A 57,671-nucleotide genomic window follows, 5' to 3' on the forward strand; every position below is an offset into this window, starting at 1 on the left:
CCGGACGCGGCGCCGGGGGGGTCCGGAGAGCGGCGTCAGGGGCGGCAGTGGGCAGCTCGCCGTCGCGGCTCAGGCGGATGATCTGGCCGGCGATCTTCACGCCCTGCAGGTGGCTGATGGTGTCCGAGGCCAGGTCGCTCGGCATATCGAGCACGCTGTAGTCGTCGTAGATCTCGATGCGGCCGATGAACTTGGAGTCGATGCCGCCTTCGTTGGCGATGGCGCCCACAATGTTGCCCGGCTTGACGCCGTGCTGGTAGCCCACTTCAATGCGGTAGGTCTGCATGCCCGGTTCCGGTTCGCGGATCACGCGTTCCTTTTTCGGGAAGGCGCGCTCGCCGCGGTCCGGACGCTCGGAACGCTCAAAACGGTCGCCACGGTCGAAACGCTCGCGCTCGGGGCGGTCGCCGCGCGCCGCCTGGGCCGCCGCAGCGGCCTGCGGCGTGTCGTGCCAGCCGGTTTCCTTCTTCTTGTCGAGCAGCAGCGACTTGCCGCCGCGCGCCATGCTGGCCAGCGCCGCCGCGATTTCAACCGCCGGCACATTGTGCTCGCGCTCGTAGTCCTCGATCAGGCCCTGGAAGTGTTCCAGGCCGCCCTTGGCCAGCACTTCGGTGATCTCGTCCTTGAACTTGGCCACGCGCACGTCGTTCACCGCCTGCAGCGACGGCAGCTCCATCACGCTCACCGGCTGGCGCGTGGCGCGCTCGATGGCTTTCAGCAGCGGGCGCTCGCGCGGGGTGATGAACAGGATCGCTTCGCCGCTGCGGCCGGCGCGGCCGGTACGGCCGATGCGGTGGGTGTAGCTTTCCGGATCATGCGGCACGTCGTAGTTCACCACGTGGCTGATGCGCTCCACGTCCAGGCCGCGCGCGGCCACGTCGGTGGCCACCAGGATGTCGATCTTGCCGTCCTTGAGCATGCTGATGGTGCGTTCGCGCGCCGCCTGCTGCATGTCGCCGTTGATGGCGGCAGCCGAGAAGCCTCTCGCGTTCAGGCGCTCGGCCAGTTCCTCGGTGCCCATCTTGGTGCGCGAGAAGATGATCATGCCGTCGAACGGCTCCGCTTCCAGGATGCGGGTCAGCGCGTCCAGCTTGTGCATGCCGCTCACCAGCCAGTAGCGCTGGCGGATGTTTTCGGCGGTGCCGGTCTTGGCGGCCATGGTCACTTCGGCCGGCTTGTTCAGGTAAGTCGTGGCGATGCGCTTGATGACCGACGGCATGGTGGCCGAGAACAGCGCGGTCTGGCGCGTGGCAGGGGTCTCTTTCAGGATGCGCTCGACGTCGTCGATAAAGCCCATGCGCAGCATTTCGTCGGCCTCGTCCAACACCAGGGTCTTCAGCTTGGAGATGTCCAGCGAACCCTTGTCCAGGTGGTCGATCACGCGGCCCGGGGTGCCCACCACCACGTGCACGCCGCGGCGCAGCGCCGACAGTTGCGGGCCGTAGCTCTGGCCGCCGTAGATCGGCAGCACGTGGAATCCGGGGATGTAGGCGGCGTAGCGCTGGAAGGCCTCGGCCACCTGGATCGCCAGTTCGCGGGTCGGCGCCAGCACCAGCGCCTGCGGCGCGGTCAGCTTGGTGTCGATCTGCGACAGGATGGGCAGCGCGAACGCGGCGGTCTTGCCGGTGCCGGTTTGCGCCTGGCCCAGCACGTCGCGGCCGTCCAGCAGATAAGGGATGGTCGCGGCCTGGATAGGCGACGGCGACTCGTAGCCGACCTCCTTCAGCGACTTGATCAGCGCGGGAATCAGGTTAAGGTCGGTAAACAGGGTTACTTCGGTATTCGGTGTTCCAGACATGGCGTCACTCACAAGTATGTTCGAATCGCCCAATGCGAAACAAAAGCGCTAGTTTACTCCCTCCGGGCCGCCCGCGCCCAATTGTTCATAAATCCTGAACCGGTCAGCGGCTGCGCGGCAGCGGAAAACTGCTCGACATTTCTGCCGGCGTGAAGAATTTCCGGGTCCGGTGCAGCAGTTCGCCGTCCCGGCTCAGCTGCTCCAGCAGGGCCGCCAGCTGCGCCGCGTCGGCCGGCGGCGTGCGGCGCGAGATATAGACCCCGCTGGTGGAGGCCGGGATGCCCGCCAGCCGCGTGTAGTGCACGCGCGCGCCCAGCGATTCGCGCAGGCCCAGCTCCTCCAGCGTGCCGGCGAAGGTGTTGGACGGCATGAAGGCGTAGTCGGCGCGCCCTATGCCCATCTTGCGCGCGATGGTCTGCGGATCCTTCACGTATTCCAGCTTGCCCTGCTTGTCCAGCCGCGCCAGCAGCGCCAGATAGGCCGGCCCGTAGTTATAGCTGCGCACCACGTTCAGGCGGATGCCGCGCCGCGCCAGCATCTCCTCGGTGGAGCGCGGCGGGTCCGGGTCGGTGGAGATCAGCATCCATTCCGTGCCTATCATGGGCACGTAGCGGCCCCACTCGTCGCGCTCGGGCACCTGCACCGCGCCCACCATCAGGTCCGCGTCGCCCTGGCGCAGCATGGCTTCGGCGCGGGCGCGCGGCACCACCGGGAACACGAACTCGCAGCCGGCGCGCCGGCCGCGCTCGCGCAGCAGTTCGGGATAGACGCCGCCCACTTCGCCGCTGGCCTCGTTGACGGTCATCATTTTGCCCAGCGAGGACGCCGGCACCACGATGGGGCGCGAGCAGGCGGCGCCGGCGCGCAGCGGCAGCGCAAGAGTGGCGGCAAGGGAGAACAGGACGGCAACGTGTTTCATTAGCGAAATGCTAGCACGGCCGGCGCCATGCGTGCTGGCGCATACCCGGTATAGCAACAGACTGCGCTTCGGCGCGGCGCCGGTCCGGCATCATGGAACGCCACCCACAGGAGAGCCGCCATGAATATGAACACCATCTTCCGCCCCCCGTTCAGCGAAGAGCAAGCCGCCGTGCTGGACCCGATCAACCAGTACTTCGCCGGCCACGCCAACGACGACGCGGCCCATATGCGCGCTGCCTTCCTGCCCAGCGCCCACATCGAGTCGGTGCGCGAAGGCGTGTTCACCTCCTGGCCGCTGGACGTCTACTGCGAGCGCTTCAAGGGCGCCCCGGCCGCCGACGAGGCGGAGCGCGAGCGCATCGTGGACTGGATCGACGTGCAGGGCAGCGCGGCCTGCGCGCGCATCACGCTGGTGCACGGCGCCACCACCTTCACCGACTACTTCGTGCTGCTGAAAACCGATGCCGGCTGGCGCATCGCCAACAAGGCCTTCCACGGCGAAGCATCCTGAGGCTGCGCGGCGCCCGCCGCTAGTGGCTTTCGCCCCGGATGCCGAAGCGCCAGTACAGGATGAAGCCGAGCAGCGAGAAACCCACCACCACGCCCACCGTGGCCAGCTCGTAGTTGGCCACCTGGTGCGCGATCGCGGCCAGTTCATGCACGTCCGGCGCCGGGCTTTCCTTGAACAGCTTGAGCTGCCATTCGTAGCTGTTCATGGTCAGCCACTCCCGGATCGGCTCCCAGATGTGGTTGGCCGCCAGTCCCAGCCCCAGCGCCGAGAACACCGAGCCGTACACGCGCTGACGCATCTCCGTGCGGGCCGCGATGGCGTGCCGCATCATGCCGTCGATGCGGTCGATCAGCCCGAGCAGCTCGCCGCGCTGCTGCGACACGCCCCACCAGCGCTGCAGCGCCTCGCTCACGCGGTTCTCGTCGAAGTCGTCGCGCAGCATGCTGCCGCCGGCGATCACCGCCAGCGCGCGCGCCTTGACCTCGTGCATCTGCTTGCCCCAGCCCTCAGCGTCGCGCCCGGCGGCGGCGCCGTGGTGCTTGCCCAGTTCCGCCGTCCATTCCGCCAGCTTGTCCGCGTAGTCGGCCAGGAAGCCGCTGTAGGCCGCGCTGACGGCGGCGACGGCGGCGGCCACGCCGGCCAGCGGCTGCGCTGCGCCGCGCGCCCCCGGCCCCTCGAACAGCGTCACGCCGTGGCGGTGCGCCAGTACCTGCACGGCGCCGCAGCGCAGCACTTCGTAGCTGTCCTGCGGCGGCAGCGCCAGCGGACTGGCCGCCGGGCCGCCCGCCTGGCTGTGCGAGGCCAGCCAGGCCTGGAAGCTGGGCGTCTCCAGCAGCGCCAGGTCCGGATGCAGGCCTTGCGCCGCCGCACTCTCGGCATTCCAGCCCAGCACGCGCACTGCCTTGGCGCGGCCCGGCGGTGCGGTAACAGCGGCAGCGGCAGCGCCGTCCTGCGCCGGCAGCGCCTCCACCAACGCGGCGGCCGGCCGCAGGAAATACTGCCTCCACAGCGCCGGCAGCACGTCGGCGCGCCAGTCCAGGCGCGAGCCGGGCGTGCCGTCGTCCAGCAGCTTGGGTGCGGCCAGCAGGGTATGACGGCCATTGTCGTCATACCAGGGCTGGTTGGGCGCCCCCGGCGCCATGCGCGAGGGATTCGCCGGGTCGCGGTAAGAGGCCAGCGCGCGCGGCGCGTCCGCCGGCCGGCCGCCGGCCCAGCGCTCGGCCTCCAGCGCCTCCAGCGCGCGCCACAAGCCCTCCAGCGTGGCGCCGCAGCGCGGGTCCAGCGACAGCACCATGTCGTTGCCGTTGCCGGCCTCGCCCGGCCGGTGCAGCGCCAGCAGGGCATAGCCCTTGCGCGTCCAGCTATTGGCCGAATCGGCGCGCGCCATCACCTTCAGCACGCCCGAGGGGAACACCTCAGACAGGATCAGCGCGTCCAGCAGCACCTGCCGCCCCGACCCGGCCAGGTCGACCAGCAGCTGGCAACGGCTGGCCTGGCGCAGCGCCAGCTCGTACATCTGCCGTTCGTGCGCCAGGTGGGCCAGCGCGCGGCCGTATTCGGCCCCCTCCAGGTAGCCGATGCCGGCCTCGGGGCGCGGCTGGCTGGCCAGCATGCGCCGCATCAGCGCCAGGCAGGCGTGCAGGCCGGCGCGCGCATAGCCGTCGCGCGCCACGTCGGCGGCCTGCGGCGGCAGGTAGGAATGGCCCAGCACGCTGAGCAAACAGGCGGCCGAGCGCGACAGGTCGGCGCCGTCCAGGCAGTCGCCTCCCTCCCAGGCACTGACATAAGCCACCCAGGCCGCCGTGTCGGGCAGCGGACGGCCGTCCAGCGCGGCGCCGAACAGCAGCAGCGCGCAGCAGGTGTCCAGCGAAAAATCCTCCACCACGATGGTGCGGATGGCCCCCGTCGACGGCAGGCGCGCGCGCCAGGCCTGCCAGCGCGCCGCGTCCGCGCCGGCCACCAGCGCGGCCACCGAGCGCGCGCCGCCAGGGTCGCCCTTGTAGTTCAGGCACACGGCCTGGCCATCGCCCTCGGGGTCGCCCAGCCCCACCAGCAGGGTGCCGGGGCCGCCCTGGCGCGCGCCCGCGTTCAGCTCCACCGCGATGTCCGGCGCCAGCCACCAGCATGGCTGCTCGCTCAGCAAGGCCTGCACCGCCATCTGGTCGTTCATGATTTCACCGCCTTCAGAATTTGTTCGTTGGCCCGCACGGACCAGTCGTTGATATCGATATTCGGCTCCTTTTCCACCAGGTCGGTGCAGTATTTATGCACCGCGGCGCGCAGCTTGTTGCGGTCCAGCAGGCCGGTGGAGATGCCGACATACACCTCGCCCAGCAATTCGTCGCGCGGCGTAGAGGTGCCGCGGCGCATGGGATTGAACCCGCCCGCTTCGTTGATCAGGGCCCCCTCCCTGTTCATTTCCGCCGCCTCGCACTGCGGCACCGGTTTCACGGCCGCCTTCTGCCGGTCGTATTCGGCGCGCGCCTCGCGGTGGGATTTCAGCTCGCTCTCGTACTGCTTGGTCGCATAGGCGATATCCTGCGGACGGCTGCAGAAGCGCTGCAGCATGCGCTGCTCGTCGCCGCTCAGCTGCTGCGCCTGCAGCGGCGAGCTGCCCGGCACCCAGCGCCGCGCGCGGCCCATGGCCTGCGCGCAGTCGCTGTCCTCGCGCGCCAGCAGCTCCGGGTGTTCCATCAACAGGGCCACGGTCTTGCTGTCGCCCTGCTCCAGCACCTTGCCGGTGTAGCCCAGCTGCCAGCGCATGCCGCCGGCCAGGAACAGCGCCACATTGCGCGTGTCGCCGCGGCTGATCGCGCCAATGAATTCGCTCTCCTTCCAGGCCACGCCGTTGTTGGCCAGCTCCTTGCGCGGGTCCGCGCTGACCTCTTTTTTTACCGTGTCCATCTTCCGGTCGATGCTGGTGACCGAGCCGCGCATGCTCTCGGTGCTGCGCAGCGTGAACAGCGACGCGGCCCCCAGCGCCAGCACGCCCAGGCCGATCCAGCGCTGATGGCGCCGCAGCCAGCTGGTGTCGGCGCGCACAGTGCGCACGTCCTCGCCGGTGCGTTCAACGGTCTTGCGCACCTCCTCGACCTTGCCGTCCAGCGCCGCCACGTCGTCGCGCACGGCCTGCACGTCCTCTCCCAGGCGCGCGAAATTGTCCGCCACGCGCTGGAAATGGCGCTCCAGCTCCTCCTTGCTGGCGTCGAAGTAGCCGTCCGGATTCACGCCCAGCACGCCGTCGTCGTGCGCGTCCTGCAGCGGCTTGACCACCTCGTGGTAGTAGTGCCCCAGCAGCGCGATCTGCACCGGCGTCACGCGCTTGTGGTGGGCCAGCCGATTGCGGATGTCGCGCACGTCCTCCAGGAAGGCCGCCAGCGTGCCGCGCTTGTCCTTCAGCAGGCTGAGGAAAGGCGTCTCGGCAAACAGCGCCGCGTAGTGCTGCGGGTACTCCCGCTTGTGGGCGAAGATGCGGCCCAGGTCGCTGAACATGGTGCCGCTGAGCACATCGCCCGGGTCCGCCACGGCCAGCCAGCGCTCCACGGCGGCGTCGCCGGACAGCTCGCGCAGCCGCGCCAGCAGGCGCTGCTGGTCGCCATGGGTTTCGCCGATCACGCCGCGCAGTATCAGTTCCAGCGCCCGCACCTGTTGCTGCCCTGTGCGCAGCGCGCGCTCGCCGGGCGGCGGCAGCTGCACCGCGATACCCGCCGCCGGCTGCTTCTCCTGCACCCGCTCCAGCCAGTTCAACCAGCGCAGCGCGGCCACCTCGTCGCTCGCCGCCGGCGGACCGGCCTCCACCCGCACTGCACGCCGCGCCGCCTTGGTGAAATCCTCCATTTCCTGCGCATCCAGGCCCAGCGCCTGCGCCAGCGGGTCCCAGGAACCGGCCTCCATGCGCCGCGCGTCCAGGCGCTCGAACAGCTGCGCCAGGGTCGTTGCGCCGCCGGGGTCGCCGCCCAGATGGCGCACGATGGCGGCCAGTCCGGCGCGGCCGATGTCGAGATAAGCCGGCAGCCGGCCTTGGGGTTCAGCGTGATCAGGCATGGTGCTCCTGTTGGTTTCCGTGGAGCAGGCGATTATATCGGCGGCGCCCAAGCCGAATTCTCACCAATTCCCACAAGCGCCCGGCCGGGGTAAGATAGCCGCCATCCGAACTGAACCAACACCTTTGCCATGACTGGAGCTGCAATGCGCCTCACCCCCTTCGCCCTCGCCGCCGGCCTGACCCTGGCCGGATTCGCCTCGCACGCCAACGCCCAGCAAGCCACCGTGCGCGAAGCGCCGCTGCGCGCCCACCTGTCCTTCCTGGCCGACGACCTGCTCGAAGGGCGCGGCACCGGCCAGCGCGGCGGCGACCTGGCCGTGCGCTACCTGGAAACCCAGGCCGCGCTGATGGGCCTCAAGCCGCTGGCCGACGGCAGCTACCGCCAGCCGGTGCGCTTCCAGGGCACCAAGCTGCTGGCCAGCGGCAGCTCGGTCACCTTCCACGCCGGCAGCGGCACGCGCCTGACGCCCATCCCCGGCCAGGGCATCGTGTACGGCACCGGCAGCGGCCAGGCCAGCGTGAGCTTCGAGGCGCCGCTGCTGTTCGTCGGCTACGGCGTCAAGGCCGAGGAGGAGAACTGGGACGACTACAAGGGCGTGGACGTGAAGGGCAAGATCCTCGTGATGATGGTGAACGACCCGCAGCCCACCGCCGAGGAGCCGAACCGCTTTGCCGGCAAGGCCTACACCTACTACGGCCGCTGGCTGTACAAGTTCGAGGAGGCGGTGCGGCGCGGCGCCGCCGGCGTGCTGCTGATCCACACCACGCCGTCCGCCTCCTACCCGTGGTCGGTGCCGGCCAACGGCTTCAGCCACGAGCGCTTCCACCTGAACCGCGGCGGCAACGGCATTGAAGGCTGGCTGCACGAGGACACCGCGCGCGACCTGGTGGGCGCCTCCGGCTTCGACCTGGACGAGCTGCGCCGCCGCGCCGAGCGGCGCGACTTCCAGCCGGTGGACCTGAAGGCCAGCGCCAAGGTGGAGCTGCGCAGCGTGATCCGCCAGGTGGAGCAGTTCAACGTGGCCGGCATCGTGCCGGGCACCGATCCCAAGCTGAAGGAGCAGGCGGTGGTGTACTCGGCGCACTGGGACCACCTTGGCATCGACGAGGGCGTCAAGCGCGAGGACAAGACCGACCATACCTACAACGGCGCCATCGACAACGCCTCCGGCGCGGCGGCGCTGCTGGCCATGGCGGCCGAGGCGGTCAAGCATCCGGCCAAGCGCACCCAGGTCTTCCTGTGGCCGGCGGCCGAGGAGCAGGGCCTGCTGGGCAGCGCGGCCTACGTGGCCAATCCGGCCTGGCCGCTGGACAAGACCAGCGCCGACCTGAACCTGGACAGCATGAATTTCGCGGGCCGCACCAAGGACATCGGCGTAGCCGGCGCCGAGCGCAGCACGCTGTACGAGACCGCCGGCCAGGTGGCCAAGAAGATGGGGCTGAAACTGGCGCCGCTGATCCCCGATCTGTCCGGCGCCTACTTCCGCGCCGACCACTTCAACTTCGCCAAGGCCGGCATCCCGGCCTTCAACGTGGGCTCGGCCGTGTTTTCGGGCGACGGCCATTTCGAGTTCGAGAAAAACCAGCAGGCATCCAGCGACAAGCTGGTGGCGTTTAAGAAGGACTACCACCAGGTGACCGACGAGTACCGCGCGGACTGGGACTTGTCCGGCATGGTGCAGCAGGCGCAGTTCACCCTGAACCTGGGCTACGCCGTGGCGAACGCGCCCGGCATGGCCAGCTTCAAGAAGGGCGACGCGTTTGCGAAGGTGAAGCGCTAGGGACCGTGGCGGCGCATTGGCGGGTTACGCGAGTGCCTCGCTAACCCGCCCTACGCGGCATCGTAAGCCGCGCACTCCGCCCGCGCGCGCACTTCCCATTCGTCCGGGTCGGGCGCGTACAGGGCGGCGGGCGGCGGCAGCGCCGCGCCTTCCGGCACCGCCACACGTTGGTACAGGAACACGCCGGTCCAGGCCAGCGTGTTGGCCGGGAAGTGCTGCAGCAGCCGGAACGCCGGATGCGACAGCGCGAAGGTGGTGCAACTGACCAGGCAGCCCTCGGGCAGCTCGCGCGCCAGCTTGGCGGCCAGCGCGTCCATCAGCGGCGCGAAGCAGGTGCTGTAGATGAACACCAGGCTGGCGCGGCTGACGTCGGCCTCGAACATGTTCTGCTCGCGCAGTTCTATGCGCGCGTCGAGTTCCAGCAAATGGCGCAGCGTGGCCGCGCCGCCGACTGGCAGCGCCAGCGGCGCCTCCGGCTGCTGCGCCTGTTCCGGCAGCGCCGCCAGCAGCTGCTGCGACAGGGCCAGCAGGCGCGCGCGCCGCTCCAGCGCCATGGCGTGCCGGTAGCCCAGCAACTCCACGCCCGTGCAGCGCTCAAACGGCAGCGCCAGCGCGGCCGACATCACCACCTTCCCGAGGCCGCTGCCCAGGTCTATCATCTCCCCGCCCGGCCGCAGATGGGGCGCGATGGCGTCGAAATAATTGGCCAGTTCGTAGCGCTGGAACTCGCCGTAAATCAGGCTGCCGTCGTCCACCAGCCACTGGCGCAGCTCGGCGTCGCTCACCTGCTCCAGCCGCAGCGCGTCCGGCGCCGGCGCGGACGGTTCCGGCGGCAGCATGCCGTGCCGCTGTATGCCGGACGGCAGCACGCCTATCACTAGCTGCAGATGCGGCTTCATGCGGGCGATAAAGTAGTCGCGCTGCGCCGGGTCCCGGAAGGCGCGCCGCAGCGCCAGCCCGACCTCGTTGAAACGCGCGAAACGGCCGCTTTCCAGCAGCGCGCGCAGCGGCCGGATATGCAGTTCGCCGCCTTCCACGCTGTCCAGCAGGGCCGCCAGCACGTCCCCGGCGCTGGTGCAGGGACCGGCTGGGGCTGCGGCCGCCGTATCGGCGCGCCGCCATTCAATAGCAGATTCCATGTCGATTTTCTTTACACTTTCCTTGCGCATACTTTTTGTGGCAAACGGCAAGTTATTGATTTACATAAATTTTTCTTACTTCGAGGGAATTGGCATAATTATTGCTTATACTTAAGAAAATGCATTTATCAGGACCTCTGCCATGTTCAAGACCCTCCGCTCCCTCGTTTTCCTGTTCGCCGCACTGAGCAGCGGCATCGCCTGCGCCGACGTGATCAGCGTTTCCCACACCTGGACCGGCGACGAAATCTCCGGCGACCTGCGCCTGATGCGCAACGGCATCATTTCCGTGGCCGACACGCCAAAAGCCTTTCCTGGCACGACGTCCACCACCCCGACGTATTTCGAGACCTGGTCCTTCGCAGCCGAGGCAGGCTCCCTGGTTAAAGTCCTGGTGACCGCCACCACCTTCGACAGTTTCTTCTCGCTGTACGACAGCGTGCTGGACGTCGGCAACCTGGGCCAGAACTACCTGGGCGATGTGGGCCGTTCCGACAGCGGCATCGAATTCAGCGTGTTCGCCCCCGCCAGCGGCCAGCTCTTGCTGGTGGCCAATACCACCAGCGGCGGCGCCGCCATCGGCCAGACGGCCAACGCCACCATCACCTTCCAGGGTCCGGCCGCAGGCGCCGTGCCGGAACCGGCTTCGCTGGCCCTGCTGGCCATCGGCGCCCTGGCCCTGCTGCCGGCCACGCGCCGCCGCAAATCGCCGGCAGCCTGAAGCTCGCCGGCCGGCGCGGCGCTCACGCCGCCGCGCGCGCCTCGTATTCCGCCAGCACCGCCTCGAAGGCGGCCGCCGGCACCGGACGGCTGAAGTAATAGCCCTGCATCTGCCGGCAGCCGTGCTGGCGCAGGAAAGCCATCTGCTCCAGCGTCTCCACCCCTTCCGAAATCACTTCCAGCTTCAGATTGGCCGCCAGCGCGATGATGGTGATGACGATGGCCGCGTCGTCCGGGTCCACCGTCAGGTCGCGCACAAAGGTCTGGTCTATCTTCAGCACGTCGATCGCGAAACGCTTCAGGTGCGCCAGGCTGGAATAGCCGGTGCCGAAATCGTCGATGGCCAGCTGGACGCCGAGCTTCTTCAGCTCGTGCATGACGGCGATGGCGTGCTCCACGTCGTTCATCACCTGGCTCTCGGTCAGCTCGAGCTCCAGACAGGCCGGCGGCAAGCCGGTTTCGGCCAGCGCGGCCGCCACCGACTGCACGAAGTCCGGCTCGGCCATCTGCCGCGCCGACACGTTGACGGCCACGCGCAGGCTGTCGCGGCCGGCGCCGCCTGCCGCGCGCCAGGCCATCAGCTGCTCGCAAGCGGTGCGCAGCACCCATGCGCCCACCGGCAGTATCAGCCCGGTTTCCTCGGCCAGCGGGATAAAGCGGTTAGGCGCCACCATGCCCAGCTCAGGATGCTGCCAGCGTATCAGCGCCTCCATGCCGACGATGCGGCCGCTGGCCGTGTCCACCTGCGGCTGGTAATGCAGCACGAATTCGCGCCGCTCCAGCGCGCTGCGCAGCGCGCCCTCGATCAGCATGCGCTCGCCCAGCTTCTCGTTCATGGCCGGGGTGTAGAACTGGTAGTTGTTGCCGCCCATTTCCTTGGCGCGGTACATGGCGATGTCGGCGCGCTCGAGCAAGGCGCCGGGGTCGGCGCTGTCGTCCGGGTACACCGCGATGCCGGCGCTGCAGGTGAAGAACAGCTCCTGGTTGTCGATCAGCAGCGGCGCGGCCAGGCAGTCGAGCACGCGCTGCACCTGGTCGGCGCGCGGCGACAGCGCGCCCTGCTCGGGCAGCAGCATCAGCGCGAACTCGTCGCCGCCGATGCGCGCCACCGTGTCCACCGGCCGCAGCGCCAGCTGCAAGCGCTCGGCGACCGCCTGCAGCAGGCGGTCGCCGCCCTTGTGGCCCAGGCGGCTGTTGGTGAATTTAAAACGGTCCAGGTCGATCGACACCACCCACAGCGCATGGCCCTTGCGCTCGGAGTGGGTAATGGTCTGGCGCAGGCGGTCCAGCAGCAGCACGCGGTTGGGCAGGCCGGTCAGCGCGTCGTGCGTGGACTGGTGGTGCAGCTCGGTCTCGTAGGCCTTGATGGCGGTGATGTCGTGCATGAAGGAGACGAAATGGGTCACCTCGCCGTTCTCGTCGCGCACCGGCGACACGTAGACGTCGTTCCAGAACATGGCGCCGTCCTTGCGGTAGTGGCGCAGCACGGCGTGGCCCTCGCGCTGCTCGCGCACGGCCGCCACCAGCTCGCTCACGCCCGGCTGGTCGACGTCGTCGCCGTGCAGCAAACGCGTGCTGCGGCCCGCCAGCTCGGCGCCGCTGTAGCCGGTCAGCCGCTCGAAGGCCGGATTGGCGTAGGCGATGGCGTAGCCGGGCGCGCCGTCGGTGATGATGATGGCGTTCACGTTCGACTCGATGGCGCGGTCGCGCAGCCGCATGGCGCGGTTCACGTCGTGCAGCTCGGCGGTGCGCTGGTCCACGCGGCGCTGCACGTCGCGGTTGCGGCTGGCCAGGGAATTGACGTAGGCCGCGCCCAGCACGCTGACGATGGCGCCCAGCGCCAGCGTGAAGATGGACGCCAGGTGGTCGCCCACCAGCACCGCGCGCGGCTGGGTGGCCACCATCAGCCAGGTCTGGCCGGCCACGTCGAAGGGCTGCGCCAGGCGCGGCGGCGGCGCCGGATACAGCCAGTGCGGCAGCTCGGCCTGCGCGGCGGGCTGGCCGGCGGCCTGGTACACCAGCGCGTCCGGCTCCTCGGCGCCGCTGGCGTACACCTTCAGGTTCAGGTCGCCGCTGGCGGGCAGGCCGGCCGTGGCGTAGATCTTTTCTATCATGTCGCCGGGGCGCAGCACCATGGCCGTCTCGCCCGCCAGCGCGGCGCGGCGCTCGGCCGGGCTGGCCGGCTGCGCGCCGTAGCGGAACACCGGCATGGACACGATCACGCCCAGCCGCGGTTCCGGGCCTTGCGCCAGGCGCACCAGCTTGCCGGCCGTGGGGCGGCCGCTGGCATAAGCCTTGTTGCGCGCGCCGCCGTCGAGCGCCGGATAGGCCGTGTCCAGGCCGATGGCCGCCGCGTTGGCCGCCATCGGTTCGATATACTCGATCACGCGGTAGCTGTCGCGCGCATCGGCCGGCACCCGCTGCCCGCCGCGCATCTCGGTCAGCACCGTGCCCGGCACCACGGCGGCCAGCTCGGCCTCCAGCGCGGCGCGCTCGGCGTGCCCGATCACGCGCAGCGAACTGATCGCCTGCATATAGGGATAGTGCTCGATAATGGGCCGGGTGAACAGCTCGAATTCCTTGCGGCTGACCCGCTCGCGGCTGGCGAACAGCTGGTTCACCGACCCCAGGCCGGCGATGGCGTTGCCCACGCCCTGCTGCAAAACGAACAGGCGCGCGTGCGCGCGCTGCAGAAAGGCGAGCGACACATTGTCCTGCTCCAGGCGGCTCACGCCGGCAAATAGCAGCGCCGTGCAACCCAGGCCGGACAGCAAGGCCAGCACCATCGGGCGGAGCTGGGCCAGGCGGCCTGGCTGCGGCTGAGGAGCGGAAGGGTGGGAAGCGCTAATCGGGTTCACCCGTCGTAGATGCTGATAAAGCAGCAAGATTAGCACGGATTGGTGCGCCACGGCCGGTGGCGCAGCCCCGGCTGGCGATCAAAATTTGCTTTGTGGCAAATATGTCAAGCGTTGCCGACAGCGTGGCACAGTGTGATAATCGGTGACAATCCAGCGACGATCCGGGCCACTCCCCTTATGCCCCAGCTTCCCCTGCTCACCCTCCTCGCCGCGCTGCTGGCCTGGCTGGCCGCCGCGCCGGCCCTGGCCAACACAGCAGCCGTTTTCAATGGCGGCGCGGTGGCCGGCTGCAGCTATACCGCCGCCAGTGCCAGCTACAGCTGCCCGCCCTTCGCCGCCACGCTGGACGTGACCATCGCCAGCGGCTACAAGGTGGTGCTGACCGGCCCCATCAACTTCGATTTCAACCAGCAGCTCAACATGAGCGGCACGGCGCAGCTGCAGGTGGCGGGCGACCTCGACATCGGCAACATCAAGCCGTCCAACCTGAACATCAGCGGCGGCGCGCTGGTCTCCAGCGGCCAGTTCAAGATGGGCGCCCAGGTGCAGACCATCGTGGCCGACATCAGCGCCGCCAGCATGAAGATCGGCACCGGCTCGGACACCAAGGTGACCGGCACGCTGACCTCCACCGGCCAGATCGACCTGGCCTCGCACGCCACCATCATCGGCCCCATCACCGGCAGCAAGATCACCACCGGCTCGCCGGTGGCGCTGACCGGCGACGTGACGGCCAGCGTGTCCTTCAACCTGTCCTCGGGCAGCACGCTGAACGGCAACCTGGTGGCGCCGGTGGTCACGCTGGACGCCTCGCCCTCGCGCGTGAACGGCAACGTCACGGCCAACACCTCGCTCACCATCTCCTCGGCCAGCAGCGTGAACGGCAACGTGGTGGCCGGCGCGGTCAAGCTGCTCTCCTCGGAGGCCTACATCACCGGCACCGCGCTGGTGGACACGCTGGAACTGGACTGGCACGGCCGCGTCTACCAGGCGGTGACCTGCCGCACCGGCAGCGCCGGCAGCCCGTGCAGCTGCGTGGATGACGGCAGCGGCTACGCGAACACCTCCTACAAGACCGTCTGCGCGCCGCCCGCCGCCAACACCGTGCACCACTACCAGATCACGCACGACGGCAACGGCCTGACCTGCCAGCCGGAGACGGTCAGCGTGAAGGCCTGCGCCGACGCATCCTGCAGCACGCTGTACACCGGCAGCGCGCAGGTGTCGCTGGCGCCCAACACGGTGGACTCGCCGGCGCCCGTGTTCAGCTTCAGCAACGGCATCGCCAGCGCCTATGTGCGCCAGACCACGGCCGGCAACGCCACCCTGGCCATCACCTCCGTCACGCCGGCAGCCACGGCTGCGGCCACCTGCAGCTCGCCGTCCGGCGCGTCCTGCAGCGTGGCGTTCGCCGCAGAGGGGTTTACAGTGTCCGGTGGTGCGCGCCTGGCCGGGGTCAGCGGTACCTTCACGGTGGAGGCCTTGAAAGCAGATCTGCAAACGCCGTCCAGCTGCGTACCGCTCATCGCCAACAGCACCAAGTCCCTGACGCTGCGCTGCGCTTACACCGACCCTGGTACAAATAACAACACGCAGAGCCGCAATGTCAACCTGACCAACGACAGCGGTTCCGGCAGCACCGCTACCGCCACGCTGGTGTGCGGTAGCGGCGGCTTCACCGGCGCCGCCAGCGCCAACCTGCCGCTGGCGTTCGACGGCAACGGTAAGGCTAAAGGTACGCTGGCTTACGACGACGTGGGAAAGCTGGCGCTGTCGGCGGAATACACGGCCAGTGGCGCCAACTTCATTACCGCTTCCAGCCCGGATATCCTGGTCGTCCCACACCACTACGGCATAGGCAGCATCACTGCAGCCGGTGTATCCAATCCCGCCGCCACCAGCGCCACCGATCAGCCATTCGCAACCGCTGGTGCAAATTTCAGCGTGCAGGTGACGGCTTTGAGCAACAACAATGTGGTGAGTACGAACTTCGGCCGAGAGAGCCAACCAGCGCGGGTCGACTTCACGCATAAATTGATCGCGCCGGCTGGGGCAAACGCAGGCACGCTGTCCGTGCCCAACGCGAGCACCATCTCGGCCGCTATCGTCGCTGGCGGCAACGCCTCGTCGGGCAAATTCACGGTCAGCAACTTGAGCTGGGACGAGGTGGGCATCATCACCCTGACCGCCACCACCAACAACGCGCTCAACAACGGCAGCCTGTACAACAACCTGCCCGCCGCGCTGGTCGGCAGCGGGACCAGCGGCAACATCGGCCGCTTTATCCCGGACCACTTCGACACCGCCCTCACCACGCCGAACGCCTCCCCCGTCATGGTGTGTCCAAGCGGCGTGTTCAGCATTAGCTGCAGCGGCGGCCGCTTCGTCTACGCGGCCCAGCCCTTCGGCCTGACGGTGAGCGCCCGCAACGCCGCCGGCGGCCTGACCACCAACTACGCCGCCACCTACGCGCGCCCGCTCACCATCACCGCCTGGAACGCGGCCGGCGCCACCGGCACCGCCGCCCCCAACGACAACGACAACCCGGAATACCGCCCCGTGGACAACGCCGCCCGCAGCATGCCGGTCGGCGCTGGCCTGACCGGCGGCCCCGCCGTCCCCACGGCCTTCGTCTTCACCGGCGGCAACGGCCTGGGCAGCGTCAGCTACGCCTTCAGCAAGTCCTACTCGCCCGGCCCGCCCTATATGCCCAGCGTAGCCACAAATCTCATCTCGAGCCCGGTCAACGTGTTCTTCCGCGCCACCGAAACCACGCCCGGCGGCGACGGCGTGACCTCCCTGCGCGCCGGCGCCGTGGAAGCGGGCATCGCCGTGGCCAGCGGCCGCCTGAAGGTGGCGCACAGCTACGGCTCGCCACTGCTCAAGCGGCGCGTGGAAGTGGAATCGCAATACTGGACCGGGACCGAATTCCTGCGCAACAGTGCCGAAGCCACCGCCGGCACGACCGCGCTGAGCGCCGCCGGCGTGCTCACTTTCGGCAACTGCACCCGCAACCTGTACACGGGCGGCGGCTGCTACGCCGGCTTGGCGGCCGACTCCACGCCCCCCACGCTGGACTTCCGCCAAAGCAAAGGCCTCTCCTACCTGAACCTGGCCGCCCCCGGCGCCGGGCGCGACGGCAGCGTGGATGTGCGCGTGAACGCCTTCCCCTGGCTGCCCAGCACCGTCGGCCGCCTCAACTACGGCGTCTACCGCTCGCCCTTCATCTACCTGCGCGAACTCCACTAGCGTGCCAGCCGGCCGGTCCGAACTGCGGTAGCATGGCCGTTTCCCCAACAACGGCACAGGAGCAGACATGGACGGCAAGTGGATAGAGATACAGGGCGACGACGGCGCATTCGGCGCCTGGCTGGACTTGCCGCGCGGCGGCAGCGGCCCCGGCATCGTGCTGCTGCAGGAAATCTTCGGCGTCAATGAACACATCCGCGGCGTGGCCGCGCAGTACGCGGCGGACGGCTACGTGGTGCTGGCGCCGGACCTGTTCTGGCGCGAAGGCGCGCGCATCGAGCTGGGCTACGGCGAGGCCGACTGGCAGCGCGCCGTGCAGCTCAAGCAGGCCAACGGCCCCGCCCAGGCCCAGGCCGACGTGCGCGCCGCCGCGCAAGCCCTGCGCGCCCTGCCCGGCGTGGGCGCCAAGATCGCCGCGCTGGGCTACTGCTACGGCGGCCTGCTGGCCTACCATGCCGCCGCCAACGGCGACGTGGACGCCGCCGTCGCCTACTACGGCGGCGGCATCCAGAACGCGCTTGAGCGCGCCGACGACATCCACGTGCCGCTGATGCTGCACTTCGGCGCCCGCGACAGCCACATCCCGCTGGACGCGGTCAAGCACATCGCCGAACGCTTCGACGAGCGCGACAACGTGGAAGTGCACCTGTACACCGAGGCCGAGCACGGCTTCAACTGCAACCACCGCGCCAGCTACCGCCAGCAGCCCGCCGCGCTGGCGCACGGCCACACGCTGGTTTTCCTCAGCGAAACCCTGTGAGCGCGGCCCCGGAGACGCCGTCTCTCCCCTATGGCGCATAGTCTGCCGCCGTCCACGGCGGCATACTGCTGGCATACGATGACTGGAGAACCGCATGAGCACGCACGCCCCACCCGAACCCATCCTAATCCTGATCAACGGCTGTTTCCACACGGTCGATAAATCCCAGCCGCAAGCCAGCGCTGTCGCCATCCAGGGCGGCAAGTTCCTGGCCGTGGGCGACGCCGACGAGGTGATGCGCCACCGCACGCCCACCAGCCAGGTGATCGACCTGAACGGCCGCAGCGTGGTGCCCGGCCTGAACGACTCCCACCTGCACCTGATACGCGGCGGCCTGAACTACAACCTGGAACTGCGCTGGGAAGGCGTGCCCTCGCTGGCCGACGCCCTGCGCATGCTCAAGGAACAGGCGCTGCGCACGCCCAGCCCGCAATGGGTGCGCGTGGTGGGCGGCTGGAACGAATTCCAGTTCGCCGAGAAGCGCATGCCCACGCTGGACGAGATCAACGCCGCCGCGCCGGACACGCCGGTGTTCGTGCTGCACCTGTACGACCGCGCCCTGCTCAACCGCGCCGCGCTGCGCGTGGTGGGCTACGACAAGGACACGCCGAATCCGCCCGGCGGCGAGATCCAGCGCGATGCCTCAGGCAACCCCACCGGCATGCTGATCGCCCGCCCCAACGCCATGATCCTGTATGCCACGCTGGCCAAGGGCCCCAAGCTGCCGCTGGACCTGCAGATCAACTCCACGCGCCAGTTCATGCGCGAGCTGAACCGCCTGGGCGTGACCTCCGCCATCGACGCCGGCGGCGGCTTCCAGAACTACCCCGAGGACTACTCGGTGGTGGACCAGCTGGCGCGCGACGACCAGCTTACCATCCGCATCGCCTACAACCTGTTCACGCAGAACAAGGGCAAGGAGCTGGAAGACTTCGAAAAGTGGACCGACATGGTCACGCCCGGCCAGGGCACGGACTTCTACCGCCACAACGGCGCCGGCGAAATGCTGGTGTTCTCCGCCGCCGACTTCGAAGACTTCCTCGAGCCGCGCCCGGACCTGAACCCGGACATGGAAGCGGAGCTGGAAAAAGTCGTGCGCCACCTGGTCGGCAAGCGCTGGCCCTTCCGCCTGCACGCCACCTACGACGAATCGATCTCGCGCATGCTGGACGTGTTCGAGAAGGTTAACCGCGACATCCCCTTCGGCGACCTGCACTGGATGTTCGACCACGCCGAAACCATCAGCCCGCGCAATATCGAGCGCGTGAAGGCGCTCAACGGCGGCATCGCCATCCAGCACCGCATGGCCTTCCAGGGCGAATACTTCGTGGAGCGCTACGGCGCGGAAGCGGCCAAGGCCACCCCGCCCATCAAGCGCATGCTGGAGACCGGCGTGCCGGTGGGCGCCGGCACCGACGCCACCCGGGTGGCCAGCTACAACCCGTGGACCGCGCTGTACTGGCTGGTGTCCGGCCGCACCGTGGGCGGCATGCGCCTGTACGACGCCGGCGCCAAGCTCTCGCGCGACACCGCCATGGAACTGTGGACGGCCGGCAGCGCCTGGTTCTCCAGCGAGCAGGGCAAGAAAGGCCGCATCAAGGAAGGCATGCTGGCCGACCTGGCGGTGCTCTCGGCCGACTTCTTCACGGTGGACGAAGAAGCCATCAAATCGATCGAATCGGTGCTCACCATCGTGGGCGGCAAAGTGGTCTACGGCCAGGCCGAATTCACGCCGCTGGCGCCGCCCGCCATACCGGTGCTGCCGGACTGGTCGCCGGTGTCCTCCACGCCCGGCCACTGGCGCCGCGCCGCGCCGGCGCCGGCCGCGCAGGCCGCGCTGCCGCACCAATGCCAGGGACCATGCGGCGTGCACGCCCACTCGCACGACCGCGCGCGCCGCTCCCCGGTGCCGGTGTCGGACTTCAGCGGCTTCTGGGGCGCGCTGGGCTGCAGCTGCTTCGCATTCTGACGGAGGACGCCATGAACTACACCAAAATCGTACTGGGCCTGGTCCTGTCCTTCGTCGTGGGCGCCGGATGCAAGCTGTTCGGCATCCCGGCCGCCTCGCCGCCGGTGCTCAGCGGCGCGCTGCTGGTCTTCGCCATGAGCAGCGGCTACTGGCTGGTGGACCGCTACCTGTGCCGGGAAGCGGCGCAGAACAAAAAGCACTGCGGCGGCCACGCGCTCGAACGCAAGCCAGACGAGGCCTCACTATGAGCGCGCTGCTGATAGGCGCCCTGCTGGGCCTGGCCGTGGGCGGCGTCTGCCGCTGGTTCGACATCCCCTCCCCCTCGCCGCCGACGCCGGTCGGCGCCCTGCTGGTGGTCGCCATGACCGCCGGCTACGTCACCGCCGGCCTGCTTTAAGACTGCAGCAGCGCGCGCAGTTCCGGGATGGTGAGCGGGGCGGCGCCGGAGCCGCGCGCGCGCAGGGCGGCCAGGATGGCGACGATCTCCTCCGAGGTGCGGGCCGCGCTGAAGTACCAGCCCTGCACCCGCGTGGCGCCGCGCTCGGCCAGCCAGGCCAGATCGGCCTCGTGCTCCAGCCCTTCGCACAGCAGCTCGGCGCTGAACAGCTCGGCGATCCCCTGGATCAGCCGGAACAGCCCCGCCACCCGCTCGCTGCCCGCCACGCCGTGCACGAACTGGCGGTCCACCTTGAGGCGGTCGAAGGGGAAACTGTTGATGGCGTCCAGATTCGAGTAGCCTGTGCCGAAGTCGTCCACCGCAATGCGCACGCCCAGCGCGCGCAGCTGCGCCACCCGCGGCGACACCAGCTCCAGCGTCTCGAGCAGCTGGCTTTCCGTCACCTCGAATTCCAGCAGCTCGCCGCGTATGCGGTAGGTATGCAGCAGCCGCTTCAGGTCGCCGAGCAGGTCGGCATGCAGCAGCGAGCGGCGCGAAAAATTCAGCGACACCGGCACCACCGGCAGCCCCGCGTCCAGCCAGGAGCGCATGTCGCGGCACACCTGGGTCAGCACGCGCAGGTCGATGTCGTAGATCTTGTCGGTGCTTTCGGCCAGCGGGATAAAGCTGCCCGGCGCCACCAGGCCGCGCGACGGATGCCGCCAGCGCACCAGCGCCTCCATGCCGATCAGCCGTCCCTGCGCATAGTCCACCTGCGGCTGGTAGTGCGCCACCAGTTCGCCGTGCTGGGCGGTGGCGCCCGCCGCCGGCGCCGTGTCGAGCGCGCCCTGCAGCTCGAACACCATGTGCGAGCGCGCCAGCAATTCAAAGCCGTATTCCTTGACCGTGGTGCGCAGCATGGCGCTGCTGATGGACGAGGCCGCCGTCTCGGCCGCGTCCAGCAGGCTGGCGGCCGAGCCCAGGTAGGGCGTGTCGTGGTGCTCCACGCCGATGCGCGCGTGCAGCGCCTGGGTGCCGCCCGGCTCCAGCGTGAACGGCGCGCTCAGTTCGTTCTTCAGCCGCTCCAGGCTGACCGCCTGCGCGGCCCGGTCGCCGAACAGCGCGAAGGCGAATTTGTCGCCGCCCAGGTGGCCCACCAGGTTGCTGGCCCCGGCCCATTCGGTGAGCCGCTCGCCGACGATGCGCAGGGCCTGGTTGCCGGCGTTGCGGCCGAACACTTCATTGAGCTGGCGGAAGCCGATCAGGTCGATATAGCCGGCCATCACGTGCGGCAGCCGGGTCTGCTCCAGGCCCAGCTGCAAATGGTGCAGGAAAACGTTGCGGTTGGACATGCCGGTGATGTCGTTGCAGTAGCGCAGTTCCAGCGTATCGACCACCAGCCGCGCCATGCCCTTGAGCAGCATGGCCTGGTCGGGCGAGAAGCTGCCGGCCTCGCGCCGCATCACCCACAGCGTGCCCAGCAGGTAGCCGCGCGCGCCCGACAGCGGCACGGCGGCGTAGTGGCGGTAGTGCGGCGCATGGGTCACCAGCGGGTTGGTGCGGAAGCGCGGATCGCTGCTGGCGTCGGCGACCTCGAACCAGTCGCCCTCGGCGCCCACGGCCCAGGTGCAGAAGGACCCGGAGCGCGGCACGTGGCGCTCCTCCATGCCGACGCGGGACGGCAGCCAGATCTGCGACTGGTAGACGATGCTGATGCCGCCGATGTCCGCGCCCACCGAGCGGATCGCCAGTTCGGTGATGTAGTCGAGGTTGGGGTCGCTGCGGTCCTGCGTCATGGCATAGCGCGACACCTCGGCCAGGCGGCGCTGCTCGGTCTCCCCATCCAGGCAGGACGGTGGCAGCTCTTCCAGGGTGCTGACATCCATGCTTACTCTCCTCCTTGCGAACAAGCATGGTGACACAAAAATGTAGTTATTGCATTTTTTTGAGCCGCCTCACCTGCAGCGTTGCGCCAATGAGAAAAAGCAGGAACAGGACGCCGGACGCCATCTTCAGCCATTCGGCTTCCGGGCTGTCCGCCAGGGGCTTACCAACCGGCAGGCGCACCGAGGATTCCGTCATGGCGGGGATCAGGTGGAAGAAAAAGGTGAGCGAATACGACACCGTCATGACGGCGGCGGCCTTGGCGCCGAACAGGCTGCCGCGCGCGGCCAGCCAGGCCAGGCCCAGCACCAGCAGGGTGATCACGCCCAGCGCGTGCGGCTTGCCGAAACCGCCGTGCTGGAAGATGCCGAAACCGGTCAGGCAGGTCAGCACCGTGGTCCAGATATAGACCCGGCCCACGGCGTTGGCGGGGTTGATGCCCTTGTCGCGGAAAAAGGCCAGCAGCCCCGCAGCCAGCGCAACGAGGCTGATGGCGGTGTGGATGGCGCCGAGTGGAGTAAGTCCAAGCATGATGTCTTTCCTTAGCGTGAAAAGTTGAGGGCTTGCTGCCATTCAATGCTAATCCTCAAGCGCCCAGCCGTCCTATCGCCAAAGGCAGGGATGGACGCACCAAAACGGCGCAAGCTGCGTGTGCGTGCGGCGCGCCGCCGGCCGCGCGGCGCCGATAGAATGGCGCGATATCGAGGGAGGCTGCCATGCGATCGTCTGCGATGAAACTGCTGGTTCTGTCTTGCGCCCTGGCGGGCCTGGCCGCGTGCGGCGGCGGCAGCGGGGGCATGAGCGTCACCGCGCCGCCAGCCGCGCTGCAGCTGGCCTTGCAGCCGGTGGCGAGCGGCCTCTCGCAGCCGCTGTACCTGACCGCGCCGGCCGGCGACAGCCGGCTGTTCATCGTCGAGCGTCCCGGCCGCATCCGCGTGTTTGCCAACGGCGCGCTGCTGGCCACGCCCTTCCTCGACATCAGCAGCCAGACCACCAGCGCCGGCGAACGCGGCCTGCTGTCCATGGCCTTCCATCCGCAGTACGCGCAGAACGGCAGCTTCTTCATCTACTACACGGACAGCAACGGCGATATCGCCGTGGACCGCATGAAGGTCTCCGACACCAACGCCAACCTGGCCGACCCGGCCACCGCCGGGCGCGTCATCACCATCCCCCACCGCGAGTTCAGCAACCACAACGGCGGCCAGCTGGCCTTCGGCGCGGACGGCTATCTCTACATCGGCACCGGCGACGGCGGCGGCGCCGGCGATCCGCTGCGCAACGGCCAGAACCTCAATTCGCTGCTGGGGAAAATCCTGCGCCTGGACGTGGGCATCGTGGTGCCGGGCCAGACTTACGGCATCCCTTCCGGCAATCCCTACGCGGGCCAGGCCGGATGGCGCGGCGAGATCTGGGCCGCCGGCCTGCGCAACCCGTGGCGCTTCTCCTTCGACCGCGGCGACGGCCTGCTCTACATCGCGGACGTGGGCCAGGACCAGCGCGAGGAGGTGGACGTGGCGCCCGCCACGCAAGCTGGCCTGAACTACGGCTGGAACATCATGGAGGGCACGGCCTGCTACAACGCCGCCAGCTGCAACCAGGCCGGGCTGACCCTGCCGGTGTTCGAGTACCAGCACGGCGCCAACGACGTGAACGGCTGCTCCATCACCGGCGGCTATGTGTACCGGGGCGCGGCCATCCCCGAACTGGCGGGCACGTATTTCTACTCGGACTATTGCAAGGGCTATCTGAAGAGTTTCGCCTATCGCAACGGGGCGGTCAGCGGGGCGCAGGAGTGGGCGGTGGACAACCCCGGCAATGTGCTGTCCTTCGGCCAGGACGCGCAGGGCGAGCTGTATCTGTTGGCCGGCAGCGGCCAGGTGTTCCGCATCGTGCGCCGCTGAACGCGATAGAATGGCGGCATCGCAACCCGCCCATTCCGCTGATACCGCCATGGCACGTTTGAAACTTGAATTCCCGGAAGACCAGTTCTATTTTTCCACCCAGCTGACCGTGCGCGTCACCGACATCAACGGGGCCAACCACCTGGCCAACGATTCGATGATCTCCATGATTTCGGAGGCCCGCGCGCGCTTCCTGTTCGAGTTCGGCGTGCGGGAAACGGAGGCGGACGGCACCGGCATTATCGTCACCGACCTGGCCACCACCTACAAGGCCGAGGGCCATGCGCGCGACCATTTGCTGTTCGAGGTGGGGGTGATGGACTTTAACAAATACGGCGGCGACATCACCTTCCGCATCACGCGCCCGCAGGACCAGGCGCTGGTGGCGATGGCCAAGTCGGGCTTTGTCTTCTTCAACTACAAGCGCAGCCAGGTGGTGCCCATGCCGGAGGATTTCCTGGCGAAATTCCCCCGGGTGAACTGGCTGGACTAAGGCCTAGCCGCGCGAAGGCCGCGCGCCGCGCACTTTCACGTCGAAGGTCTTGCTGAACCAGTTGTCCAGCATCTGCTTTTCATAGCGCAGCTCGTCGTTGGCGGTGGACAGGCGCGCGTTCTCGAGATAGTTCATATCGGACAGCCGGGCGTCGCCGCTGCGCAGCACCTTGCCGCCTTCCTCCAGGCTGTAGTGCAGCTCCATGCGGGGCCAGTCCGCCATGCCGCGCATGATGCGGATGTCGTTCGCGCTGCGGCGGCTGTAGTCGATGCGGCCGGCCAGGTCGATGTCGGTCACGGTCACTTTGAGTTCCTGCCCGGGAGGCAGGAGTTTGCCCAGCTCGGCGAAATGCTTGCTGAGGCTGTCGAGCACGCGCTCGCGCTCCACCGGCGAGAACGGCATGTCGGCGAATTTCTGCGCGTCGGTGTAGGTCACCGTGGCGCCGGCCACGGCGGCGGCGCTGGCCATGGCGGCGATGCCGGCCAGCGCCAGCGCGGCTACGGGGTTGCGAAGTGCACGCATGATGATCCTTTCAGCATAAAGATGGCGGATCATCCTAATATACCCCCGTTTGCCGTGCCTTGTGCTGCGCTGAAACGCTTTCTTACCAATTCCCCCGGCGATCAGCTGCCGATGCGGCCGCCGTCATTCTTGGTGATGACGATGGTGGCCGAGCGCGGACGCTTGCCCGCGCCGTAGCCTATGCTGGACGGCCACTGGCTGGTGTACTTGCTCGGGTCGGCAATATTGGCCTGGCTGGTGGTTTCGCCCGGGTGCTGGATGTTGACGAACAGCGCCTTGCCGTCCGGCGTTTCGCAGATACCGGTCAGTTCGCAGTCCACCGGGCCGACCAGGAAGCGCTTCAGCGTGTCGGCGGTCGGGGTCTTGCCGACAAAGGTGTCCACCGCCAAGGTGCCGGTGCCGGTGGTCGGGTAGGTCAGCGTGACTTTCTTGCCGTCGCCCACCTGGCCCGGCAGCGCGGCCAGCATCATGCAGTTGGTGACGTCGGTGTAGGCGCCGTCGTCGGTCTGGATCCAGCAGATGCCGGTGGACGGGCTGAAGGCCAGGCCGTCCGGGCTGGAGAAGTCCTGGTCGGCGGTCAGGCTGGACAGGTTGACCTTGCCCGCGTCGGCGCCGCTTTCCGCGCCGAACAGGTAGACGTCCCAGCTGAAGGACAGCGCGGTGGAGCCGGCCAGCGCTTCCTTGATGCGCAGGATGTGGCCGTTCGGGTTGCCGCTCTGCGCGGTCGTGCCCTTCATGTCGGTGTAGGCGCGCGGGTTGGGGCCGTCCGGGGCCAGCGCGGACGAGCCGCTCGGGGTCGGGGTGCGGTTGCTGTTATTGGTCAGCGAGAAATACACTTCGCCGTTGGCCGGGTTGACCGAGCACCATTCCGGACGGTCCATCTTGGTGGCGCCGACCGCGTCGCCAGCCAGGCGGGCGTTGATCAGCACGTCGGCCTGGTCGGCGAACTTGTAGCCGGTGTAGGCGGCGATCAGCGGGTTGGTGATGCTCAGCTCGATCCAGCTGCCGGAACCGTCGGCGCCGAACTTGGCCACGTACAGCTTGCCCGAGTCCAGGTATTTGTCGCCCACGGCCAGCACGTCGGCCAGGGCCGCGTCGCCCGGGTTCCAGGCTTGGGTGGAGACGAATTTGTAGATGTACTCGTTGCGCGAGTCGTCGCCCATGTAGACGGCCAGCGGCTGGCCGGCCACCACTTTGCCGAAGGCGGCGCTTTCGTGCGCGTAACGGCCCAGCGCGGTGCGCTTCTTGACGGCCTTGGCCTTGTTGTACGGATCGGCTTCCACGATGTAGCCCATGCCGTTCATCTCGTTGCGGTAGTCGTCGCTGCCGTCCACCGACGCGCCCAGCTTGCTGTTGTTCCAGCGCGCGTATTTGTCGTCGGCGCCGCCGCTTTCCCAGCCGTGGCGCGATGCCGCGCCCTGGCTGCGGCCGTAGCGGTTCAGCGCAGCGACGCTCTTGTCGTTGCCGCGCGCGGCATTGTCGGCGGCGCCGCGCACAAAGTAGCCGGACCAGTTTTCTTCGCCGGAGACGAAGCTGCCCCACGGGGTCTTGCCGGTGCCGCAGTTGTTCAGGGTGCCGCGCGTTTTGCTGGCGTCCTTGGAGTACTTGGTCACCAGCAGCGCGTTGCCGCGCGCCGGGCCGGAGATTTCGCATTCGGTCAGGCAGGTGACGCGGCGGTTGAAGGCCGAATCCTTGACGTATTCCCATTTGCCGCCGGTCTTGCGCACTTCAACCATGGACAGGCCGTGCAGCGCGGTTTCGCGGTCGATCTCGGCGGCCGGGCGCGGCAGGGTGTTGCTGCCGCCGTTGGCGTGGATGAAGAAGGACGACAGCTGCTGGTTGGTGGTCGCTTCGTGGTTGACGGCCAGGATGCCGCGCTCGACGGCGCTGGTGGACGCCTTGCCGTCGGCGCTCAGGCCGAAGAACTCCATGCCGTCGTGGTGGTCGCCGGCGCGGTTTTCGAAGTCGGCGTCGCTGCCGTCATTCTTGAAGGCGGTGGCGGTGGCGGTCAGCGGGTCGCCCAGCGCGTACAGCACGGTGGCGGTGTAGCCTGCCGGCACGGTAACCAGGTCGGCCAGGCTCTTCGGCACGGCGCTGAAGCTGAGCAGCTTTTCGGCCGGGGGCGGCGGCACCACAGGGTCCGGCACGGCAGGCGAATTGATGTCGCCGCCGCATGCGGTCAGGCCCATGGAGCCGAGCACCACGGTGGCAGCGCCGGCGGCGCCGCCGCGCAGCAGGTTGCGGCGGCTGATGCGCTGTTCCAGCACGGCGCTGAAGTGTTCGTTCGGGGTATCGTTGTAGCCGATATCGTCTGGGTCGATGGAGGCTGGCACGCGGTCTTTGCTGTTCATATTCTTGGTCTCTGAGTTGGGAGGGTGCGACGCCCGCCATTCTAGGAGGAATAAATGACAACATTGTGACCGGGGCCCCTGCCTGCGATCCTAGTTTTGTCATGGACAATTTATCCGTGCTTAACAGTTTTCTTTTGAATCGATGGACAATATTGTCAAAAGTGAAGTACTGTTTCATATCAGTCACTGGCGAGGCGCCGCCGGGGCCGATGCAGCATGCAGTTTCGCTATGAAAAACAGGCATCTGTTGTAAGGCCATATCGTAATGATTATTGCCTGTTGTTAATTCAACGGATGTGAGACTACAATCGAAAGAATGCGCCTAAAAATTGCGCATACGAGTGTCTTTTTGCGGAATACGCCTATATGTCTTTTTTGTCCTCACCTTCGCCCAAGCTAGCGCCATGGAAAGTTCTGCTGGTCGATGACGAACCCGATATCCACGACGTCACCAAGCTGACCCTGACCCGCTTCCGCCTGGACGGCCGCGCGCTCAGTTTCGTCCATGCCTACAGCGGCGCGGAGGCCAAGGAAGTGCTGGCGCGCGAGCAGGATATCGCGCTGGTGTTCCTGGACGTGGTGATGGAGCAGGAGGACAGCGGCCTGGAAGTGGCGCGCTGGATGCGCCAGGAGCTGGACAACCAGTTCACCCGCATCGTGCTGCGCACCGGCCAGCCGGGCCAGGCGCCGGAAGAGCGCGTGATCGTCAACTACGACATCAACGACTACAAGGAAAAGACCGAGCTCGACCGCACCAAGCTGTTCACCACCACCTTCGCCGCGCTGCGCGCATACCGCGACATCATGAAGGTGGAGGAAGCGCGCATTGCGCAGCTGAACTACCGCGAAGGCCTGGAGCGCGTGATCGCCGCCTCGGCCCATATCTTCCAGCAGCGCAACCTGAAGGACTTCGCCAACGGCCTGCTGCAGCAGGTGGTGGCGCTGCTGCGCCTGGAAAACAGCATGCTGCTGCGCCTGCGCGCGGCCACCGCCATCAGCGGCGAACATGAATACGAAATCCTGGCCCAGATCGGCGACGAGGAAAACATCCTCACGCCCGACCTGCTGGCCCAGCTGGACGACGCCAAGAGCAACCGCATCTCCCGCGTGCACGGCGACACCTATGTCGGCTACTTCCCCAACAGCAGCGGCAAGGCCTCGCTGCTGGTGCTCAAGGGCGTGGAAGAAATCTCCGACATCGACGCCAAGCTGCTGGAAGTGTTCTGCTCGGGCGTGGCGATCGCCTTCGACAACATCCTGCTGACGCAGGAAATCACCGACACCCAGGCCGAGCTGATCCTGCGCCTGGGCGACGTGGTGGAATCGCGCTCGAACGAGGCGGGCAACCACGTGCGCCGCATGTCCGAGGTGTGCCATCTGCTGGCCGTGGCCAGCGGCATGCCGGACGAGGAAGTGGCGGTGCTGCGCCACGCCGCGCCCATGCACGACATCGGCAAGATCGCCACGCCGGACGCGGTGCTGCTGAAACCGGGCAAGCTCGACGCGGCCGAATGGGAAATCATGAAGCAGCATCCGGCGGTGGGCCTGTCCATCCTGGACGGCTCGCAGCGCCCGATCCTGAAAGCGGCCGCCGTGATCGCGCACCAGCACCACGAGAAATTCGACGGCAGCGGCTATCCGCAAGGCCTGCGCGGCGACAAGATCCACCTGTACGCGCGCATCGTGGCCGTGGCCGACGTGTTCGACGCGCTGATGCACAAGCGCTGCTACAAGGAAGCCTGGCCGGTCGACCAGGTGGTCAGCCACCTGCGCGAAGTGGCGGGCCACCACCTGGACCCGGTCTACGTCGAGCACCTGATCAACAACATCGACAAGGCACTGGCCATCAACGAGCGCTTCCCGGACTGAACGCCGCCTGCACGGCGTGCTCGATGCGGCCGGCCAGTTCGGCGTCGGCCAGCATCGGGAACTCCTTCTTCAGTTTATTCGACACCGCCCAGCCGTTTTCGCGCACCGCGCGCACGATGCGGTCGATTTCCGCATCCGGCCCTTCCAGCCAGTTCTTCACTTCCCGCCGCGCGCTGTAGACGCCGCGCAGATACGCCGCCTCGTCCGGCATCTCTTCGGCCAGGGTGTGCCGCAGCACGCCGCCCAGGTAAGCCGCATGTTTGCTCAGGTCCGGATAGCGCCAGGCCGCCATCGCATCCTCGTAAGCGCCAAACTGGAAGTTTGAGCGGACGCCATCATCGTATTCCGCCATGGCGCCAAACTGGTACTGCTGCGCGTATTTGCGCATCAGCGGCCGGGAGAAGACTGCCAGCGTCTGGTCATACACCGCGCGCGCGAAGGCCGAGCGCGTGATCGAGGCCGACACCGGCAAAATAAAGGGCGCCGGCACTGCCCCGTCGCGCCGCAGGATATCGTTAATCAGAAAGCGCGAAATCCGGCCATTCCCGTCCGACATGGGATGGATATAGACAAAACCGAACGCCGCCACCGCCGCGCGGACGGCCGGCGGCCGGCCCACCGTGCACGCCAGGCTGGCCCGCAAGCCTTCGAGCAACGGCAGGATCGCGTCCCAATGCGGGGCGATGTAGTCGACCACGTCGCTATACGTATTGAGATGGCCGACGAACACCGGCGAGCGGCGCAGGCCGTAGCGTGTTGCGGCCGGCCCCAGTATGCTGGCCTGCAAGGCCGCCAGGCTGTCCAGCGCCAACGGATCCTCCGAGCGGCCGCACATGGACTCCATCGTGGCAGCAAAGCGCTGGATGCGGCCCTGCTGGCTCTCCTCGTGCTCAATGGCGAAGCTGGCGCGGCTTTCCCTGATCGTCAGCCAAACTGCGCTGCGCTGGAGAATATCCTGTCCGTAGGCCGACTCAAGCTCCGCCAGCGCGTGGGCAAAATCGATAGCCTCGGCCGCCAGCACCTCCGGGCTGCGCGACACCACCGGACAAAACTGGCACGTGCCCGGCAAATTGTTGCGCACCCGCCAGCGCTTCACTGCGATAAACGATGTGGAAGTGAGATAAGCGCCGGCATCAATGGCGTCGACGTAGTTGCCCGCGGCGGTATCCGGCACAGCGAGCGTCCGCCCGGTCAGCCACTCGAAAAAGAACCCCGCCCTGCGCGCATATTGCCCGGTAGGCTCTCGCCTGATCCACACTTCAAGCTCAAGCGGTTCAATCCGCGCAAACAGGCGCGCCAGCAACTCCAGATGCAAACGCTCATGTTTTAGTGCAAAAGTAAGCTGCGCTTGCAGATCATGTGCAGGACGGACAGATGCAGGAAGGCTGCTCGCGGCAGGCAAAGGCTGGACAGGCTCGGCGCCATACCGCTCCGCCAGCCATCGCCACCCTGCCCTTGTCCCTGCGGTAACCATGATTAAAATCGCTCAGAAGTACTCGAAAACGATTATGCGCCTAAAATTTTGATTACAAATCGAGGATTGGGACAAAAAACGCTCAGGCGCTGAAAGACCCGAAGATTGAGCAATACGAAGGCAAGTCCCCTTGAGGCAACGTATGCTGGCCGAATGCTCAAGATCCTCACTACTGACGAGTTCAACACTTGGTTCGCAAGCCTTCGCGACAAGGTGGCGGTCGCACATATTCGGACGCGAGTCGAACGGGCATCGCTTGGGAACTTCGGAGACTGCTCTCCGGTCGGTGGTGGGGTCGCGGAAATGAGAATACACTATGGCCCAGGCTATCGCGTCTACTTCAGCAAACGTGGCACCACTGTGGTGATATTGCTGGCAGGCGGTGAAAAGTCGAGTCAGAGCAAAGACATCAAAACTGCTATTAAACTCGTCAAGTCCATGCGAGAAAAACCATGACTATCGAACTTACCCCGTGGGACACCTCACAGCAGTTACAAACCCGAGAAGATATCGTGTTGTTTCTGGAGGCCTGCCTGGAACAAGCGGCAGACGATGCTCCCTTCATTTCTACTGCTATCGAAACAGTCGCACACTCCCCGGCGCTAGCTCAACTCTCAGCCGGCGATGAGTTGCGTGAAGGAATTCTTAACCTGATAAATGCTCATCCGTCCAACATTGCGCAACTACTCTCTGAAATATTACATATAAAAATATCAGGAAATGATATATCGCATCCTATGCAGCTTGAGGAATAGGAAGGCCAAGTATTTTCAATGCTGAAACCAACTGAATAGTGGCATCATCATCAACATCGTAGTCATCAGGGAAAATTGCTTGCCCATATTTTCCCGCCTTCAATTTAGCGACCGCAACAACAGTTGTAGCATCTGCTATAGAATTAGAGAAATTTGTTTTTGAATCAATCTTAACATTCAAAAGAACAGCCCCCTCCAAATTCGCGCCATTGAATTTTGCCCCATTTAGAATGGCACCAGAAAAATCAACTCCTCGCAAATCAGAAACCATTAAACTAGCTCCGAAAATTATTGCCGCACCCAAATTTGCCCCTTGCATTTTAGCGCCATCCAGCTTCGCATATCGAAGGTCAGACAAGGCCATCTGCGCCCCTTGCAAACTCGCGTGCTGCAGATCCGCCGATTGCAATTGCGCTTCAAAAAAATCACATCTTTGGAATTTCCCGAGTTTTAAATTTGCCCCTTGCCACTGCACCCCTCTCAAATTCAAATCATAAAGTTCAATATTCCGATGGATTTTATCCTTCTGCAATGCGAGCAGCATTCCATCAAATCCAGAAAGTACAATATGCGGCAAATCTGGCGAATTATCCCGAAGAATATTTCCGTTCCCACTTGCCAATGCAAGAGTCAGCGCTCCACCAACTCCAGAATTCATTTCCAGTCTAATTTTTTTATTCCACTCTTGAAATTCCAAAGCCCAATCCAGATTATTAACCGAGCAAATATCTTTCATTTCCTCCAACAGCAACTTAACTCTAGCAACCCAAATGGCTTTAACCAGTTGAAAAGCTGGCCGCTGAAAGTGCGCTCCAAAGTCTCCCCGCAAGAATGCCTGCAACTGATGGATTGCAGATATTTGTAACGCAATTGCCCCATCACGTCTACTATGGGTTCTGAGCGAGCCCTGTGCCGGCTCAGAGGAGAATTCCTTGGAGTTAGAACTCTCTTCCGTTTTCACCGTTTCAAAGATCTCGTCTTTAGCAACCTTATCTTGCTTAGTGGTTTTTTTCACAACAACAATCTTATCCTCCGGCAGATGCAGCCCCGATGCCCATTCAGCCAGCTTCTGAAAATCCTTCAGGTTTACATCTTTTCTTTGATTTTCTATCGACCAGAGATTATTCCGATCCCGAAATAACCAAACCAAGAAAACGATCGGCAACCCGGAAATTATTATAATATTACTCATTAATTGGGGCATCTTGGAAATGCCATCAATCGTGAAAGTAATATACTTCTTATTTATAAAATCAAGACTCGGAACAATCAACTCCATAATACCCAGAGCCAGAAAAAAGGAAAGAACAACGAGGGATGGGCGCACCAAATGAACTGACGGCCATCTTCTACCTTCCCAAAATCGTCGCACCTTCAGAAACAATACATCCCAACGCCATGCTCCATGACGCAGATATTGAAGCTTATCTCTTCTACCCATGCCGAGTACAAAAACAGAATCCAGGCATAAGAAGGTAGAAAAAATTGATTTTGACAAATACTCGCCTCCAAAAAATGCCCAGGTTAAAATAGTCGTCGCAACAAATAATGCATATGCTATGACATATAAATATCCAATCTCAAACGTACCGGAGATTGTCGAAATAACAGGGTATTTGTAGGCAAAAAATGGGGAAAATAAAAGCAGCAGTGAAGAGAATATTCCCACAAACAAGCGAAATCTGAGAGAAGCTGCCAGCCCTATTGATCGAGAACCGTTTACGCAATCCAAATCGCGGAATTTAAGGCACTTCCGATCAAGGAAACCAGATAGAATTGCCGACAGTATTATAATCAAATAAAAATACATCTCCACCATAAGCTCCCTGAACCATCAATAAAACATTGCATCGCAACGCGCTTTAGGATGAAATGCAATGCCGGCTGGGTCTCCTCAAGCCTGCTGCTTGCCGTGCTGGACGCGCGGGAAGCGCAGGTTGTAGTGCAGGCCCATGTTGGGGGCGCTGACCACTTTGACCGTGCCGCCCAGCGGACCCGTCACCAGGTTGTACAGGATGTGCGCGCCCAGGCCGCTGCCGCCGGAGCCGCGCTTGGTGGTGAAGAAGGGGTCGAACAGCTGGCTCAAGGTGCCAGGATCCATGCCGATGCCGTTGTCGCTGTAGTCGAACTGCACGTGGTCGCCCTCCACCCTGCCCTTGATCTTGATCGAGCCGGACTGGCCTTCGCCAAAGCCGTGCACCAGCGAGTTGACCACCATATTCGTCACGATCTGCGACACCGCGCCGGGGAAGCTTTCCATGTCGATGTCCGGCGGGCAGTCCACTTCCACTTCGATCGGCTTGCCCTTCAGCTTGGGCTGCAGCGACAGCAGCACCTCGTCCAGGTATTTGCGCAGGTTGAAGCTGCGCACATTGTCGGACGACTGGTCCACCGCCACCTGCTTGAAGCTGCGCACCAGCGCCGCCGCGCGCTGGGTGTTGGTGGTCATGATGCGCAGCGACTGGTCGACGATGTCGAAGAACTGGTTCAGCCCGTCCTCGTCCAGGGCGCCGTTGGCCAGGTCTTCCTTGGTCAGCTTGAGTTCCTGCACCAGGTGGCTGGTGGCGGTCACGCAGATGCCCAGGGGCGTGTTGATTTCGTGCGCCACGCCGGCCACCAGGCGGCCCAGCGAGGCCAGCTTTTCCTGCCGCACCAGCTCGCCCTGCGCTTCCTGCAGCTGCGTCAGCGCCGTGTTCAGCGCCGCGTTCTGCTCCTCCAGCGCGCTCTTGGCGCGGCGGATGGCGCGGTCGGCCTGCAGGCGCGAGATCACCACCGCCACGTGGCTGGCCATGAAGGCCAGCACGTCCAGGTCGGACTGGGTGTAGATCACGTCCTCGTGGTAGCTCTGCACCACCAGCACGCCGTAGGCATAGTCGTTGAGCAGTATGGGCGCGCCCATCCAGCTGATGATCTCTTCGTTGCCCAGCGGCCGCTCCACCTCGCCGGACGCCATCAGCGCCAGATAGCCGTCGCGGTCCAGCAGCACCGGCTGGCGCTGCTTCAGGATGTAGGAGGTCATGCCCACACCGTAGGAGAAGCTGGTGCACGGCGCGGTCGGGTCTTTCTCGTCGACGAAATACGGGACCGTGATCTCGTTGTTGCTCGGGTGGTAGAGCGCGATCAGGAAGTTGCGCACGGTCAGCACTTCGCTGATGGCTTCGTGCAGGCGCTGGTACATGGTGTTGCGGTCCCACGAGCCGCCCGACAGGCTGGCGATCTCGTACAGCGCGCGCTGCAGGCTTTCGGCGCGGCGGCGCTCGGCCACTTCGTACTCCAGCGCGGCGGTGCGCTCGTGCACGGCGCGCTCCAGGCGATCCATGCTCTGCAGGCCTTGCAGCGCGCTCGACACGTGGCTGGCGATCAGCTGGAACAGCGCCTGGTCTTCCTCGCTGAAAGTGTGCTGCTTGTCGTAGCTCTGGATCACCATGGCGCCCATGGCCTGGTGGTTCTGGTCCAGCAGCGGGCAGCCCATCCAGTGCTCGGCGGTGGTGCCCAGCCCCCACACGGCGCCGTCGGTCTCGTGCGAGGTGTGCTCCTCGGCCGTCATGATCAGGCGCTGGCCGTTCAGTATCACCCAGGCGGTGGGCGAATGGTCGGACGAGGGCAGCTCCACCAGCTCCTGGCCGTCATAGGGCGCGTCGTCCACCTCGTCGACAAAGTAGACGAAGCGCACCGAGTTGGGGCGCCCCTCGTCGCTCAGCGCGACATAGAAGTTGGCAGCGTACATGATGCGCCCCAGCGCCTCGTGCACCGCCTGCACAAATTCCGCAATGTCGGTGCAGGTGCTCGATTTCTGCCCGATTTCGAGCAAGATGCTTTGTACGGCTTCCAGGCGGCTAAGACGGCTTTCCATCGATTTTTCCTATGTGCAATTGAGCACAGGAATGGTAACAGTTCAGGCAGGCCGGCGGTAGCCGCTTTCTATCCACGCTGTGGCGCTCGCCACACTGAGTTTGAAGGTCGGCAGCGCGCGCACCTGGGCCAGCTCCTCGCCGTAGGGGTCGAAGGCGGTCAGGGTGGCGTAGGGTTCGTCCTCGTCCGGCGTGATGTCGAAGTTGACGGTGATGTAGGCCGCGCCTTCGGTGTTCACGCGCACGCTCTTGTGCAGCTGGGCGTGCAGCTGCTGCTCGTGGCGGCGCAGCACTTCGTTGGCGGTCTTGACCAGGGTGTTGAAGGCGTTGATGTCGAGCGGCTTGGGGTTTTTCTTGTCGCGCCCCATGGTCCACGGCCCCACCAGGGCCGGTTCCGGCTCGCCGTCCTTGATCATGGCCACGGCCCAGCCTTCGTCCTCGTCGTTCTTGATCACGCGCGCGGTCCAGCCATTGGCTTGCCATAGGCGGTCTTCCTGGACCAGGGCGTCTTCGTCCTGATTTTGGTCTTGGTCTTGGTCGGAAAGCAGGGTGTCGTCAAACATGGCGTCAGTCATGGGAGCTCGCTTTACTGGATATATATACAGTTAAAAACCGTATCATAGCCGAATTCAGCGCTTGCGGGGAACTGCCGTCGAGCCCCGCACCACCAGTTCCGGCTTGAGCCGGATTTCCACCTGCCCGCCGCCCTCCCCGCGCAGCTGGCGCAGCACCAGCTGGGCCGCCTGCACGCCCATCGCATGGTGGCCGATGCGCACCGTCGTCAGCGGCGGGTTGACCATGTCGACAAAGGGCATGTCGTTGTGGCCCACCACCGACACGTCCTCCGGGCAGCGCAGGCCGCGCTCGCGCAGCGCGTCGTAGCAGCCCAGCGCCAGCAGGTCGTTGCCGGCCAGGATGGCGGTCGCCTGCGGGTAGCGGTCCAGCGCGTCCAGGCAGCCGGCGCGGCCCGCTTCGCGCGTGTAGGCGCTGCACTCGGCCAGCAGCACGTCGTCGCGCGCCACGCCGTGCGCGGCCAGCGCCAGTTCATAGCCTTCCTTGCGCAGGTGGCCGGTGGACAGCGTTTGCGGCCCCACCAGGTGCACCAGCTGGCTGTGCCCGAGCGCCAGCACGTGCTCCACCGCCAGGCGCATGCCGGCGTATTCGTCGTTCACCACGCTGGACACGCGGCTGCTGTCCTCGCTGCGGTTGACCGTCACCAGCGCCACGCCAGCCTCCAGGCAATGGCCGATCACCGGGTCGTCGCGGGTGGCGGTGGCCAGTATCAGCGCGTCCACCTGGCGCGCCAGCAGCTGGTCCACCACAAAGCGCTGCTGCGCCGGGTCTTCCCCGGCGTTGGTCACCAGCGCCACGTAGCCGTGCTTGCGCAGCTCGTCCTCTATGCCCAGCAGGATGGGCGGGAACACCGGGTTGGTAATGTCGGGCAGCATCACGCCGACGATGTTGGAGCGCCGCGTGCGCAGCGCCGCCGCCATCTTGTTGGGGCGGTAGCCGTGCTTGGCGGCTTCCTTCAGCACCCGCTGCGCCACTTCCTCACCCACCATGTGGCGCGTTTCCGGGTCCATGACGCGGCCCACCGTGGAGGTGTGCACCCCCAGAATCTCTGCCAGGCCCTTCAGCGTCATCTTTTTCTGCTGCATAGACTTCCCGCGTCCCTCGCTAATCGATGTCGTATTTTCGCACGCCCGCGCTTCCCAGCGTAAACCAAGAAATCTATGCGAACGTTCGCAAATATTTTCTCTCAACGCTTGAATTCACATTTTGTTCTGCTACTATCAAGTCAATGCGAACGTTCGCATAACCAAATACAAGCAGGAGGAGACAGCAAGTGGACATGAACACCGCCAACATTATCGACGGCGAAGCATCCGTCACCGCCGTGGCGCACGCCGCCATGGCCCGCACGCCGGACGCGCGCCTGCGCCAGCTGGTGGCCGCCTTTGTCGACCATATGCACGCGCTGATACGCGAAGTGGACCTGACCGAAGCCGAGTTCGACACCGTGCTCAAATTCGTCACCGACATCGGCCAGCAGACCAACGACGTGCACAACGAGGTGGTGCTGGCGGCCGACGTGCTGGGCATCTCCACCCTGGTGGCGCTGCGCAACAATCCGCAGACCCAGGGCCAGAGCGCGGCCGCCCTGCTCGGCCCCTTCTGGCGCGCGGCCGCGCCGCTGTGCGCCAACGGCGATTCCATCGCGCGCGGCGACACGCCCGGCACGCCCATGCAGGTGTTCGGCCAGGTGCGCGGCCTGGACGGCCAGCCCATCTGCGGCGCCAAGGTCGACGTGTGGCAGGCCTCGCCGGCAGGCCTGTATGAAAACCAGGACGCCCACCAGCCGGCCATGAACCTGCGAGGCTACTTCATCACCGGAGAAGACGGCCGCTACAGCTTCCGCACCGTGCGCCCGGCCGGCTACCCGGTCCCCACGCACGGCGCGGTGGGCGTGCTGCTGCGCCTGCAGGATCGCCACTGCATGCGGCCCGCCCACGTGCACTTCATGGTGTCGCACCCGCAGTGCAAGACGCTGATCACCCAGGTCTTCGCGGACGACTGCGACCACCTCGGCAGCGACGTCTCCTTCGGCGTGACCAAGCCGCTGGTGGGGCAGTTCGTGCGCCACGCGGGCGACGCCGGCGAGTACTACACCCTCAATTACGACTTCGTCCTGGAAGCGGGCGAAAGCTGCTTCCCCGAAGCGCCCATCAAATAAGGAAACCAGCATGCCAATACCACTTCCACTCGCGGGCCAGGTGGCCATCATTGCAGGCGGCGCGGGCGCCATCGGCTACGCCAGCGCGCAGCGCCTGGCCAGCCAGGGCGCGCGCATCGTGCTGCTCGGCCGCGCCGGCGGCGACGCCCACGCCAAAGCCGCTGCCCTGCCCCCGCCGCAATTCGGCGAACACTGCGCCATCGACGCAGAGCTGGCCGACAGCGCCGCCCTGGCCCGCGCCGCCGCCGAAGTGCGCGAACGCTATGGCCGCGCCGACATCCTGGTCAACTCGGCCGGCTTCACGCAGCCGGTGCCGCACGCCGACCTGGACGCATTGAACGACGACCTGATCGACGCCATCTTCACCGCCAACTGGCGCGCGCCGTTCGCCGCCATCCGCGCCTTCGCGCCGCTGCTGCGCGCTTCCGGCAAGGGCCTGGTGGTCAACATCTCGTCCATCGCCGCCACCACCGGCATCGGCAGCAACGTGGCCTACTGCGCCGCCAAGGCCGGCCTGGACACCATGGCCAACTCGCTGGGCCGCGCGCTGGCGCCGCACATCCGCGTCATCAACGTTTCGCCCGGCGTGGTGGACAGCCAGTTCGTGCCGGGCCGCGACGCCGCCTTCAACGACAAGCAGGCCTCCACCACCCCGCTCAAGCGCATCGGCCAGCCGGACGACATTGCCGCCGCCGTGGAAGCCTGCGCCACCACGCTGCTGTTCGCCACCGGCAGCGTGATCCGCATCGACGGCGGCCGCCACCTCGGCGCGGCGTAAGGAGGGCACATGAACAAGACCATCATCACCTGCGCCGTCACCGGCAACATCGTCAAGCCGGACCAGCACCCGGGCCTGCCGGTCACGCCGCGCCAGATCGCGCAAGCCTGCCTGGACGCGGCCGACGTGGGCGCTTCCGTGGTCCACATCCACGTGCGCGATCCGCGCACCGGCATGCCGTCCATGGAGCTGGACCACTACGCTGAAGTGATGCAGCGCATCCGCGAACAGAACCGAGAGCTGGTGATCAACCTGACCACCGGCCCAGGCGGCCGCTTCATCCCCAGCGCGGACGACCCGCAGGTTGCGGCTCCCGGCAGCACGCTGATGCTGCCGGAAAAGCGCGTGGCCCATATCGCTGCGCTGCGGCCCGACATCGCCACGCTGGACCTGAACACCATGAACTCCGGCGCGGACGTGGTCATCAACACGCCCGCCAATGTGCGCCGCATGGCCAAGGTGATACGCGAGGCGGGCGTGCTGCCCGAGATCGAAATCTTCGACTCCGGCGACCTGCACCTGGCGCGCGACCTGATCGCCGACGGCACGCTGGCCGGCCCCGGCCTGTTCAGCTTTGTGCTGGGCGTGCACTACGGGTTCAGCGCCAGCCCGGAAACCATGGCCTACGCGCGCGGCCTGCTGCCGCCGGGCGCCACCTGGACCGGCTTCGGCATCGGCCGCCACGAATTCCCCATGGTGGCGCAGGCCTGGCTGCTGGGCGGCCATGTGCGCGTCGGCTTCGAGGACAACCTGTACATCGCCAAAGGCCGCCTGGCCAAGGACAACGCCGAGCTGGTGGCGCGCGCGCGCCAGATCGTTGAATCGCTGGGCGGCGCCGTTGCCACGCCAGCCGAAGCACGAAAAATATTGAGCATGTAATTACACCAACCGAGGAGACATTATGAACACCGTCCGCGTTAACGAAAAAGCCGCCAGCATCGACCTGCTGGCCCCCACCCTGTCCACCACCGAGCGCCCGATTGCCCAGCCCGGCCAGTGCGTCATCGAAGTGCACAGCGCAGGCGTGAACCCCAGCGACGTGAAGGCCGCGCTGGGCGCCATGCCGCACGCCGTCTGGCCGCGCACGCCGGGCCGCGACTACGCCGGCGTGGTCATCGACGGCCCGGCCGAACTGCTGGGCGTCGAAGTATGGGGCAGCGGCGGCGAGCTAGGCATCCGCCGCGACGGCACCCACGCGCGCTACCTGGTTCTGGACACGGCCGCCGTGCGCGCCAAGCCGGCCAGCGTATCGATGCTGGAAGCGGGCGCAGTGGGCGTGCCCTTCATCACCGCCTACGAAGGCCTGCGCCGCGCCGGACTGCCGCAGGCGGGCGACGTGGTGCTGGTCATGGGCGGCAACGGCAAGGTGGGCCAGGCCACCATCCAGCTGGCCACCCGCGCCGGCGCCCGCGTGTTCGCGGTGGAGCGCAGCAAGGAAGCCTATATCGGCCACGCCAGCGGCGCGGTGGACATGATCGCGGCCGACACCCAGGACATCGCCGCCTATGTGCGCGACAAGACCGGCGGCCACGGCGCGGACATCGTCTACAACACCGTCGGCAGTCCCTACTTCGAGCAGGCCAACGCCGCGCTGGCCACCGGCGGACGCCAGATCTTCATCTCCACCATAGACCGCGCCGTCCCCTTCGACATCTTCGCCTTCTACCGCGGCCAGCACACCTACGTCGGCATCGACACCCTGGCGCTCGACTCGCTGGCCTGCGCCCGCATCCTGGACGCGCTGGCGCCCGGCTTCGCCGACGGCACGCTCAAGCCCTTCCCCGTGCTGGCGGACACCATCTACGCCCTCAAGGACGCCGCGCAAGGCTACCGCGCCGTGCTGGGCGGCGCGCGCGAACGGGTTGTCCTGCAGCCCGTGCCGCAATCCGACCTGCTGCCGGCATGAACCTCACCCGCTACCAGCAAGCCCCGGCCTACTTCCCGCCCAACCACGCAGGCATGCACTGCCTGCGCCTGCAGGGCCATGAAGCGGGACCGTCGGACAGCCTGTGGCTGGGGCTGTCGCACCTGCTGCCGGGCGGCGGCACCACGCTGGACGCGTCCGGCGTGGAGAAGCTGTACGTGGTGCTCGAAGGCGAAGTGACCATCGCCACCGAGGACGGCGAACAGGTGCTGCGCCAATACGATTCCGCGCGCCTGGCGCCCGGAGAAAAGAGGGCCTTGAAGAACAACACGAACCACCCGGCCAGCATCCTGCTGGCCATGCCATACCAGTCAAAATAAGTAGCAAACAATAAGCTAGACCTTGATCGAAGCACACGACGAAGTATTGGAGGAGACACATGATTACCACCAGCCCTACCGGCCCGGGCACGGGCGCGCTGCCGCCCGCAGTCCGCACCCGCAAGCCTTTCTACGCCATCCTGTACGTGCAGGTGCTGTTCGCCATCGCGCTCGGCATCCTGCTCGGCCACCTCGACGCCAAGCTGGCGATCGACATGAAGCCGCTGGGAGACGGCTTCATCAAGCTGATCAAGATGCTGATCGGCCCCATCGTGTTCTGCACCGTCGTCAGCGGCATCGCCGGCATGCAGGACATTAAGAAAGTCGGCCGCATCGGCTGCAAGGCCCTGCTGTATTTCGAGCTGGTGTCCACCTTCGCGCTGTTCATCGGCATGGCGGTCGGCAACTGGCTGCGCCCGGGCGACGGCTTCAACGTCAACCCGGCCACGCTGGACGCCAAGGCCGTCGCCGACTACGTGGGCAAGGCCAAGACGCTGAGCACCACGGACTTCTTCATGAACATCATCCCCACCACCGTGGCGGACGCTTTCGGCAAGGGCGACGTGCTGCAGGTGCTGCTTATCTCCCTGCTGTTCGGCTTCGCGCTGGCGGCCATGGGACAGCGCGCCAAGCCGGTGACGGAGCTGATCGAAATGGGCTCGCAGGCGGTGTTCGGCGTGATCGGCTTCATCATGCGTTTCGCCCCCATCGGCGCGTTCGGCGCCATGGCCTTCACGGTCGGCAAATACGGCGTGGTGGCGCTCGGCCCGCTGCTGCGCCTGATCGGCACCTTCTACCTGACCTCCGCGCTGTTCGTGCTGATCGTGCTGGGCCTGATCGCGCGCGCCGCCGGTTTCAGCATCATCAAGTTCCTGGTCTACATCAAGGAGGAGATTTTCCTGGTGCTGGGCACCAGCTCGTCCGACACCGCGCTGCCCACGCTGATGGCCAAAATGGAGAGGCTGGGCTGCTCCAAACCGCTGGTAGGCCTGATCGTCCCAACCGGCTACACTTTCAACACCGACGGCACCAGCATCTACATGACGATGGCGGCGCTGTTCGTGGCCCAGGCCACCAATACCGAACTCAGTTTCCTGCAGCAGCTGGCCATCTTCGGCGTGGCCATGCTGACGTCAAAAGGCGCCAGCGGCGTGCAGGGCGCTTCCTTCATCGCGCTGGTCGGCACGCTGGCGGTGGTGCCCACGATACCGGTGGCCGGCATGGCGCTGATACTGGGCATAGACCGCTTCATGAGCGAAGCGCGCGCACTCGTCAACATGATAGGCAACGGTGTCGCCACGGTGGTCATGGCGCGCTGGGAAGGCGAGCTGGATCGCGAAAAACTGTCCGTCATCCGCTAAAGGAAGAACACAATGAAAAAAACCTACCACTCGCCGGCGGCGCTGCCGCTGGCCATGGCACTGTCGCTCACGCTGGCGCCCGGACTGGCCGCCGCGCAAAGCAGCGTCACCGTCTACGGCCGCCTGAACGTAGCGCTGGAATCCATGGAGACCTCGGCCGGCACCGCCGGCAAACCGCTCAGCATCACCCGCGAAGTGAACAACCGCTCGGTGTTCGGCTTCAAGGGAACGGAAGACCTGGGCGGCGGCATGAAGGCGCTGTTCCAGATCGAAGGCACGCTGTCGCCGGACACCGGCGAAGGCAGCCCGGCCGCGCGCGACACGCGCGTGGGCCTGGAAGGCGGCTTCGGCCAGGTCTTCCTGGGCCACTGGACCACGCCCTACAACAACAGCACTTCCGGGCTGGACCCGTTCTATCCCACCACGGCCGGCTATATGAGCATCATGGGCAATGGCTCCGGCTCCACGGTGGACAATGTGAGCAATGTGTCGTCCTTCGACCGGCGCCAGCAGAACAGCATCAGCTGGTATTCGCCCGTGTGGCGCGGCTTCTCGCTGCGCACCGCGCACGGCATCAGCGAAGAACGCCCGGCCGGCGGCGCCAAGCCGTCGCTCACGTCGCTGGCCGCCATCTACGAGCAGGGACCGTGGTATGCGGCGCTGGCGCACGAGCTGCACAAGGACTACCAGGGCAAGGGCCGCGACGACAAGGGCACGCGCCTGGCGGCGGCCTACAAGTTCGTTAGCAGCTACGGCGAAACGCGGCTGGCCGTGGTGGCTGAAAAGCTCAGCTACGAGACTGCCACGGGCAAGCTGGAACGCAAGGCGGCGTATTTGTCGGCCAGCCACCAGTCCGGCGCGCATGGCCTGAGGCTGGGCGTGGCGCGGGCGGGCGACGGCAGCGGCGCTTCCACGCAGAAGATAGGCTTTATCAAGCGCGGGCCGGACACCGGGGCGCTGCACGCCACAGTGGGCTATGACTACACGCTGTCCAGGCGCAGCAGCTTGTACGCCTATTACACGCGCCTGGACAACGAAGCCAATGCGGTGCATGACTTCGCCATCAATCCGCTGGGCGTCAGCGCAGGCGCCACGCTCAAGGGCGCGGCATTCGGCATCAGGCACGCGTTTTAACGGCGCTGGCGGGTTACGCGCTCCGCGCTAACCCGCCCTACGCATGTTCAAGCGACGATAGTCCGCTCAGCGTAACCCGCCGTGCATGCGGCGCCGGGACGACAAAGACATCGCGGGCCGGTGGGGTAAGGTGCGGATCGCATGTTCAAGCCACGATAGTCCGCTCGGCGTAGGGCGGGTTAGCTGCGCAGCAGCGTAACCCGCCGTGCATGCGGCGCCGGGACTACAAGGACATCGCGGGCCGGTGCGGCGGGGCGATCGGCGGCCCCAGCGGGGTGCGGCGCGGATCGATGGCCGGTTCCGGCATATGGTAGGTGTAGGGATTGATGATAATCGGCGGAATCGTGGGTGGCGCCGACGGCGGCCCTTTGGGTCCGCCCGACAATTCAGTCGCGCTACGCTGGCGCATTGCACTGCCGAATCCCGAGGATATCGATTGACCCTCGCTCAGTTCTAGCCAAGCCATATTGCCCTCCATGTGCAAGATAGGTATTCAGTATAGGCAACGATATCTTTAATTCAAGGAGAACCCTGCCGCTTTTTTCTGCAAGCGGGGGCGATTCCGCAGCTTATCGCCTCCGTCCGCCATTGATCCCGCGAAATCCGCGCTCCATCGCAATCCGGTGGCCCGGCGCGCCCTCCAGCCGTAAAGTCGCACCATACCAACCACGCATCACCACCACGACTTTACGGGGAACCTGAAATGAAAAAACTGCTCGCCATCGCTCTTATCGCCCTGCTCTTTATTGCAGCCTGGAATACCCTCGACACTGGCGACATGGTGGTCCACCTGGGCGACGAGGAATTCGACGGCCCGCTGGGCGTGCTGCTGGGCATCACCTTCGGCGGCCTGGGCCTGCTGATCGGCGCCATCGTCATGGTCTGCGTGGCGGTCTTCCTGGGCTTCCTGTTCGCCGGCCTGGGCGTGCTGATGCTGGCCGGCCTGGTGCTGCTGGCGGTGGTGCTGGTCGCCGTGATGTCGCCGCTGATGCTGCCGCTGCTGATCCCTGCCGGCATCATCTGGTTCTTCGTGGCACGTAACCGCAAGCAGCGCGAACGCAGCGCCAGCCTGAACAAGATGGACCAGAACATGGACCCGCACGCCGCCATCTAAGCCTGCCCGCCAGCCTCCTCGCACGCCGCCCCGGGCGCAAACTGTTCCACACGGTTGCGCCCGGCGCGTTTGGCGCAGTACAGCGCCTTGTCCGCCCGCACCAGCGCCGCATCGCCGCTGGCATCCGCCGGGTCCAGCGCCGCAATCCCTATGCTCACCGTGACCGACAGCGCGCGCCCGTCCACCTGCAGCGGCGTGCCGGCGATGCGCTGCCGCAGCCGTTCGGCGAAAGCCAGCGCGGCGGGCATGTCGGCGCCCGGCAGCAGCACCGCGAACTCCTCCCCGCCCACCCGGCCCAGGGTATCGATCTTGCGCTGGCTGTCGCGCATCAGCGCGGCCAGGTGGCGCAGCACGGCGTCGCCGGTGGCGTGGCCGTATTCGTCGTTGACGCGCTTGAAATGGTCCAGGTCCAGCATCAGCACCGCGCCCTGCTCGCTGATGTCGCGCTGCAAACGGGCCTGCTCGTCGTCCAGCCGCGCCATGAACTCGCGCCGGTTCGGCAGGCCGGTCAGGAAGTCGGTGGTGGCCAGCACCAGCAGCTCGTCGTTCATGCGCTTGCGCTCGGTGATGTCCAGCGTGGACACGATAACGAAGTCCAGGCTGTTGGTATGGCCCGGCATCACCAGCAGGGTCAGCTCGTTCAGCCGCTGCACCCCGTCCAGCCGCTCGAAGCTGCCCTCGCAGGCGAACAGGTGGGCGCCCTGCGCCAGCGCGCCCAGCGCCCGGGCGAAAGCGTCCATGGCGGCGCTGTCGAAATTCTGCGCCAAGGTCAGCGCGGAGGCGTCCTTGCTGCCGGGCGGCGCGCCCACCTGGGCCAGCGCGGCCGCGTTGACGTCGGTGATGCGCACCAGGCCGGCCAGCCGCGCCACCTGGCTGGGGTTGGCGCGCAGCCAGGCGGGCACGTCGTCCACGCCGGACTGCACCAGCTCGGCCAGCGCGGCGCGCACGGCGGACCAGTCCTGCTGCCACAGCGCCACCGGCGCGTGGTCGTACAGGCTGCGGAAGCGCGCCTCGCCGGCGCGCAGCGCCACCGCCCCCTGCGCCTGCTCGATGGCGATGCCGGCCAGCCGCGAAGCCTGCTCCATCAGCGCCAGCTGGGCCACGCTGGGCGCCTGCGCGGCGCGGTGGAAGATGGCGAAACTGCCCAGCATGGCCCCGCTGGCGGCGCGGATGGGCTCCGACCAGCAGGCCTGCACTCCGGCCTGGCGCGCCACGTCGCGGTATTGCGACCACAGCGGATCGCCGGCCAGGTCGGCCACGATCACCCGCCGCCCCAGCTGCACCGCCTGGCCGCAGTAACCTTGCGGCTCGTTCACCGGCTGGCCGTCCATGGCGGCGCACAGCACGGGCGGCAGGCTGGGCGCGGCGCGCACCTGCAGGCGGCTGCCGTCCTCGTCCAGCAGCAGGACGGCGCAGAGCAATTCCGGATGGCCGTCCTCGACGCCGCGCACCACGCTGTCGAGGATGGTCTGCAGCGGCGCGCCGGTGGCCAGCAGCTCCAGCACCTGGCGCCGGGTCTGCTCGCGCACTTCACTCTGGGTGCGTTCGGTAATATCGCGGAAGGACCACAGCCGCGCCGGCGCGCTGCCCAGCCTCAGGCCCCGCGTGAACTGCTCGATGACGCGGCCGTCGCGCAGATGCAGCAGTTCGTGCTGCACGTCGTTCTCGCGCAGCCGGCGCGCCACGGCCGCCAGGAAGACGCTGGGCTGGGCCACCTGCTCGGCCACCTGCTGCAGCAGCAGCGCGCCGTCCTGCGCCCAGTCCAGGTGCTCGGGCACGTTCCACAGCTCGCGGAAGCGGCGGTTGGAATTGAGCACGGCGCCGTCGAAATTGTCGACCAGGATGCCGTCCACCGTGGAGTCCAGTATGCTGCGCAGCACCGCCTGGCTGCGCTGGGCGCTGTCGGCCATGGCCAGCAGGCTGGCCTGGCCCTCCTTGAGTTCGTCGGCCAGCTGGCGCGCCCGGCTCAGCGCGCGGCGCGCCCGCAGGCTGCTGCGCGCCAGCAGCCAGGCCAGCGCCGCCAGCACCGCGCTGAGCACCACGCCGGCGCCGCCTATCAGCTGCACTTTGCTGTCGCGCTCAGCGCCCACGCCGCTGCCCGGCAAGCCGCTGATGCGCAGCGTCCAGCGGTGGCCGGCCAGGCTGATCTTCTGCACCGTGTGGCGCATGCCCGGCTGCGGCGGCCCCGGCTGGCTGTCGTACATGCGCCTGGCAACGGCCAGCTCGTCGCCGTCGTAGATTTCCACGTCCAGCTTGGCGGCGCGCTCGCCGCCCAGGCCGGCCATGACGTCGCCGATGCGGAACGGCGCATACACCCAGCCCGTCAGCGCGGCGCGCCGCTGTTCCAGGGTCTGCTGCGGCTGCGCGTTGCTGTACACCGGCAGCACCAGCAGGAAACCGGCCTGCTCGGCGCCGGGGCCGCCGCCATCCTCCTGCACCAGCCGGATGCGGCCGGTCAGGGACGGCAGGCCGGAATCGCGCGCGCGCTCGAGCGCAACGCGACGCACAGGATCGGACAGCGGGTCGAAACCGAAGGCTTTCAGATTGGTGCCGCTGAACGGCTCGATGTAGACGATGGGCGCGTACTGGGCGCGCGCGCCATCGGGGTGCACCGTGTAGTCCGGAAAGCCGTCGCGCCGCACCGCCAGCACATGCGCATCGAGCTGCGCGCCGCCCACCAGGCGCATATAGCCCACGCCTTGGATGCCGGGGAAATGCTGGTTCAGGTGCTGGCTGTCCAGGTAGCGGTGGAATTCGTCGCGGTCGACAAAATCGGAACTGATGTACAGCCCTTGCACGCCGTACAGCACCTGCTCGTAGGTCTGCATGCGCTGGGCGATGCCGTTCACCAGTTCGCGCACGCGGAAGTCGAAATCGGCCTGCAGGCCCTGGGCCGCGTCGGCGCTGGCGTTGCGCCATAGCCACCAGGTCGATCCCAGGCACACGCCCAACACCAGGCCCGCCACGATGGCCGGGTTCAGCAGGTACTGCAGCGGCCGGCGGGATTCGGGCCGGGGAACGGTAGGGTCCATGCTTGTCGCTGGAGAAACGGCGGTGAAAGGGAGTGCCAGCGCTTCTAATGCTACCGTTGATAGTACGTTAACGGCCCCGCCACGCGCAACGCCCTATTGTGGATTTTCGGCAATAGCCTATGCCGTATTGCCATTTGCAATCGACCTTCAGACATCGATTGTAGGGGAAACTCTTAGCTTTTCCGTGTCGAAAAACTTTACACCTGTTGGGTGCACCATCAGGAGGACAAGGGCAAGCCGTTGATTTCAGACAATAAATTTTTCAGGCATGCAACTTGCTTTTGCGTAATTTATATTTCCAAACATTATGAAAGCAAACATGTCCCCACTGATCCGCCTGAGCGCCGCCGCACTTGTCTCCCTCGCCTTCGCCGCCACCGCCGGCGCCACCGTTATCGATTTCAATGGCAAAGCCGCTGGTTACTATGCTAGCGCCAACAATACCGTACTCAACAATATCAAGTTCAGCTCCTCAAGCGGCAATTTGCTTTATATGGGAACCGGCTACACCGGCGGCGACACCAGCCCCTACGCCTATAACGGCACCGACTATCTGATGAGCTATAACAGCTTCACGCTGAGCGCCGCCACAGCAAGCCCGTTCTCGGTACAAAGCCTGGACATGAAAGCCTGGAATACCTATGGCCCTATCGCGTCTGCAACCCTGGTCGGCACCTACGCGAACGGAGGCACCATCTCGAACACCATCAATCTGAATCAAACCGGCAACAACATTTTGACCGGCGGCAACGACTTCAATACCTATCTCCTGAGCGGCTATACCAACTTGACCTCTCTGACTATCCAACAGAGCAACGACAACAACTGGCTGGCCGTGGATAACATCACCATCAATGCCGCAACGGTGCCGGAGCCGGGCACCCTGGCCGTGTTCGGCCTGGGATTGGCGGGCCTGGCCGCAATGCGCCGCCGCAAGCAGCGCTAAGCAGCCCTCGGCGCCTGCCGCAGCTGCCTGCTCAGGCGGCTGCGCCGCCGGCGTACTCGCGATAGCCGCGCGCGCGCAGGGCGCAGGCCGGGCAGGTGCCGCAGCCGTAGCCCCAGTCATGCAGCGCGCCGCGCTCGCCCAGGTAGCAGGTGTGCGTGGCCGAGCGGATCAGGTCCACCAGCGGCGCGCCGCCCAGCTGTTCGGCCAGGGTCCAGGTCTGGGCTTTGTCCAGCCACATCAGCGGGGTTTCCAGCTTGACGCGGGTATCCATGCCCAGGTTGAGCGCCACTTGCAGCGCCTTCATGGTGTCGTCGCGGCAGTCCGGGTAGCCGGAGAAGTCGGTCTCGCACATGCCGCCCACCAGCACGTTCAGGCCGCGCCGGTAAGCCAGCGTGGCGGCCACCGTCATGAACAGCAGGTTGCGGCCGGGTACGAAGGTATTCGGCAAGCCGTTTTCCTGCATCACAATCTCAATATCTTCCGTCATCGCCGTATTCGACAGCGCCGAGATCAGCGACAGGTCCACCATGTGGTCCTCGCCCAGCCGCGCGGCCCACTCCGGCTTGTGCGCGCGCAGCGCCGCCAGCACGCCCGGGCGCACGGTCAGCTCGATGGCGTGGCGCTGGCCGTAATCGAAACCGATGGTCTCAACCCGGCTATAGCGCTCCAGCGCCCAGGCCAGGCAAGTGGTGGAGTCCTGGCCGCCGCTGAACAGGACCAGGGCCGCATCTGTTTTGATCATTTTTTGCCTTCAGTAAATCTTAGTAGTACGCCATCTTTTGGGACTATCCGGTAACATGCGGAATAGCTTTCCCCTCAAAAGAACCGGCAGGACCTCGAATTTTGGCACAACTCATCACAAAAGCAATGGGCGAGCGCGCATGGGTAACCTTGCTGCTGGCTTGCGCCCTGCCCTGCGCCGCGCTGGCCCAGGGCATGCAGTACAAAGTGCGCGTGAACGCTCCCGACAAACTGGAAAGCCTGCTGACCGACAATCTGGACCTGCTGCGCTTTCGCGGCAATCCGCGCATCGACCGCGAACAGCTGCAGCGCATGGCGCGCAGCGCGCCCGAACAAGTGAAAACCCTGCTGGCCACGGCCGGCTACTACTCGCCCGTGGTGAGCACTCGCATCGACGGCCTGCCGGAAGCCGGCGCGGAAGGCGGCACGCCCACCGTGGTGGTCGACGTGCAGCCCGGCGAACCGGTGCGCGTGGGCAGCGTGGAGATCGTGCTGCAGGGCTTTGCCAGCAGCGGCGGCACGCCCTTCGACACGGCCGCGCTGCAAGCCGCGTGGGCGCTGCCCAAGGGCGACATCTTCCGCCAGGACGAATGGGAGCAGGCCAAGCGCGCCTTGCTGCGCCAGGTGGTGCAGACGCGCTACCCGCGCGCCCAGCTGAGCGACAGCATGGCCACCGTGGACCCGGACCAGCACAGCGCCGCCCTGCGCGTGGTGCTCGACAGCGGCCCCGAGCTGCGCTTCGGCGAACTGCGCATCGAGGGCCTGAAGCGCTACCCGGCCTCCATCGTGGCCAATCTGAACCAGATCAAACCGGGCGACTACTACAGCGAAGCGGCGCTGCAAGCCTACCAGTCGCGCCTGCAGGACACCGGCTACTTCGCCGGCGTGGAGGTGAGCGCCGACCTGAGCGCCATCCTGGACCAGCAGCTGGAGGCGGCGGCCGAGAAGGCCGCCGACGCGGCCGCCCCCGCTGCGCCGCCCTCCGCCGCGCCCATGGCGCCCTTGCCGCTGCTGGTGCGCGTCACGGAGAACAAGCGCCGCAACGTCAGCGCCGGTTTGGGTTACAGCACCAACACAGGCAACCGCGCCACGCTCAACTACGACGACCTGGCCATTTTCGGCCTGAAGATGAAAAGCGCGCTGACGCTGGAGACCAAGAAGCAGACCGCGCGCGGCGACTTCTATTTCCCCGTCACGCCGGACGGCTACAGCGACAGCTTCGGCGGCGCCTACGAGCGCAGCGACATCGCGGGCGAGCAGACCACGGTGTTCACCGTGTCCGGCAAGCGCGCCTGGGGCACGCCGCTGCTAGAACGCAGCCTGGGCGTGGAGCTGCTGACCGAGCAGAAGACCGTGGCCGGCCAGCCCAATGTGCGCAGCACCAGCCTGCCGCTGACCTACTCGGTCACGCGCAGGAAGCTGGACAACCTGCTCTTCCCCAGCAAGGGCACCGTGGTGAACTGGCAGATCGGCGGCGCCCTGCTGCCGCTGCTGACGGACGAACCCTTTATCCGCGCCAGCACCAAGGCCATGTGGTATATCCCCTTCGGCGCCAGCAGCACGGTGATACTGCGCGGCGAACTGGGCGCGCTGGCGTCCAAGCAGAAGGACGGCGTGCCCGCCATCTACCAGTTCCGCGCCGGCGGCGACCAGTCCGTGCGCGGCTACGCCTACCAGGAACTGGGCGTGCGCAAGGGCGACGCAACCGTGGGCGGACGCTACCTCGCCACCGGCAGCGCCGAGTACCAGTACTGGTTCAAGCCGTCCTGGGGCGCGGCCGTGTTCTACGACGCGGGCAATGCTTCCGACTCCTTCTCCGGCCTGCATCCCAAGTCCGGCTACGGCGTGGGCGCGCGCTGGAAAAGCCCGGTCGGTCCGATCAACGTGGACGCGGCCTATGGCCACGCCGTTAAAAAAGCGCGCCTGCACTTCTCACTGGGGTTCACTTTCTGATGGCCGAGATCACTACCCCCAACTCCGGCGCAGACGGCGCGGGCACACCTCCCCGCCGCTGGCTGCGCCGCACGCTGACCGGCCTGGCCGCGCTGCTGGTGCTGCTGGCCGGCCTGGTGTGGCTGCTGGGCCGCGAGTCCACCCTGCAGCAGATCGTGCAGCGCGTGGCCAGCGCCAGCGGCGGCCAGATTGTTGCCACCGGCGTGAGCGGCTCGCTGTACGGCCGCATGCATATCGACCGCATCGTTCACCGCACGCCGGAAAGCGTGCTGACGGCGAACGACATCACCATAGACTGGTCGCCGCTGCAGTACTTCAGCGAAGGCATCGCCATCAGCGAACTGCACATCGCCAGCGCCGTGTCGCAGACGCTCAAGCCCGGCGAGCCGGCCAAGCTGCCGGACACGCTGGCGCCGCCTTTCCGCCTGAGCGTGGCGGATGCCCGGCTGGACAAGCTCACGCTGCTGCCCACGGCCGCCGCCACGGACAACGCCAGCACCGGCACCGTCATCAGCGCCATCCGCCTCAAGCTGGACGGAGACGGCAAAGCCTGGCGCGTGCGCGAAGCCAGCGCCATGACGCCGATAGGCCGCGTCGCGCTGGACGGCAGCGTGGGCGCGCAGCGTCCCTTCCAGCTCAACGCCAAAGCCAGCCTGACCCAGACCACCGGCGTGCCCGCAGGCGCCAAGCCCGCGCAGCTTGCGCTGGCGGTCGGCGGCACGCTGGCGCAGATCGAGCTGGCCGCGCAGGCCACGTCCGGCAAGGCTTCCGGCGACGCGAAATTAACCCTGACCCCTTTTAATTCCATCATCCTGCAGGCTGCGGACATCAAGGGACGCGGCATCGACCCGGCGCTGTTCGATCCGGCCTGGCCGCAAGCGGAACTGAACCTGCAGCTGCAAGCGAAGATCGCGCCCAGCCAGGCCATCAGCGGCAGCCTGCTGGTGCAGAACCAGGGCGCGGCCGGTCCGCTGGACCAGCACCGCCTGCCGCTGCGCAGCATCAGCGGCCAGCTGGGCGGCACGCTCACCGCCACCACCATAGACCAGGTGCTGGTCGACCTTGGCGCGGCGGGCAAGTTCACCGGCGGCGGCCGCGTGCAGCGCGTGGCGGTGGACGGCGGCGTGGACGCGGCAACCTTCCAGCTGCGCACCGAACGCCTGGACCTGCGCGCCATCCACGGCGCCATCAACAGCACCAAAATAGCAGGCGACATTGCGCTGGGCAGCACCGGAAAAACACAAACGCTCACCGTCAACCTGGCGCAAGCAGGGCTGCGGCTGGATGCGCAGGCCACGCTGGCCGACGCGCTGCTGCGCCTCAAGCAAGCCCGCCTCAGCGTGGGCAAAGGCAGCATCAACCTGAGCGGCGAAGCCAGCCTGCAGGACAAGCAGCCCTTCAAGGCCAGCGCCAGCATCGTCCGCTTCGACCCGTCCGCGCTGGGCGCGCTGCCGGCGGCGGACCTGAATGGCGACATCAGCGCCAGCGGCCAGCTCGCGCCGGGCTGGCAGGTGGCGGCCAGCTTCAAGCTCGGCGCCAGCCGCCTGCTGGGCCAGCCGCTGTCTGGCGCGGGCAAGCTGAATGCGGATGCCGCGCGCCTGAGCGGCGTGGAGGCCCAACTGGCGCTGGGCCAGAACACCGTGGACCTGCGCGGCGGCTTCGGCGCGCCGGGCGAGCGCCTGGTGTGGCGCGTGGATGCGCGCCAGCTGTCTGCCATCGGCAACGGCCTGCTGGGCGCCCTGGCCGCCAACGGCGTGGCCAGCGGAACTTACGCCGCGCCGCGCAGCACCTTTACCGCCGAAGCCACAGGCCTGGGCCTGGCTGCCGCCAAGCGCCCCGCGCCGGACAGCGTGCTGCGCGCTGCGGGCGAAGCCTGGCTGGCGGGAAAACAGGCCGAGCTGAAAGTGTCGGGCAGCGCGCAGCGCGTCAATCCCGCCGCCTTCGGGCCTTACACGGCGGGCAGCATCAACGCGGACTTCAGCGGCAGCGGCAAACTGGGCGCCGACTGGCGCGCCGCGCTCGACCTCAAGCTGCAGCCCTCCACCTTGTCCGGCGCCGCGCTGTCCGGCTACGCCAAACTGGCTGCGGACCACAACCGCATCGACAACACCGACATCGACCTGCACCTGGGCGCCAACAGCCTGCAAGCCAAGGGCGGCTTCGGCAGCGCGCGCGACCGCCTGGACTGGAAGGTCGATGCGCCGCAACTGGCCACGCTGGGCGCGGGCTTCGGCGGCGTGCTGCGCGGCACGGGCGCGCTCACCGGCACCATGGCGCAGCCAGCGCTGGCGTTCAGCATGGACGGCGCCAACCTGCGCCTGTTCACTGCGCACCAGATCAAGAGCATCAAGGCCAGCGCCAGCATCGGCACCGGCTACGGCGGCGCCGATCCGCTGGCCAGCGACGTGGAACTGGCGGGCTATGTCTCGCCGGGCCTGAGCATAGACAAGGCGCGCTTCCAGTCCACCGGCACCCGCGCCGCCCACACGCTGCAACTCAGTGCCAGCAACCCGCACTTCGACGCGCTGCTCAAAATGCACGGCGGCAGCAGCGGCGGCGACGGCGGTGGCACCAGCATCGCAGACGACAGCGTCTGGACCGGCTCCATCGACACGCTGCAAAACAAGGGCCGCTACGCCCTCGCCCTGCAGTCCCCCGCCGCGCTGCGCATCGCCGGCGCGGCGGGCGGCGGCGCGGGCGGACTGGCCAAGCCCGAGCAGCTGTCGCTGTCGAACGCCGTCATCAAACTCGCCGACGGCAGCATCCGCATCGACACGCTGGAAAAGACCGGCCCGCGCTGGCGCAGCAAAGGCTCCGCCGCCGGCGTGCCGGTCAGCTACCTGGCGCAACTGTCCGAGCTGTGGCGCGACAATGTGGTGAGCGACCTCACGCTGGGCGCCGCCTGGGCGCTGGACGTACAGGCGCCCAACGCCGCGCCAGCGCAAGCTCCGGCCGCGCGCGGCAACTCGCCCGTCCTCGCCAACATCGAAGGCATGCTGCGCATCTACCGCGAAGCGGGCGACATCACCGTCACCAGCGGCGACAAGCCCATCGCCCTCGGCCTGCGCCAGCTGGAGCTGCGCGCCGACGCCGCAGCGGGCGCCCTGCGCACGCAGCTCAGCCTGGAGGGCGCGCGCGCCGGCCAGGCCCGCATCGACGCCACAGCGCAACTGGTGGACGGCCGTATCGCCGGCGGCAGCGCGCTAACCATGACGGGCAGCGTCGACATGCCGTCCATTGCCTGGACCGCTCCACTCACTGGCGTGCCCGGCCTGGACCTGGACGGCGCGCTGCAGCTCTCGGCCGCAGGCAGCGGCACCATCGCCGCCCCCGTGCTCAATGGCGACATCACCGGCGACAAGCTGGTGGTCAACTGGGCCGAGCAAGGCATCAAGCTGCGCAACGGCCAGCTGCAAGCCAGGCTGGCCGGCGACCAGCTCAATCTGCAAAAGCTCGCCTTCGACGGCGAGCAAGGCCGCGCGCAGGTGGACGGCTGGGTCAAGCTGGCCAATGCCGAAGCCACCATGCAGCTCAAGCTGGTGGCCGACAAGCTGCTGGTGCTGGCCCGCCCCGACCGCACGCTGGCCCTCAGCGGCCAGGCCACGCTGGTGCGCGACCAGAAGCGCTTCCAGCTGGACGGCAAACTGAAAGCCGACCGCGCCCGCATTGAACTCGGCTCCGACAACAGCCCCACCATCAGCGACGACGTGGTGGTGCTGGGACGCGGCAAGCCGCCCGCCAAAGCAGCCGCCGCGCAATCCATGCCGCTCAGCGTGGATCTCGAAGCGGACCTCGGCAACGACTTCCACCTGAAAGGAAAAGGCCTGGATGCGGACCTGAACGGCACCGTCCACCTGCGCATTGCCGACCGCCGCCCGCCGCGCGTGACCGGCAGCATCCGCGTGGACAACGGCACCTACAAGGCCTACGGCCAGAATCTCAGCATCGAACGCGGCGTGCTCAATTTCACCGGCGCCTATGACAACCCCGGCCTGAACATCCTGGCCGTGCGCAAGCGTCCCGAAGGCGAACAGCTGACCGAGACCAATGTGGAGGCGGGCGTGGAAGTGCGCGGCACCGCGCTGTCGCCGCAGGCCAAGCTGGTGTCCACGCCCACGGTGCCGGACAGCGACAAGCTGTCCTGGCTGGTGCTCGGGCATGGCATCGCGGACGCGGGCGGCAATGAAATGGCGCTGCTGGGCACGGCGGCCGGCGCGCTGTTCGGCGGCACCGGCGGCGGTATTGCCGGCAAACTGGGACTGGACGAACTGGGCGTGTCGCAGGCCGCGGGCAGTTCGCAGGCCAAAGGCCTCGAAAACACCGTGGTCACGGTGGGCAAGCGGCTGTCTTCACGCGCCTACCTCAGCTTCGAGCAGGGCGCGGGCACGGCCACCAGCCTGGTCAAGCTGCGCTACAAGCTCAATTCGCGCATCACCCTGCAATTCCAGACCGGCACCAACAACGCGCTCGACGTGCTGTACACCTGGGCCTTCGACTAAGCTTAGCTGGGATTGTGGTCAGGCACCGGATCGTCCTGCGGCACGGGGGGATTCGGATGGTGGGGATGGGATGGCGCCGGTTCCGGCATGGGATCGTCCACCGGCGCCGGATCGGGCGCGCGGTGGGCTTGGATGAAATCTGGGGCCATGGTTCACTCCGAAGGTAAACAATGGCCCCATTCTACGCCCCCTGGCGGAGGCGCTTCGTACTTTACGGCTTCGCCGCTTTCACATACTTGTCCAGCCAGTTGTTGGTCTCATACAGCATCTGCATGATGGACTCGCGTGCGCGGTAGGCGTGCGACTCGTTCGGCAGCATCACCAGGCGCGCCGTGCCGCCAAGGCCTTTCACGGCCTGGAACATGCGCTCGCTCTGGATCGGGAAGGTGCCGGGGTTGTTGTCCTCGGCGCCGTGTATCATCAGCAGCGCGTCCTTGATCTTGTCGGCGTTATTGAACGGCGACATGGTCTGGTACACATCCTGCGCCTTCCAGAACGGACGGTCTTCGGACTGGAAGCCGAACGGCGTCAGCGTGCGGTTGTAGGCGCCGCTGCGCGCGATGCCGGCCTTGAACAAACGCGTGTGCGCCAGCAGGTTGCCTGTCATGAAGGCGCCGTAGGAATGGCCGCCGATGGCGATGCGGTGGCGTTCGGCCACGCCGCGCCGCACCACCTCGTCCACCGCCGCTTCCGCGTCCGCCACCAGCTGCGGCAGATAGGTGTCGTTCGGCTCCTGCTCGCCCTGGCCCACGATAGGGAAGGACGGATTGTCCAGCACCGCGTAGCCCATCGCCACGAAGGCGCCCGGTCCCCAGTAGCTGACCGAGTTGAACTTGTACGGCGAACCGGTGGTCTGGCTGGCCGCCTCGGCCGACTTGAACTCGGCAGGGTAAGCCCACATCAGCATGGGCAGCGGGCCGTCGCGCTTGGCGTCATACTTCGGCGGCAGCAGCAGCGTGGCCGTCAGGTCCACACCGTCCTTGCGCTTGTAGCGGATCTGCTCTTTCTGCACGTCCTTCAGCTGCGGCAGCGGATGCGGGAAATGCGTCAGCGCGGTCAGCTGGGCGTCGCCCTGCTGCGCCAGGTTGCGCACGTAGTAGTTCGGGCGTTCGGTCGGCGATTCGCGCGTGGACAGCAGCTTGCTGCCGTCTTCGCTCAGCACAGCCACCACGTTCTCGTAGTACGGCGCGGCGCTCTGGAACAGGCGCTCCTTCTTCTTGGTGGTCAGGTTCAGACGGTCGATGAAGGGGCGGTCGCCTTCCGGCGTGGCGCCGGGGCCGTCCAGCAGGATGGAGTTGTCCGCGCTGATGAGCAGGCGCGGCAGGCCGGCCGCGTCGGCGCGCATCACCGGCGAGCCGGGCGCGTTGTAGCGGTCTTCGGCGGAACCCTGGTAGATCAGCTCGGGCGCGGCGCCCGGCTGGTCCGGTGCGATCTTCCACTGCTTCACGGCGCGCGTCTTGGACCAGCGCTCGTTGAGCAGGGCCACGTCGCCACGGCCCCAGGCGATGCCAGCGTAGCGCGAACCCAGCTTGGCCAGCACGGAAGGCTGGGCCGTGAACGGCGCGGCCTGGGTGTAGACGATGTCGCGGATCTCGGCGGTCTTGGACGGGTCGCCGCCGTCCTGCGCTTCGGCCCAGACCAGCGTTGCCGGCGCATCCACGCGCCAGCTGATATTGCGCTGGCCTGGAGGCACGGCGTCGTTCCCCGGCGGCAGGCCTTCGCGCAGCGGCTGCTTCGCCACGGTGTGCTGCAGCTTGCCGTCCAGTTCACGCACTTCGATATGCTCGCCGAAGCTCGACACCGGCACGATGTAGGAATACGGACGCGAAACGCTGGCCGACAGCAGGTATTTGCCGCCCGGCGCCAGCGAGGCGCGCGAGTACTGGCCCGGCTTGCCGATCAGGC

43 protein-coding genes (1 of these 43 running past the window's edge) are annotated in these 57,671 nt (G+C 66.6%); 24 read left to right on the forward strand and 19 right to left on the reverse strand.

Translation table 11 applies throughout. From position 1 onward, the window contains the following. Together GTP77_RS23005 and GTP77_RS23010 are read right to left on the reverse strand one after the other, a co-directional pair. Nucleotides 1-1,798 (reverse strand): DEAD/DEAH box helicase (locus GTP77_RS23005; RefSeq protein WP_161074494.1); only part of this gene is annotated, 1,798 nt, incomplete at its 3' end. Between the two features lie 103 nt (nucleotides 1,799-1,901). Then, the gene (locus GTP77_RS23010; RefSeq protein WP_161074495.1) at nucleotides 1,902-2,717 is read right to left on the reverse strand and encodes a substrate-binding periplasmic protein; all 816 of its coding nucleotides are present in this window, start codon (nucleotides 2,715-2,717) and stop codon (nucleotides 1,902-1,904) included. 120 nt (nucleotides 2,718-2,837) lie between these two features. Here GTP77_RS23010 and GTP77_RS23015 point away from each other — a divergent pair, with 120 nt between their 5' ends. Beyond that, the gene (locus GTP77_RS23015; protein WP_228894713.1) at nucleotides 2,838-3,230 is read left to right on the forward strand and encodes a nuclear transport factor 2 family protein; all 393 of its coding nucleotides are present in this window, start codon (nucleotides 2,838-2,840) and stop codon (nucleotides 3,228-3,230) included. Between the two features lie 19 nt (nucleotides 3,231-3,249). Here the strand turns inward: GTP77_RS23015 and GTP77_RS23020 are convergent, their stop codons facing one another. Beyond that, a complete protein-coding gene (locus GTP77_RS23020) occupies nucleotides 3,250-5,400 on the reverse strand; it encodes a hypothetical protein (protein ID WP_161074496.1) in 2,151 nt (716 codons plus the stop codon). Continuing rightward, nucleotides 5,397-7,274 (reverse strand): STY4199 family HEPN domain-containing protein, encoded by a 1,878-nt coding sequence (locus tag GTP77_RS23025; RefSeq protein WP_161074497.1) that lies wholly within the window; start codon nucleotides 7,272-7,274, stop codon nucleotides 5,397-5,399. The genes GTP77_RS23020 and GTP77_RS23025 overlap by 4 nt, the downstream gene beginning before the upstream one ends. A gap of 144 nt (nucleotides 7,275-7,418) precedes the next feature. Between GTP77_RS23025 and GTP77_RS23030 the strand changes: the two genes are divergently transcribed. Next, nucleotides 7,419-9,056, forward strand: a complete 1,638-nt coding sequence (locus GTP77_RS23030) for a M28 family peptidase (RefSeq protein WP_161074498.1) — start codon at nucleotides 7,419-7,421, stop codon at nucleotides 9,054-9,056. Between the two features lie 50 nt (nucleotides 9,057-9,106). On the opposite strand, the gene GTP77_RS23035 is transcribed toward GTP77_RS23030, so the two are convergent. Beyond that, nucleotides 9,107-10,195: a class I SAM-dependent methyltransferase gene (locus GTP77_RS23035; protein ID WP_161074499.1), complete on the reverse strand. Its 1,089-nt coding sequence runs from the start codon at nucleotides 10,193-10,195 to the stop codon at nucleotides 9,107-9,109. Between the two features lie 142 nt (nucleotides 10,196-10,337). Here GTP77_RS23035 and GTP77_RS23040 point away from each other — a divergent pair, with 142 nt between their 5' ends. Beyond that, nucleotides 10,338-10,916 carry a PEP-CTERM sorting domain-containing protein gene (locus GTP77_RS23040; protein WP_161074500.1) on the forward strand — a complete coding sequence of 193 codons (579 nt, stop codon included), beginning with the start codon at nucleotides 10,338-10,340 and terminating at the stop codon, nucleotides 10,914-10,916. Nucleotides 10,917-10,938: 22 nt separating this feature from the next. Here GTP77_RS23040 and GTP77_RS23045 read toward each other — a convergent pair whose 3' ends face one another. Next, nucleotides 10,939-13,773, reverse strand: coding sequence for a bifunctional diguanylate cyclase/phosphodiesterase (locus tag GTP77_RS23045; protein ID WP_321170327.1), 2,835 nt, complete (start codon nucleotides 13,771-13,773; stop codon nucleotides 10,939-10,941). A 177-nt stretch (nucleotides 13,774-13,950) separates the two neighbouring features. Here GTP77_RS23045 and GTP77_RS23050 point away from each other — a divergent pair, with 177 nt between their 5' ends. The 5 genes from GTP77_RS23050 (at nucleotide 13,951) to GTP77_RS23070 (ending at nucleotide 20,148) form a co-directional block, all read left to right on the forward strand. Continuing rightward, entirely contained in the window at nucleotides 13,951-17,022 is a 3,072-nt protein-coding gene (locus GTP77_RS23050) for a DUF8613 domain-containing protein (protein ID WP_161074501.1), read from the forward strand. A 67-nt stretch (nucleotides 17,023-17,089) separates the two neighbouring features. Beyond that, nucleotides 17,090-17,782 carry a dienelactone hydrolase family protein gene (locus GTP77_RS23055; protein WP_161074502.1) on the forward strand — a complete coding sequence of 231 codons (693 nt, stop codon included), beginning with the start codon at nucleotides 17,090-17,092 and terminating at the stop codon, nucleotides 17,780-17,782. A gap of 94 nt (nucleotides 17,783-17,876) precedes the next feature. Further along, the gene (locus GTP77_RS23060) at nucleotides 17,877-19,751 is read left to right on the forward strand and encodes an amidohydrolase (RefSeq protein WP_161074503.1); all 1,875 of its coding nucleotides are present in this window, start codon (nucleotides 17,877-17,879) and stop codon (nucleotides 19,749-19,751) included. Between the two features lie 11 nt (nucleotides 19,752-19,762). Continuing rightward, a complete protein-coding gene (locus GTP77_RS23065) occupies nucleotides 19,763-19,999 on the forward strand; it encodes a DUF1427 family protein (protein WP_161074504.1) in 237 nt (78 codons plus the stop codon). Beyond that, nucleotides 19,996-20,148, forward strand: coding sequence for a DUF1427 family protein (locus GTP77_RS23070; protein WP_161074505.1), 153 nt, complete (start codon nucleotides 19,996-19,998; stop codon nucleotides 20,146-20,148). The genes GTP77_RS23065 and GTP77_RS23070 overlap by 4 nt, the downstream gene beginning before the upstream one ends. Here the strand turns inward: GTP77_RS23070 and GTP77_RS23075 are convergent. Both GTP77_RS23075 and GTP77_RS23080 read right to left on the reverse strand, forming a co-directional pair. Beyond that, complete coding sequence (locus GTP77_RS23075; protein ID WP_161074506.1) at nucleotides 20,145-22,013, reverse strand: sensor domain-containing phosphodiesterase; 1,869 nt, start codon at nucleotides 22,011-22,013, stop codon at nucleotides 20,145-20,147. The genes GTP77_RS23070 and GTP77_RS23075 overlap by 4 nt on opposite strands. Before the next feature lie 46 nt (nucleotides 22,014-22,059). Further along, on the reverse strand, nucleotides 22,060-22,542 hold the full coding sequence (locus GTP77_RS23080; RefSeq protein WP_161074507.1) for a DUF2306 domain-containing protein: 483 nt from the start codon (nucleotides 22,540-22,542) through the stop codon (nucleotides 22,060-22,062). Nucleotides 22,543-22,727: 185 nt separating this feature from the next. Between GTP77_RS23080 and GTP77_RS23085 the strand changes: the two genes are divergently transcribed. Together GTP77_RS23085 and GTP77_RS23090 are read left to right on the forward strand one after the other, a co-directional pair. Further along, nucleotides 22,728-23,915, forward strand: coding sequence for a PQQ-dependent sugar dehydrogenase (locus GTP77_RS23085; protein WP_223149392.1), 1,188 nt, complete (start codon nucleotides 22,728-22,730; stop codon nucleotides 23,913-23,915). Nucleotides 23,916-23,964: 49 nt separating this feature from the next. Next, the gene (locus tag GTP77_RS23090) at nucleotides 23,965-24,408 is read left to right on the forward strand and encodes a thioesterase family protein (RefSeq protein ID WP_161074508.1); all 444 of its coding nucleotides are present in this window, start codon (nucleotides 23,965-23,967) and stop codon (nucleotides 24,406-24,408) included. A 3-nt stretch (nucleotides 24,409-24,411) separates the two neighbouring features. On the opposite strand, the gene GTP77_RS23095 is transcribed toward GTP77_RS23090, so the two are convergent. Both GTP77_RS23095 and GTP77_RS23100 read right to left on the reverse strand, forming a co-directional pair. After that, a complete protein-coding gene (locus tag GTP77_RS23095) occupies nucleotides 24,412-24,930 on the reverse strand; it encodes a DUF3016 domain-containing protein (RefSeq protein ID WP_161074509.1) in 519 nt (172 codons plus the stop codon). 101 nt (nucleotides 24,931-25,031) lie between these two features. After that, nucleotides 25,032-27,281 (reverse strand): PhoX family protein, encoded by a 2,250-nt coding sequence (locus GTP77_RS23100; protein ID WP_161074510.1) that lies wholly within the window; start codon nucleotides 27,279-27,281, stop codon nucleotides 25,032-25,034. A gap of 366 nt (nucleotides 27,282-27,647) precedes the next feature. Here GTP77_RS23100 and GTP77_RS23105 point away from each other — a divergent pair, with 366 nt between their 5' ends. Further along, a complete protein-coding gene (locus GTP77_RS23105) occupies nucleotides 27,648-29,150 on the forward strand; it encodes a response regulator (protein WP_161074511.1) in 1,503 nt (500 codons plus the stop codon). Here GTP77_RS23105 and GTP77_RS23110 read toward each other — a convergent pair. Then, on the reverse strand, nucleotides 29,128-30,453 hold the full coding sequence (locus GTP77_RS23110; RefSeq protein ID WP_229202311.1) for a Fic family protein: 1,326 nt from the start codon (nucleotides 30,451-30,453) through the stop codon (nucleotides 29,128-29,130). The two genes, GTP77_RS23105 and GTP77_RS23110, sit on opposite strands and share 23 nt — an antisense overlap. 324 nt (nucleotides 30,454-30,777) lie before the next feature. On the opposite strand from GTP77_RS23110, the gene GTP77_RS23115 reads away from it, so the two are divergent. Then, entirely contained in the window at nucleotides 30,778-31,080 is a 303-nt protein-coding gene (locus tag GTP77_RS23115; protein ID WP_161074513.1) for a type II toxin-antitoxin system RelE/ParE family toxin, read from the forward strand. Further along, nucleotides 31,077-31,379, forward strand: coding sequence for a hypothetical protein (locus tag GTP77_RS23120; protein ID WP_161074514.1), 303 nt, complete (start codon nucleotides 31,077-31,079; stop codon nucleotides 31,377-31,379). The genes GTP77_RS23115 and GTP77_RS23120 overlap by 4 nt, the downstream gene beginning before the upstream one ends. On the opposite strand, the gene GTP77_RS23125 is transcribed toward GTP77_RS23120, so the two are convergent. The 4 genes from GTP77_RS23125 to GTP77_RS23140 all read right to left on the reverse strand — a co-directional run bounded on the left by GTP77_RS23125 (nucleotide 31,360) and on the right by GTP77_RS23140 (nucleotide 36,888). Continuing rightward, nucleotides 31,360-33,198 (reverse strand): pentapeptide repeat-containing protein, encoded by a 1,839-nt coding sequence (locus GTP77_RS23125; protein WP_161074515.1) that lies wholly within the window; start codon nucleotides 33,196-33,198, stop codon nucleotides 31,360-31,362. The two genes, GTP77_RS23120 and GTP77_RS23125, sit on opposite strands and share 20 nt — an antisense overlap. Nucleotides 33,199-33,273: 75 nt before the next feature. Continuing rightward, nucleotides 33,274-35,232, reverse strand: a complete 1,959-nt coding sequence (locus GTP77_RS23130; protein WP_161074516.1) for a sensor histidine kinase — start codon at nucleotides 35,230-35,232, stop codon at nucleotides 33,274-33,276. 42 nt (nucleotides 35,233-35,274) lie between these two features. After that, nucleotides 35,275-35,805, reverse strand: coding sequence for a hypothetical protein (locus GTP77_RS23135; protein WP_228894681.1), 531 nt, complete (start codon nucleotides 35,803-35,805; stop codon nucleotides 35,275-35,277). Nucleotides 35,806-35,859: 54 nt separating this feature from the next. After that, nucleotides 35,860-36,888, reverse strand: coding sequence for a LacI family DNA-binding transcriptional regulator (locus GTP77_RS23140; RefSeq protein WP_229202313.1), 1,029 nt, complete (start codon nucleotides 36,886-36,888; stop codon nucleotides 35,860-35,862). Between the two features lie 194 nt (nucleotides 36,889-37,082). Between GTP77_RS23140 and GTP77_RS23145 the strand changes: the two genes are divergently transcribed. The 8 genes from GTP77_RS23145 to GTP77_RS23180 all read left to right on the forward strand — a co-directional run bounded on the left by GTP77_RS23145 (nucleotide 37,083) and on the right by GTP77_RS23180 (nucleotide 44,595). Beyond that, nucleotides 37,083-37,964, forward strand: coding sequence for a dioxygenase family protein (locus GTP77_RS23145; protein ID WP_161074517.1), 882 nt, complete (start codon nucleotides 37,083-37,085; stop codon nucleotides 37,962-37,964). A 10-nt stretch (nucleotides 37,965-37,974) separates the two neighbouring features. Next, complete coding sequence (locus tag GTP77_RS23150; RefSeq protein WP_161074518.1) at nucleotides 37,975-38,742, forward strand: SDR family NAD(P)-dependent oxidoreductase; 768 nt, start codon at nucleotides 37,975-37,977, stop codon at nucleotides 38,740-38,742. Nucleotides 38,743-38,751: 9 nt separating this feature from the next. Beyond that, nucleotides 38,752-39,621 (forward strand): beta-keto acid cleavage family enzyme, encoded by an 870-nt coding sequence (locus GTP77_RS23155; protein WP_161074519.1) that lies wholly within the window; start codon nucleotides 38,752-38,754, stop codon nucleotides 39,619-39,621. Between the two features lie 22 nt (nucleotides 39,622-39,643). Then, a complete protein-coding gene (locus GTP77_RS23160) occupies nucleotides 39,644-40,648 on the forward strand; it encodes a quinone oxidoreductase family protein (RefSeq protein WP_161074520.1) in 1,005 nt (334 codons plus the stop codon). Then, nucleotides 40,645-40,986 (forward strand): cupin domain-containing protein, encoded by a 342-nt coding sequence (locus tag GTP77_RS23165; protein WP_161074521.1) that lies wholly within the window; start codon nucleotides 40,645-40,647, stop codon nucleotides 40,984-40,986. Before GTP77_RS23160 ends, GTP77_RS23165 begins: the two co-directional genes overlap by 4 nt. 59 nt (nucleotides 40,987-41,045) lie before the next feature. Further along, nucleotides 41,046-42,347 carry a dicarboxylate/amino acid:cation symporter gene (locus GTP77_RS23170; RefSeq protein WP_161074522.1) on the forward strand — a complete coding sequence of 434 codons (1,302 nt, stop codon included), beginning with the start codon at nucleotides 41,046-41,048 and terminating at the stop codon, nucleotides 42,345-42,347. Nucleotides 42,348-42,359: 12 nt separating this feature from the next. Then, nucleotides 42,360-43,481 carry a porin gene (locus GTP77_RS23175; protein ID WP_161074523.1) on the forward strand — a complete coding sequence of 374 codons (1,122 nt, stop codon included), beginning with the start codon at nucleotides 42,360-42,362 and terminating at the stop codon, nucleotides 43,479-43,481. Between the two features lie 703 nt (nucleotides 43,482-44,184). After that, nucleotides 44,185-44,595 carry a hypothetical protein gene (locus GTP77_RS23180; RefSeq protein ID WP_161074524.1) on the forward strand — a complete coding sequence of 137 codons (411 nt, stop codon included), beginning with the start codon at nucleotides 44,185-44,187 and terminating at the stop codon, nucleotides 44,593-44,595. Here the strand turns inward: GTP77_RS23180 and GTP77_RS23185 are convergent. Beyond that, nucleotides 44,592-47,627 (reverse strand): CHASE domain-containing protein, encoded by a 3,036-nt coding sequence (locus GTP77_RS23185; RefSeq protein WP_161074525.1) that lies wholly within the window; start codon nucleotides 47,625-47,627, stop codon nucleotides 44,592-44,594. The two genes, GTP77_RS23180 and GTP77_RS23185, sit on opposite strands and share 4 nt — an antisense overlap. 319 nt (nucleotides 47,628-47,946) lie before the next feature. Between GTP77_RS23185 and GTP77_RS23190 the strand changes: the two genes are divergently transcribed. Next, nucleotides 47,947-48,573, forward strand: a complete 627-nt coding sequence (locus GTP77_RS23190) for a PEP-CTERM sorting domain-containing protein (RefSeq protein ID WP_161074526.1) — start codon at nucleotides 47,947-47,949, stop codon at nucleotides 48,571-48,573. A 31-nt stretch (nucleotides 48,574-48,604) separates the two neighbouring features. On the opposite strand, the gene queC is transcribed toward GTP77_RS23190, so the two are convergent. Continuing rightward, a complete protein-coding gene (gene queC / locus GTP77_RS23195; RefSeq protein ID WP_161074527.1) occupies nucleotides 48,605-49,315 on the reverse strand; it encodes a 7-cyano-7-deazaguanine synthase QueC in 711 nt (236 codons plus the stop codon). 101 nt (nucleotides 49,316-49,416) lie between these two features. On the opposite strand from queC, the gene GTP77_RS23200 reads away from it, so the two are divergent. Continuing rightward, nucleotides 49,417-51,267 (forward strand): autotransporter assembly complex protein TamA, encoded by a 1,851-nt coding sequence (locus GTP77_RS23200; protein WP_371869385.1) that lies wholly within the window; start codon nucleotides 49,417-49,419, stop codon nucleotides 51,265-51,267. Continuing rightward, the gene (locus GTP77_RS23205; protein ID WP_161074528.1) at nucleotides 51,267-55,766 is read left to right on the forward strand and encodes a translocation/assembly module TamB domain-containing protein; all 4,500 of its coding nucleotides are present in this window, start codon (nucleotides 51,267-51,269) and stop codon (nucleotides 55,764-55,766) included. Before GTP77_RS23200 ends, GTP77_RS23205 begins: the two co-directional genes overlap by 1 nt. 2 nt (nucleotides 55,767-55,768) lie before the next feature. Here GTP77_RS23205 and GTP77_RS30245 read toward each other — a convergent pair whose 3' ends face one another. Next, nucleotides 55,769-55,915: a hypothetical protein gene (locus tag GTP77_RS30245; protein ID WP_187358816.1), complete on the reverse strand. Its 147-nt coding sequence runs from the start codon at nucleotides 55,913-55,915 to the stop codon at nucleotides 55,769-55,771. Nucleotides 55,916-55,977: 62 nt separating this feature from the next. Further along, nucleotides 55,978-57,671, reverse strand: the 3' portion of a protein-coding gene (locus GTP77_RS23210; RefSeq protein ID WP_161074529.1) for an alpha/beta hydrolase family protein. Its footprint extends 766 nt past the window's final position; 1,694 of the gene's 2,460 nt are visible here — the last part of the coding sequence; the start codon falls outside the window, past its right edge; its stop codon occupies nucleotides 55,978-55,980.

The organism is Pseudoduganella aquatica, from assembly GCF_009857595.1.
Taxonomy (GTDB): domain Bacteria; phylum Pseudomonadota; class Gammaproteobacteria; order Burkholderiales; family Burkholderiaceae_D; genus Rugamonas; species Rugamonas aquatica_A.

Coding starts and splice junctions, on each gene's coding strand:
- GTP77_RS23010 (WP_161074495.1), bottom strand. CDS start 2,717: ATGAAACACGTTGCCGTCCTGTTCTCCCTTGCCGCCACTCTTGCGCTG.
- GTP77_RS23015 (WP_228894713.1), top strand. CDS start 2,838: ATGAATATGAACACCATCTTCCGCCCCCCGTTCAGCGAAGAGCAAGCC.
- GTP77_RS23020 (WP_161074496.1), bottom strand. CDS start 5,400: ATGAACGACCAGATGGCGGTGCAGGCCTTGCTGAGCGAGCAGCCATGC.
- GTP77_RS23025 (WP_161074497.1), bottom strand. CDS start 7,274: ATGCCTGATCACGCTGAACCCCAAGGCCGGCTGCCGGCTTATCTCGAC.
- GTP77_RS23030 (WP_161074498.1), top strand. CDS start 7,419: ATGCGCCTCACCCCCTTCGCCCTCGCCGCCGGCCTGACCCTGGCCGGA.
- GTP77_RS23035 (WP_161074499.1), bottom strand. CDS start 10,195: ATGGAATCTGCTATTGAATGGCGGCGCGCCGATACGGCGGCCGCAGCC.
- GTP77_RS23040 (WP_161074500.1), top strand. CDS start 10,338: ATGTTCAAGACCCTCCGCTCCCTCGTTTTCCTGTTCGCCGCACTGAGC.
- GTP77_RS23050 (WP_161074501.1), top strand. CDS start 13,951: ATGCCCCAGCTTCCCCTGCTCACCCTCCTCGCCGCGCTGCTGGCCTGG.
- GTP77_RS23055 (WP_161074502.1), top strand. CDS start 17,090: ATGGACGGCAAGTGGATAGAGATACAGGGCGACGACGGCGCATTCGGC.
- GTP77_RS23060 (WP_161074503.1), top strand. CDS start 17,877: ATGAGCACGCACGCCCCACCCGAACCCATCCTAATCCTGATCAACGGC.
- GTP77_RS23065 (WP_161074504.1), top strand. CDS start 19,763: ATGAACTACACCAAAATCGTACTGGGCCTGGTCCTGTCCTTCGTCGTG.
- GTP77_RS23070 (WP_161074505.1), top strand. CDS start 19,996: ATGAGCGCGCTGCTGATAGGCGCCCTGCTGGGCCTGGCCGTGGGCGGC.
- GTP77_RS23075 (WP_161074506.1), bottom strand. CDS start 22,013: ATGGATGTCAGCACCCTGGAAGAGCTGCCACCGTCCTGCCTGGATGGG.
- GTP77_RS23080 (WP_161074507.1), bottom strand. CDS start 22,542: ATGCTTGGACTTACTCCACTCGGCGCCATCCACACCGCCATCAGCCTC.
- GTP77_RS23085 (WP_223149392.1), top strand. CDS start 22,728: ATGCGATCGTCTGCGATGAAACTGCTGGTTCTGTCTTGCGCCCTGGCG.
- GTP77_RS23090 (WP_161074508.1), top strand. CDS start 23,965: ATGGCACGTTTGAAACTTGAATTCCCGGAAGACCAGTTCTATTTTTCC.
- GTP77_RS23095 (WP_161074509.1), bottom strand. CDS start 24,930: ATGCGTGCACTTCGCAACCCCGTAGCCGCGCTGGCGCTGGCCGGCATC.
- GTP77_RS23100 (WP_161074510.1), bottom strand. CDS start 27,281: ATGAACAGCAAAGACCGCGTGCCAGCCTCCATCGACCCAGACGATATC.
- GTP77_RS23105 (WP_161074511.1), top strand. CDS start 27,648: ATGTCTTTTTTGTCCTCACCTTCGCCCAAGCTAGCGCCATGGAAAGTT.
- GTP77_RS23115 (WP_161074513.1), top strand. CDS start 30,778: ATGCTCAAGATCCTCACTACTGACGAGTTCAACACTTGGTTCGCAAGC.
- GTP77_RS23120 (WP_161074514.1), top strand. CDS start 31,077: ATGACTATCGAACTTACCCCGTGGGACACCTCACAGCAGTTACAAACC.
- GTP77_RS23125 (WP_161074515.1), bottom strand. CDS start 33,198: ATGGTGGAGATGTATTTTTATTTGATTATAATACTGTCGGCAATTCTA.
- GTP77_RS23130 (WP_161074516.1), bottom strand. CDS start 35,232: ATGGAAAGCCGTCTTAGCCGCCTGGAAGCCGTACAAAGCATCTTGCTC.
- GTP77_RS23135 (WP_228894681.1), bottom strand. CDS start 35,805: ATGACTGACGCCATGTTTGACGACACCCTGCTTTCCGACCAAGACCAA.
- GTP77_RS23140 (WP_229202313.1), bottom strand. CDS start 36,888: ATGCAGCAGAAAAAGATGACGCTGAAGGGCCTGGCAGAGATTCTGGGG.
- GTP77_RS23145 (WP_161074517.1), top strand. CDS start 37,083: ATGAACACCGCCAACATTATCGACGGCGAAGCATCCGTCACCGCCGTG.
- GTP77_RS23150 (WP_161074518.1), top strand. CDS start 37,975: ATGCCAATACCACTTCCACTCGCGGGCCAGGTGGCCATCATTGCAGGC.
- GTP77_RS23155 (WP_161074519.1), top strand. CDS start 38,752: ATGAACAAGACCATCATCACCTGCGCCGTCACCGGCAACATCGTCAAG.
- GTP77_RS23160 (WP_161074520.1), top strand. CDS start 39,644: ATGAACACCGTCCGCGTTAACGAAAAAGCCGCCAGCATCGACCTGCTG.
- GTP77_RS23165 (WP_161074521.1), top strand. CDS start 40,645: ATGAACCTCACCCGCTACCAGCAAGCCCCGGCCTACTTCCCGCCCAAC.
- GTP77_RS23170 (WP_161074522.1), top strand. CDS start 41,046: ATGATTACCACCAGCCCTACCGGCCCGGGCACGGGCGCGCTGCCGCCC.
- GTP77_RS23175 (WP_161074523.1), top strand. CDS start 42,360: ATGAAAAAAACCTACCACTCGCCGGCGGCGCTGCCGCTGGCCATGGCA.
- GTP77_RS23180 (WP_161074524.1), top strand. CDS start 44,185: ATGAAAAAACTGCTCGCCATCGCTCTTATCGCCCTGCTCTTTATTGCA.
- GTP77_RS23185 (WP_161074525.1), bottom strand. CDS start 47,627: ATGGACCCTACCGTTCCCCGGCCCGAATCCCGCCGGCCGCTGCAGTAC.
- GTP77_RS23190 (WP_161074526.1), top strand. CDS start 47,947: ATGTCCCCACTGATCCGCCTGAGCGCCGCCGCACTTGTCTCCCTCGCC.
- queC (WP_161074527.1), bottom strand. CDS start 49,315: ATGATCAAAACAGATGCGGCCCTGGTCCTGTTCAGCGGCGGCCAGGAC.
- GTP77_RS23205 (WP_161074528.1), top strand. CDS start 51,267: ATGGCCGAGATCACTACCCCCAACTCCGGCGCAGACGGCGCGGGCACA.
- GTP77_RS30245 (WP_187358816.1), bottom strand. CDS start 55,915: ATGGCCCCAGATTTCATCCAAGCCCACCGCGCGCCCGATCCGGCGCCG.